This window comes from Streptococcus sp. FSL E2-3494 (assembly GCF_038007085.1).
Classification (GTDB): domain Bacteria; phylum Bacillota; class Bacilli; order Lactobacillales; family Streptococcaceae; genus Streptococcus; species Streptococcus thermophilus.
This window is the reverse complement of sequence record NZ_JBBOWN010000002.1, coordinates 173,015-230,685: the sequence shown is the minus strand read 5'-3', so window position 1 is coordinate 230,685 and position 57,671 is coordinate 173,015. Positions and strand designations below refer to the sequence as shown.

At 37.5% G+C, this 57,671-nt stretch carries 57 protein-coding genes, 1 tRNA gene and 6 pseudogenes (2 of these 64 running past the window's edge); 32 read left to right on the top strand and 32 right to left on the bottom strand.

Translation table 11 applies throughout. The features are described from left to right. The 5 genes and pseudogenes from NST05_RS09550 to NST05_RS09530 form a co-directional block, all read left to right on the top strand. Positions 1-3,211: the 3' portion of a PolC-type DNA polymerase III gene (locus NST05_RS09550; protein ID WP_084828417.1), read on the top strand. 1,184 nt of this gene lie to the left of the window's left edge; the window shows 3,211 of its 4,395 coding nt (coding positions 1,185-4,395); its start codon lies off the left edge, out of view; it ends in the stop codon at positions 3,209-3,211. 163 nt (positions 3,212-3,374) lie between these two features. Continuing rightward, positions 3,375-4,615: pseudogene (locus NST05_RS09545) on the top strand (aminopeptidase). A gap of 19 nt (positions 4,616-4,634) precedes the next feature. Beyond that, the gene (locus NST05_RS09540) at positions 4,635-4,865 is read left to right on the top strand and encodes a GlsB/YeaQ/YmgE family stress response membrane protein (protein WP_014727289.1); all 231 of its coding nucleotides are present in this window, start codon (positions 4,635-4,637) and stop codon (positions 4,863-4,865) included. A 133-nt stretch (positions 4,866-4,998) separates the two neighbouring features. Beyond that, a pseudogene (locus NST05_RS09535) lies at positions 4,999-5,427 on the top strand (MarR family winged helix-turn-helix transcriptional regulator). A gap of 88 nt (positions 5,428-5,515) precedes the next feature. Further along, positions 5,516-6,067 carry an NAD(P)H-dependent oxidoreductase gene (locus NST05_RS09530; RefSeq protein ID WP_011225289.1) on the top strand — a complete coding sequence of 184 codons (552 nt, stop codon included), beginning with the start codon at positions 5,516-5,518 and terminating at the stop codon, positions 6,065-6,067. A gap of 49 nt (positions 6,068-6,116) precedes the next feature. Here the strand turns inward: NST05_RS09530 and NST05_RS09525 are convergent. After that, positions 6,117-6,680, bottom strand: a pseudogene (locus NST05_RS09525) (IS3 family transposase); the annotation flags it as partial. A gap of 586 nt (positions 6,681-7,266) precedes the next feature. Further along, the gene (locus tag NST05_RS09520; RefSeq protein ID WP_084828418.1) at positions 7,267-8,220 is read right to left on the bottom strand and encodes a S66 family peptidase; all 954 of its coding nucleotides are present in this window, start codon (positions 8,218-8,220) and stop codon (positions 7,267-7,269) included. A gap of 137 nt (positions 8,221-8,357) precedes the next feature. Here NST05_RS09520 and NST05_RS09515 point away from each other — a divergent pair. The 3 genes from NST05_RS09515 (at position 8,358) to tsf (ending at position 10,661) form a co-directional block, all read left to right on the top strand. Further along, a tRNA-Cys gene (locus tag NST05_RS09515) sits at positions 8,358-8,428 on the top strand. A gap of 314 nt (positions 8,429-8,742) precedes the next feature. After that, positions 8,743-9,510, top strand: a complete 768-nt coding sequence (gene rpsB / locus NST05_RS09510) for a 30S ribosomal protein S2 (RefSeq protein ID WP_082308795.1) — start codon at positions 8,743-8,745, stop codon at positions 9,508-9,510. Positions 9,511-9,620: 110 nt separating this feature from the next. Then, complete coding sequence (gene tsf / locus NST05_RS09505; protein WP_014621027.1) at positions 9,621-10,661, top strand: translation elongation factor Ts; 1,041 nt, start codon at positions 9,621-9,623, stop codon at positions 10,659-10,661. A gap of 109 nt (positions 10,662-10,770) precedes the next feature. Here the strand turns inward: tsf and NST05_RS09500 are convergent, their stop codons facing one another. Next, a complete protein-coding gene (locus NST05_RS09500; RefSeq protein ID WP_084825716.1) occupies positions 10,771-11,241 on the bottom strand; it encodes a COG2426 family protein in 471 nt (156 codons plus the stop codon). A gap of 243 nt (positions 11,242-11,484) precedes the next feature. On the opposite strand from NST05_RS09500, the gene NST05_RS09495 reads away from it, so the two are divergent. Further along, positions 11,485-11,940, top strand: a complete 456-nt coding sequence (locus NST05_RS09495; RefSeq protein ID WP_011225297.1) for a CtsR family transcriptional regulator — start codon at positions 11,485-11,487, stop codon at positions 11,938-11,940. Then, positions 11,941-14,391 (top strand): ATP-dependent Clp protease ATP-binding subunit, encoded by a 2,451-nt coding sequence (locus NST05_RS09490; protein WP_084828419.1) that lies wholly within the window; start codon positions 11,941-11,943, stop codon positions 14,389-14,391. Positions 14,392-14,518: 127 nt separating this feature from the next. Here NST05_RS09490 and pbp3 (NST05_RS09485) read toward each other — a convergent pair. Together pbp3 (NST05_RS09485) and pbp3 (NST05_RS09480) are read right to left on the bottom strand one after the other, a co-directional pair. Further along, positions 14,519-15,775: pseudogene (gene pbp3, locus NST05_RS09485) on the bottom strand (D-alanyl-D-alanine carboxypeptidase PBP3). Between the two features lie 144 nt (positions 15,776-15,919). Next, positions 15,920-17,167, bottom strand: a complete 1,248-nt coding sequence (gene pbp3 / locus NST05_RS09480; RefSeq protein WP_171815021.1) for a D-alanyl-D-alanine carboxypeptidase PBP3 — start codon at positions 17,165-17,167, stop codon at positions 15,920-15,922. Between the two features lie 207 nt (positions 17,168-17,374). Here pbp3 (NST05_RS09480) and pnp point away from each other — a divergent pair, with 207 nt between their 5' ends. The 15 genes from pnp (at position 17,375) to rpsI (ending at position 29,342) form a co-directional block, all read left to right on the top strand. Further along, a complete protein-coding gene (pnp, locus tag NST05_RS09475; protein WP_084828421.1) occupies positions 17,375-19,600 on the top strand; it encodes a polyribonucleotide nucleotidyltransferase in 2,226 nt (741 codons plus the stop codon). A gap of 8 nt (positions 19,601-19,608) precedes the next feature. Then, positions 19,609-20,379: an SseB family protein gene (locus NST05_RS09470; RefSeq protein ID WP_084828422.1), complete on the top strand. Its 771-nt coding sequence runs from the start codon at positions 19,609-19,611 to the stop codon at positions 20,377-20,379. A 72-nt stretch (positions 20,380-20,451) separates the two neighbouring features. Further along, entirely contained in the window at positions 20,452-21,072 is a 621-nt protein-coding gene (gene cysE / locus NST05_RS09465; protein WP_002948444.1) for a serine O-acetyltransferase, read from the top strand. 371 nt (positions 21,073-21,443) lie between these two features. Next, entirely contained in the window at positions 21,444-22,787 is a 1,344-nt protein-coding gene (cysS, locus tag NST05_RS09460; protein ID WP_084828423.1) for a cysteine--tRNA ligase, read from the top strand. After that, on the top strand, positions 22,780-23,181 hold the full coding sequence (locus NST05_RS09455) for a Mini-ribonuclease 3 (RefSeq protein WP_011680620.1): 402 nt from the start codon (positions 22,780-22,782) through the stop codon (positions 23,179-23,181). Before cysS ends, NST05_RS09455 begins: the two co-directional genes overlap by 8 nt. 281 nt (positions 23,182-23,462) lie before the next feature. Beyond that, entirely contained in the window at positions 23,463-23,618 is a 156-nt protein-coding gene (locus NST05_RS09450; RefSeq protein ID WP_002948458.1) for a hypothetical protein, read from the top strand. A gap of 75 nt (positions 23,619-23,693) precedes the next feature. Then, a complete protein-coding gene (locus NST05_RS09445) occupies positions 23,694-23,882 on the top strand; it encodes a hypothetical protein (protein WP_084828424.1) in 189 nt (62 codons plus the stop codon). A 70-nt stretch (positions 23,883-23,952) separates the two neighbouring features. Continuing rightward, a complete protein-coding gene (locus NST05_RS09440) occupies positions 23,953-24,195 on the top strand; it encodes a hypothetical protein (RefSeq protein WP_084828425.1) in 243 nt (80 codons plus the stop codon). Positions 24,196-24,242: 47 nt separating this feature from the next. Beyond that, positions 24,243-24,986, top strand: coding sequence for a 23S rRNA (guanosine(2251)-2'-O)-methyltransferase RlmB (gene rlmB / locus NST05_RS09435; protein ID WP_100262598.1), 744 nt, complete (start codon positions 24,243-24,245; stop codon positions 24,984-24,986). 2 nt (positions 24,987-24,988) lie between these two features. After that, positions 24,989-25,504, top strand: a complete 516-nt coding sequence (locus tag NST05_RS09430) for an NYN domain-containing protein (RefSeq protein ID WP_084828427.1) — start codon at positions 24,989-24,991, stop codon at positions 25,502-25,504. A gap of 8 nt (positions 25,505-25,512) precedes the next feature. After that, entirely contained in the window at positions 25,513-26,373 is an 861-nt protein-coding gene (locus NST05_RS09425) for a DegV family protein (RefSeq protein WP_340743023.1), read from the top strand. A 300-nt stretch (positions 26,374-26,673) separates the two neighbouring features. Beyond that, positions 26,674-27,072, top strand: coding sequence for a hypothetical protein (locus NST05_RS09420; RefSeq protein ID WP_228024412.1), 399 nt, complete (start codon positions 26,674-26,676; stop codon positions 27,070-27,072). Positions 27,073-27,312: 240 nt separating this feature from the next. Next, positions 27,313-28,269 carry a ketopantoate reductase family protein gene (locus NST05_RS09415; protein WP_014621038.1) on the top strand — a complete coding sequence of 319 codons (957 nt, stop codon included), beginning with the start codon at positions 27,313-27,315 and terminating at the stop codon, positions 28,267-28,269. A 206-nt stretch (positions 28,270-28,475) separates the two neighbouring features. Beyond that, the gene (gene rplM, locus NST05_RS09410) at positions 28,476-28,922 is read left to right on the top strand and encodes a 50S ribosomal protein L13 (RefSeq protein ID WP_002886374.1); all 447 of its coding nucleotides are present in this window, start codon (positions 28,476-28,478) and stop codon (positions 28,920-28,922) included. A gap of 27 nt (positions 28,923-28,949) precedes the next feature. Next, positions 28,950-29,342 (top strand): 30S ribosomal protein S9, encoded by a 393-nt coding sequence (gene rpsI / locus NST05_RS09405; RefSeq protein WP_002947796.1) that lies wholly within the window; start codon positions 28,950-28,952, stop codon positions 29,340-29,342. 105 nt (positions 29,343-29,447) lie between these two features. Here rpsI and NST05_RS09400 read toward each other — a convergent pair whose 3' ends face one another. The 22 genes from NST05_RS09400 to NST05_RS09295 form a co-directional block, all read right to left on the bottom strand. Beyond that, complete coding sequence (locus NST05_RS09400) at positions 29,448-30,671, bottom strand: site-specific integrase (RefSeq protein WP_340743022.1); 1,224 nt, start codon at positions 30,669-30,671, stop codon at positions 29,448-29,450. A 54-nt stretch (positions 30,672-30,725) separates the two neighbouring features. Beyond that, positions 30,726-30,998, bottom strand: a complete 273-nt coding sequence (locus tag NST05_RS09395) for a helix-turn-helix domain-containing protein (protein WP_004224179.1) — start codon at positions 30,996-30,998, stop codon at positions 30,726-30,728. 110 nt (positions 30,999-31,108) lie between these two features. Next, positions 31,109-31,441 (bottom strand): type II toxin-antitoxin system PemK/MazF family toxin, encoded by a 333-nt coding sequence (locus tag NST05_RS09390; protein ID WP_340743021.1) that lies wholly within the window; start codon positions 31,439-31,441, stop codon positions 31,109-31,111. Then, on the bottom strand, positions 31,428-31,733 hold the full coding sequence (locus NST05_RS09385) for a toxin-antitoxin system protein (protein WP_340743020.1): 306 nt from the start codon (positions 31,731-31,733) through the stop codon (positions 31,428-31,430). The genes NST05_RS09390 and NST05_RS09385 overlap by 14 nt, the downstream gene beginning before the upstream one ends. 56 nt (positions 31,734-31,789) lie before the next feature. Then, complete coding sequence (locus NST05_RS09380; protein WP_340743019.1) at positions 31,790-32,845, bottom strand: phage tail tip lysozyme; 1,056 nt, start codon at positions 32,843-32,845, stop codon at positions 31,790-31,792. Positions 32,846-32,853: 8 nt separating this feature from the next. After that, positions 32,854-33,081, bottom strand: coding sequence for a hypothetical protein (locus NST05_RS09375; protein ID WP_340743018.1), 228 nt, complete (start codon positions 33,079-33,081; stop codon positions 32,854-32,856). Beyond that, positions 33,078-35,009, bottom strand: a complete 1,932-nt coding sequence (locus NST05_RS09370; RefSeq protein WP_340743017.1) for a conjugal transfer protein — start codon at positions 35,007-35,009, stop codon at positions 33,078-33,080. Before NST05_RS09370 ends, NST05_RS09375 begins: the two co-directional genes overlap by 4 nt. 12 nt (positions 35,010-35,021) lie before the next feature. Beyond that, positions 35,022-37,541: an ATP-binding protein gene (locus NST05_RS09365; protein ID WP_340743016.1), complete on the bottom strand. Its 2,520-nt coding sequence runs from the start codon at positions 37,539-37,541 to the stop codon at positions 35,022-35,024. Between the two features lie 10 nt (positions 37,542-37,551). Beyond that, positions 37,552-37,968 (bottom strand): conjugal transfer protein, encoded by a 417-nt coding sequence (locus tag NST05_RS09360; RefSeq protein ID WP_014619934.1) that lies wholly within the window; start codon positions 37,966-37,968, stop codon positions 37,552-37,554. A gap of 1 nt (position 37,969) precedes the next feature. Further along, positions 37,970-38,197, bottom strand: a complete 228-nt coding sequence (locus NST05_RS09355; RefSeq protein WP_000099227.1) for a hypothetical protein — start codon at positions 38,195-38,197, stop codon at positions 37,970-37,972. A 16-nt stretch (positions 38,198-38,213) separates the two neighbouring features. Next, on the bottom strand, positions 38,214-39,206 hold the full coding sequence (locus tag NST05_RS09350; RefSeq protein WP_340743015.1) for a conjugal transfer protein: 993 nt from the start codon (positions 39,204-39,206) through the stop codon (positions 38,214-38,216). Between the two features lie 9 nt (positions 39,207-39,215). Next, positions 39,216-39,770, bottom strand: a complete 555-nt coding sequence (locus NST05_RS09345; RefSeq protein WP_340743014.1) for a conjugal transfer protein — start codon at positions 39,768-39,770, stop codon at positions 39,216-39,218. Continuing rightward, on the bottom strand, positions 39,767-40,003 hold the full coding sequence (locus NST05_RS09340; RefSeq protein WP_000456039.1) for a hypothetical protein: 237 nt from the start codon (positions 40,001-40,003) through the stop codon (positions 39,767-39,769). The genes NST05_RS09345 and NST05_RS09340 overlap by 4 nt, the downstream gene beginning before the upstream one ends. Before the next feature lie 19 nt (positions 40,004-40,022). Next, positions 40,023-40,409, bottom strand: a complete 387-nt coding sequence (locus NST05_RS09335; protein ID WP_340743013.1) for a hypothetical protein — start codon at positions 40,407-40,409, stop codon at positions 40,023-40,025. Next, positions 40,387-41,619, bottom strand: a complete 1,233-nt coding sequence (locus NST05_RS09330; RefSeq protein WP_340743012.1) for a replication initiation factor domain-containing protein — start codon at positions 41,617-41,619, stop codon at positions 40,387-40,389. The genes NST05_RS09335 and NST05_RS09330 overlap by 23 nt, the downstream gene beginning before the upstream one ends. Before the next feature lie 212 nt (positions 41,620-41,831). Continuing rightward, positions 41,832-43,490, bottom strand: a complete 1,659-nt coding sequence (locus NST05_RS09325) for an FtsK/SpoIIIE domain-containing protein (RefSeq protein WP_340743011.1) — start codon at positions 43,488-43,490, stop codon at positions 41,832-41,834. Between the two features lie 6 nt (positions 43,491-43,496). Next, a complete protein-coding gene (locus NST05_RS09320) occupies positions 43,497-43,907 on the bottom strand; it encodes a DUF961 family protein (RefSeq protein ID WP_340743010.1) in 411 nt (136 codons plus the stop codon). A 22-nt stretch (positions 43,908-43,929) separates the two neighbouring features. Further along, positions 43,930-44,244, bottom strand: a complete 315-nt coding sequence (locus NST05_RS09315; protein WP_340743009.1) for a hypothetical protein — start codon at positions 44,242-44,244, stop codon at positions 43,930-43,932. Between the two features lie 112 nt (positions 44,245-44,356). Further along, complete coding sequence (locus NST05_RS09310) at positions 44,357-44,584, bottom strand: TetR family transcriptional regulator (RefSeq protein WP_340743008.1); 228 nt, start codon at positions 44,582-44,584, stop codon at positions 44,357-44,359. After that, positions 44,581-44,817, bottom strand: a complete 237-nt coding sequence (locus NST05_RS09305; protein WP_340743006.1) for a hypothetical protein — start codon at positions 44,815-44,817, stop codon at positions 44,581-44,583. Before NST05_RS09305 ends, NST05_RS09310 begins: the two co-directional genes overlap by 4 nt. A gap of 128 nt (positions 44,818-44,945) precedes the next feature. Beyond that, positions 44,946-45,224 (bottom strand): type II toxin-antitoxin system YafQ family toxin, encoded by a 279-nt coding sequence (locus NST05_RS09300; RefSeq protein ID WP_003041871.1) that lies wholly within the window; start codon positions 45,222-45,224, stop codon positions 44,946-44,948. Further along, positions 45,225-45,497: a type II toxin-antitoxin system RelB/DinJ family antitoxin gene (locus NST05_RS09295; RefSeq protein WP_003041890.1), complete on the bottom strand. Its 273-nt coding sequence runs from the start codon at positions 45,495-45,497 to the stop codon at positions 45,225-45,227. Positions 45,498-46,176: 679 nt separating this feature from the next. Between NST05_RS09295 and NST05_RS09290 the strand changes: the two genes are divergently transcribed. Both NST05_RS09290 and NST05_RS09285 read left to right on the top strand, forming a co-directional pair. After that, positions 46,177-46,539: a helix-turn-helix domain-containing protein gene (locus NST05_RS09290; RefSeq protein WP_002270986.1), complete on the top strand. Its 363-nt coding sequence runs from the start codon at positions 46,177-46,179 to the stop codon at positions 46,537-46,539. Positions 46,540-46,545: 6 nt separating this feature from the next. Continuing rightward, entirely contained in the window at positions 46,546-47,397 is an 852-nt protein-coding gene (locus tag NST05_RS09285; RefSeq protein ID WP_340743005.1) for an ImmA/IrrE family metallo-endopeptidase, read from the top strand. Between the two features lie 19 nt (positions 47,398-47,416). On the opposite strand, the gene NST05_RS09280 is transcribed toward NST05_RS09285, so the two are convergent. Then, the gene (locus NST05_RS09280; RefSeq protein WP_000722890.1) at positions 47,417-47,779 is read right to left on the bottom strand and encodes a hypothetical protein; all 363 of its coding nucleotides are present in this window, start codon (positions 47,777-47,779) and stop codon (positions 47,417-47,419) included. A gap of 182 nt (positions 47,780-47,961) precedes the next feature. Here NST05_RS09280 and NST05_RS09275 point away from each other — a divergent pair, with 182 nt between their 5' ends. The 5 genes from NST05_RS09275 (at position 47,962) to NST05_RS09255 (ending at position 53,760) form a co-directional block, all read left to right on the top strand. Beyond that, positions 47,962-49,155: a DNA adenine methylase gene (locus NST05_RS09275; protein WP_340743004.1), complete on the top strand. Its 1,194-nt coding sequence runs from the start codon at positions 47,962-47,964 to the stop codon at positions 49,153-49,155. Positions 49,156-49,164: 9 nt separating this feature from the next. Next, positions 49,165-50,112, top strand: coding sequence for a Dam family site-specific DNA-(adenine-N6)-methyltransferase (locus NST05_RS09270; protein WP_258862865.1), 948 nt, complete (start codon positions 49,165-49,167; stop codon positions 50,110-50,112). A 90-nt stretch (positions 50,113-50,202) separates the two neighbouring features. Further along, on the top strand, positions 50,203-52,308 hold the full coding sequence (locus NST05_RS09265; RefSeq protein ID WP_340743003.1) for an AlwI family type II restriction endonuclease: 2,106 nt from the start codon (positions 50,203-50,205) through the stop codon (positions 52,306-52,308). Positions 52,309-52,326: 18 nt separating this feature from the next. Continuing rightward, the gene (locus NST05_RS09260) at positions 52,327-53,124 is read left to right on the top strand and encodes a hypothetical protein (protein WP_214489857.1); all 798 of its coding nucleotides are present in this window, start codon (positions 52,327-52,329) and stop codon (positions 53,122-53,124) included. 42 nt (positions 53,125-53,166) lie between these two features. Further along, complete coding sequence (locus NST05_RS09255; protein WP_340743002.1) at positions 53,167-53,760, top strand: hypothetical protein; 594 nt, start codon at positions 53,167-53,169, stop codon at positions 53,758-53,760. 598 nt (positions 53,761-54,358) lie between these two features. On the opposite strand, the pseudogene NST05_RS09250 reads toward NST05_RS09255, so the two are convergent. The 4 genes and pseudogenes from NST05_RS09250 to NST05_RS09235 form a co-directional block, all read right to left on the bottom strand. Then, positions 54,359-55,575: pseudogene (locus NST05_RS09250) on the bottom strand (tyrosine-type recombinase/integrase). Positions 55,576-55,585: 10 nt separating this feature from the next. Next, positions 55,586-55,858: a helix-turn-helix domain-containing protein gene (locus tag NST05_RS09245; protein ID WP_024704300.1), complete on the bottom strand. Its 273-nt coding sequence runs from the start codon at positions 55,856-55,858 to the stop codon at positions 55,586-55,588. A 61-nt stretch (positions 55,859-55,919) separates the two neighbouring features. Beyond that, on the bottom strand, positions 55,920-56,819 hold the full coding sequence (locus NST05_RS09240; RefSeq protein ID WP_340743001.1) for a hypothetical protein: 900 nt from the start codon (positions 56,817-56,819) through the stop codon (positions 55,920-55,922). 536 nt (positions 56,820-57,355) lie between these two features. After that, positions 57,356-57,671, bottom strand: a pseudogene (locus tag NST05_RS09235) (CHAP domain-containing protein) (its annotated part continues 392 nt past the right edge of the window); the annotation flags it as partial.

Below are 57,671 nucleotides of genomic sequence, written 5' to 3'. Positions count from 1 at the left end.
TAAGGCGATTTTTGGTCTTGAAGCCAATCTTGTTGAGGACAAAGTTCCTATTGTTTATAGTTCCGAAAATTTGGAATTAAAAGAAGCAACTTATGTTGTATTCGACGTAGAAACAACAGGTTTGTCTGCTGTTCATAATGATTTGATCCAGATTGCGGCATCAAAAATGCATAAAGGTAATATTGTTGAGCAATTTGATGAATTCATTGATCCAGGATATCCGCTTTCTGCGTTTACGACTGAATTGACTGGTATTACTGATAATCATGTTAAAGGTGCCAAACCTTTAGTGCAAGTTTTACAGGAGTTTCAAGAATTCTGTAAAGGAGCTGTGCTAGTCGCCCACAATGCGACCTTTGACGTTGGGTTTATGAATGCCAATTATGAAAGACATCAGTTACCGACAATCTCACAACCGGTTATTGATACTTTAGAATTTGCACGGAATCTTTATCCTGAGTATAAACGTCATGGTTTGGGTCCTTTGACAAAGCGTTTTGGCGTTGCCTTGGACCACCACCACATGGCCAACTATGATGCGGAAGCAACAGGTCGTTTGTTGTTTATTTTCATTAAAGATGTATTCGAAAAGCATGGATTGACTAATCTGGAACAGTTGAACACAGAATTGGTCTCTGATGATTCGTATAAGAAGTCTCGTGTCAAACATGCGACGCTATATGTTCAGAATCAAACGGGTTTGAAGAATATCTTTAAATTGGTAAGCCTATCAAATGTATCATATTTTGAGGGAGTAGCCCGTATTCCTCGTAAGGTTTTAGATGAGTATCGTGAGGGAATCATAGTCGGTTCCGCATGTGCAGATGGTGAAGTTTTTGATACTCTCTTGTCTCATGGTATTGATAAGGCAGTTGAAGTTGCTAAATACTATGATTTTATTGAAGTTATGCCACCAGCGATTTATGCGCCATTGATTGCAAAGGATTTAATCAAGGATGAGGGAGCTATAGAACAACTTATTAGGGATTTGATTGAAGTTGCTAATCGTCTTGACAAGCCTGTGCTTGCTACGGGAAATGTACATTATATCAATCCTGAAGATGCCATTTATCGTGAAATCATTGTTCGTGCTTTGGGACAAGGAGCTATGATCAATAGGCCAATTGGTAAGGGGGAAAACGCTCAACCTGCTCCTCTACCGGAAGCTCATTTTAGAACAACCAATGAGATGCTAGATGAATTCGCCTTTTTGGGGAAAGACTTAGCCTATGAGATTGTTGTAGCTAATACACAAGCTATGGCAAATCAAATCGAAGAGGTTGAAGTCGTCAAAAAAGACTTGTATACACCTTATATTGATCGTGCAGAAGAACAGGTTGCAGAGATGACTTATGCTAAAGCATTTGAGCTTTATGGTAATCCTTTGCCTGATATTATTGACTTGCGGATTGAGAAAGAGTTGTCCTCAATTCTTGGTAATGGATTTGCCGTAATATATCTGGCATCGCAGATGCTGGTGAACCGTTCAAATGAACGTGGCTACCTGGTTGGCTCTCGGGGGTCTGTTGGCTCTAGTTTTGTTGCAACAATGATTGGAATTACTGAGGTAAATCCTATGCCACCTCATTATTTATGTCCTAAATGCCAACACTCAGAGTTTATCACGGATGGTTCTTATGGCTCTGGCTTTGATTTGCCTGATAAGGAGTGTTCAGAATGTGGAACTGAGTATAAAAAAGATGGTCAGGATATTCCTTTCGAGACCTTCCTCGGTTTTGATGGGGATAAGGTTCCTGATATTGATTTGAACTTCTCAGGAGATGATCAGCCGTCGGCTCACTTGGATGTACGTGATATTTTTGGAGAGCAATATGCCTTCCGTGCTGGAACGGTAGGTACTGTTGCAGATCGGACAGCTTATGGTTTTGTCAAGGGTTACGAACGTGATTACAATAAGTTCTATCGTGATGCTGAGGTTGATCGTTTGGCTATGGGTGTTGCTGGGGTTAAGCGAAATACAGGTCAGCACCCAGGTGGTATCGTTGTTATTCCAAATTATATGGATGTCTATGATTTTACACCTGTTCAATATCCGGCTGATGATGTAACTGCTGCTTGGCAGACAACTCACTTTAACTTCCACGATATCGATGAGAACGTGTTGAAGCTAGATATTCTGGGACATGATGATCCGACTATGATTCGTAAGTTACAGGACCTATCAGGAATTGATCCAAAGGATATTCGAGCAGATGATCCGGATGTGATGAAACTTTTTTCAGGGACTGAGGTTTTAGGGGTAACGCCTGAACAAATTGGGACCTCAACGGGCGTGTTGGGAATCCCTGAGTTTGGGACTAACTTTGTTCGTGGTATGGTCGAAGAGACGCATCCGACGACCTTTGCGGAACTCTTACAGTTATCTGGTTTATCCCATGGTACAGATGTTTGGTTGGGTAATGCACAAGATTTGATTAAGGAAGGTATTGCCACCCTGAAAACAGTTATCGGTTGTCGTGACGATATCATGGTATACCTAATGCATGCAGGGTTAGATCCTAAGATGGCCTTTACCATTATGGAACGTGTGCGTAAGGGAATGTGGTTGAAAATTTCTGAAGAAGAGCGAAATGGTTATATTCAAGCCATGCGTGAAAATAATATTCCGGACTGGTATATTGAATCTTGTGGTAAAATCAAGTACATGTTTCCTAAAGCCCATGCGGCTGCCTACGTTATGATGGCCCTTCGCGTAGCTTATTTCAAGGTGCACCATCCTATTTATTACTATTGTGCTTACTTCTCGATTCGAGCCAAAGCATTTGAGCTTAAGACTATGTCTGCAGGGCTCGATGCTGTTAAAGCTCGAATGGAAGATATTAAGGAGAAGCGCCAACGAAATGAAGCGACTAATCTTGAAAATGACTTGTTTACAACGCTTGAAATTGTCAATGAAATGTTAGAACGTGGCTTTACTTTTGGCCAGTTAGATCTTTATAAGAGTCAGGCGACTGAATTTTTGATTGAAGGAGATACCTTGATTCCTCCGTTTATCGCACTTGAAGGTTTGGGTGAAAACGTTGCGAAGCAATTGGTTGCTGCGCGTGAAGAAGGGGAATTTCTCTCCAAAACAGAATTGCGTAAACGAGGAGGCCTATCATCAACCTTGGTTGAAAGATTAGATGAAATGGGCATTCTAGGAAATATGCCAGAAGATAATCAGTTAAGTCTTTTTGATGATTTCTTTTAATAGCTAAAGTGAATTGTCATCAACCTTGAGAGAATGGAGTCAGTCTCCGTTCTCTTTTTGTTTAGATATCTGTATGTGATGATAAAAAGCCAAAGCTGATAGAAAACTTTTTTCTTCGTCTTATGGTATACTGATAGAAAATTACAGTTTCAAGGAATTAATCATGGTTTTACCAAATTTTAAAGAAAATCTTGAGAAATATGCTAAATTATTGGTTGCTAATGGGATTAATGTGCAGCCTGGTCACACAGTGGCCTTGAGCATTGATGTAGAACAAGCAGAGCTGGCTCACCTCTTAGTAAAAGAAGCTTATGCTTTAGGAGCAGCTGAGGTAATTGTTCAATGGTCGGATGATACTATTAATCGCGAGCGTTTCTTGCATGCAGAGACGAATCGAATCGAAGAGGTTCCAGCTTATAAAAAAGCGGAGATGGAATATTTGTTAGAAAAGAAAGCAAGTCGTTTAGGAGTCCGTTCTTCTGATCCAGGTGCCCTTAATGGTGTAGCTCCTGAACGTCTATTTGCTCATGCTAAGGCTATTGGAGCGGCCTTTAAACCTATGCAGGTAGCAACTCAGTCTAATAAGCTTAGTTGGACAGTAGCTGCAGCAGCAGGTAAAGAATGGGCTAAGAAGGTCTTTCCTAATGCTTCGAGTGATGAGGAAGCCGTAGATTTACTTTGGAACCAAATTTTCAAGACCTGTCGTGTTTACGAAAAGGATCCTGTACGTGCCTGGAAGGAACATGCTGATCGTTTAGATGCTAAAGCACGTATACTCAATGAAGCACAATTCTCAGCCCTTCATTACACAGCACCAGGAACAGATTTGACCCTTGGTTTGCCGAAAACCACGTTTGGGAGTCTGCAGGTGCAATCAATGCCCAGGGAGAGAGCTTCCTTCCTAATATGCCAACAGAAGAGGTCTTTACGGCACCAGATTTCCGTCGTGCATATGGTTATGTCTCAAGTACAAAACCACTAAGCTATAATGGTAATATTATTGAGGGAATCAAAGTAACATTCAAAGATGGTGAAATTGTAGATATTACAGCAGACCAAGGTGAGAAAGTGATGAAGAATCTCGTCTTCAACAATAATGGGGCGCGTGCTCTAGGTGAATGTGCCTTGGTACCAGATTCAAGCCCTATTTCACAATCTGGGATTACCTTCTTCAATACCCTCTTTGATGAGAATGCATCCAACCACCTAGCTATTGGAGCAGCCTATGCGACCAGTGTTGAGGGAGGAGCAGATATGACAGAAGAGGAACTTAAAGCAGCTGGTCTTAACCGTTCTGATGTACATGTAGATTTTATGATTGGCTCAAATCAAATGAATATTGATGGCATCCACCATGATGGTAGCCGTGTACCAATCTTCCGAAATGGTGATTGGGTGATTTAAGTATTGTGGAGGATTTCTCATGATTGGAAGTATGATAGTTGGTTTTCTAATTGGCCTTATTGCCTCTGCTATTTCGAATAGAGGAGAACATATGGGTTGCATTGGTAAGACCTTTGTAGGATGGTTTGGTGCATTTGTTGGTCAGCTTCTTTTTGGAAATTGGGGACCAATGCTAGCAGATACAGCTATAGTTCCTTCGGTATTAGGTGCTGTTATCTTATTAGCCCTTTTTTGGAATCGTAATAGTTAGAAATGAAAGAGTTCTGAGATATTGGTTAGATATCTCAGAATTCTCTTTTTCTTATTTTTTTCATTTTTATATACCACTTTTAGAAAAACTGTGGTAGATTATTAAAAATAGCATCTATTTGGAAAGGACTAGAATGAGTGATCTAGATAAAAACATGGCTGTAAAAAGTATGGTTGTTATGCGTAAGGCTTTTCGGACCATCGATGCCAAAGGTTTCTGAGACCTTTAAAGAATTTAATTTGACACCAACTCAATTTGGAGTCATGGATATGCTTAATGCCAAGGGGCGTATGAAGATTAGCGAATTAATTGATTGCATGCTTGCCACTTCGGGTAATATGACTGTCGTCATTAAAAACATGGATAAAAAGGGTTGGTTGATACGAAAAGCCTGTCAAACAGATAAGCGTGCTTTTGAGATTGATTTGACGGATGAGGGACGCCGTATTATCCAAGCAGCAATCCCCCACATCAGCGAGCAATTGATGAGACTTTTTCCGTTTTGTCTCCTGACGAACAGTCCCAATTGGTAGAGCTTCTGAAAAAATTTAAGAATGTCTGAGCAGAGATTTCTTTATATTTATACTAAAATCAATTATATTACTACGTAGTAGTAAAAATGATTATTAGAAATACAAAGGAAATTTATCATGAAAAACATTCTATTTATCGTTGGTTCTCTTCGTAAGGGATCATTTAACCACCAATTAGCAGAAGAAGCTGAGAAAATGCTAGCTGGTAAAGCTAATGTTTCTTATCTTGAATATAGTCAAGTACCTGTTTTTAATCAGGATTTAGAAAGTCCAATTCTTCCTGTTTTGACAGAAGTTCGAGAGCAGATCTTGGCTGCTGATGCTATCTGGATTTTCTCACCGGTTTATAATTTTTCAATTCCTGGGCCAGTGAAAAATTTGCTTGACTGGTTGAGTCGTGCCCTTGATCTATCAGATCCTTCAGGACCATCAGCTCTTCAAGATAAGATTGTAACTGTATCATCAGTTGCTAATGGTGGTCACAATCAACTTTTTGATGCCTACAAAGAATTGTTACCATTTATCCGTACCCAAGTAGTTGGTGATTTTACAGCGACACGTGTAAATGATACAGCCTGGGTAGATGGAAAATTCGTAGTAACAGAAGAAGTTCTTGAAAGCCTTCAGAATCAAGCTGAGGCTTTGATTGAAGCGATTAAATCAGAATAATTAATACCCCGAGCCTTCTGTACTGACCCCAAAAAGTTAGACAATTAATTTACACAAAGGATTTAGTTCTGTATTGCACAGGACTGAGTCCTTTTAATTTTACCTTGATTAGTTTGTTATTGTAATAATCAATATAGTCTACAATAGCTTGTTCCAATTGCTCAAGTGAGTGAAACGTCTTCTCGTAACCATAAAATATCTCAGACTTAAGAATGCCAAAGAAGGACTCCATCATACCATTGTCTGGACTATTTCCCTTACGTGACATGGACGTCTGGATCCCTTTATCCTCTAAAAATTGATGTTAATACTGATGTTGATATTGCCAACCTTGGTCACTAAGGTTATCTACTTTCTTGCCAACTTCTCCTTGGTATGAAGAATACTTGCGTTTACGACGAATTTGGGAACTTAAACCAAGGAGCTTCATCAGACGTTGGACCTTCTTCTGGTTCACTACAAAACCACGATTCCTCAATTCCAGAGTTATTCGGCGATAGCCATAATTTCCTTTATGCTCATAATAAATTTCTTGAATTTCGCCTTTAGTCTCTTTATCTTTGTCGTGCCCATCTAGTGGTTTCAACTGATAATAGTAAGTCGAGCGAGATAAATTGTATTTATCTTTGCCAAATCATAAGAAAAGTGCAAAGCTTGTTTTTCTGAACTTGATTTTGACCCTGATTAGTTATCGTAAAATTTACCAAGCGACTTATTTATTGAATGTTTGGAGAAAATCATAACTTATCAAGATATATTTGCGACGATTTGCTTGAATTTCTCGAAAAAATTATTACCCATATCGCGAAAGTGGGTTAGATGACCATTCTGATTTGGAGCATTATATTGCTTGCGTCGAAGAAGTTGGCAATCCGACCATTGTTGCTTTTTTAAAGGCAAATCTATCAAGTCTTTTTGACCAAAACTAAACAAATAAAAACCGCCCTTACAGAGATTAGATAAGAGTGGTTCTTTTTGTGTCATGAAAAGAGTTTTGTTTAAAGTTTATTATTAAGGGTTGCTTATTAAATAAGTGGCAAAAGCAAAAAAATAAGAATAGGTAATAAAATAATTAAGCGGTTCAACATAGTAGATTTCCTCCTTAGATTACAACCCCATTTTAGCAGAGGAATTGATGAAATCGGTTTATTTGCAAATCTGCAAATGAAAATACTTTAATTATTCTTTTTTTAGGTTATTTATTCCTCGATATGAATACTCAAAGTATCAGTGTCAATGCTTGCTTGTGCGCCGATAGTGATTGTAAAGAGTGGCTGAGTGTGGGCAAAATCAAGGTCATACATGACAGGAATGGTTTTAAGAAGTGGGTGCTTGTCTAGGATATAGGTTAATATTTCGGGTGTCATTTGGCATTCCTTTGGGAAGCGTCCGATAAGCACCGCTTTTGGATTGGGGTAAGCTTGTAAAATGGCTGCTAAATTGCGGTCAAAATCATGATAGTCATCTTCTTCTGCCTCTTCTAAGAAAAGGATATAATCGTTGACTTGAGGGGCGTAAGGTGTTCCGCGAAGGAGTCCAAAAGTAGATAAATTTCCACCAATAATGGTGCCAGAAGCTTTCCCTGCGTTGTAAATTTTCCATTCTGTTGGCATAAAATGGCGTGGTTGTGTTGGGTCATACCAAGGGTCGCTTGAGCACTCTTGACTTGGAACAAGGTCATAAGCTGATTTTGTCATGGCATTTAACCAAGCCTTTATCTGGTAATCTTGACCTTCTTTCATTTTAAAACTAGAATATGACAGTCCCATGTAAGTGAGGTTTCCAGTTTTAGCAAAAATAGCATTCAAAAAGGCTGTCGAATCCGAAAACCCACAAATGATTTTAGGGTGTTTGGCAATTAAGTCGTAGTCAATATAGGGCAACAGTTCGTTAGAATTAAAACCACCAATCGTAGCCAGAATAGCATCAACAGAGTCATCAGCAAAAGCAGCGTGCAAATCAGCAACACGGCTCTTGATTGAAGAAGAAGAGAGCATATCAGATTCTAAATAATGTTCTGAAAATGACACACGAAATCCTAGATTTTCTAACGTTTCTTTGGGAGAAAGGTTGGCTTCAAATCCACCCAAGCGAGCAATTGAATCTGACGGACTGAGTACGCGAATGTGACTGTTAGGACTTAGTTTTTTCATAAAACACCTCCAAAGATTTTTAGTATTGTAGCATAAATCCCGTATTTTACAAGGAAATAGAATCGGTAAGATAAGTTCAGAATTTAAGAAAACTACTTGACGTCATTTAGATTTTAAGGTAGAATATTATTCGTTATGGCGGTATAGCCAAGTGGTAAGGCACGGCTCTGCAAAAGCTTGATCGTCGGTTCAAATCCGTCTACCGCCTTTGTATAATGTGTTTACACACAAAAAGCCCGATTCTGTCGGGCTTTTGTTTTCGTAATAAGGGAACAATAATTTATCATGGCAGATATTTTATGATAGGAAGTATGCAAAAATCTTTGCCAAAATACTTTAAAGAAAAGCTTTTTTAAGGTCGCATTTGACTTGTCAAAATTGGGCTTTTATGGTAAAATATGATAGTTGTATTATGCAACAAATACTCATTCTGGATGTATTGTGAACCTGTTGCTCTTTATGGGTGGGTTTGCAAGATGAAGTCTGGGAGAGGAGAAAACAATTTTTTAAGGAGAAATACTCATGGCAGTAATTTCAATGAAACAACTTCTTGAGGCTGGTGTTCACTTTGGTCACCAAACTCGTCGCTGGAATCCTAAGATGGCTAAGTACATCTTCACAGAACGTAACGGAATCCACGTTATCGACCTGCAACAAACTGTAAAAATGGTTGAAACAGCTTACGAATTCGTTCGTGAAGCAGCAGCTAACGATGCAGTAATCTTGTTCGTTGGTACTAAAAAACAAGCAGCTGAAGCAGTTGCTGAAGAAGCAACTCGTGCTGGTCAATACTACATCAACCACCGTTGGTTGGGTGGTACTCTTACAAACTGGAATACTATCAAAAAACGTATCGCTCGTTTGAAAGAAATCAAACAAATGGAAGCTGACGGAACTTTCGAAGTTCTTCCTAAGAAAGAAGTTGCACTTCTTAACAAACAACGTGCACGTCTTGAAAAATTCTTGGGTGGTATCGAAGATATGCCTCGTATTCCAGATGTAATCTACATCGTTGACCCACACAAAGAACAAATCGCTGTTAAAGAAGCTAAGAAACTTGGTATCCCAGTTGTAGCAATGGTTGATACAAACGCTGATCCAGATGAGATCGATGTAATCATCCCAGCTAATGATGATGCTATCCGTGCCGTTAAATTGATCACTTCAAAAATGGCTGACGCTATCATCGAAGGTAATCAAGGTGAAGACGCTTCTGCAGATTTCCAAGAAGCAGCTGCAGCTGATTCAATCGAAGAAATCGTTGAAGTTGTCGAAGGTGACAACAACTAATCTTTAAGATTGGTTAGGGCGTGTTGCCCACTAAAGATACGACAAACACCTAAGGGGCGGGGCTCAGCCCAGCCCCTTAGTTTTATAAAATAAATTTGGAGAAAAACAAAATGGCAGAAATTACAGCTAAACTTGTTAAAGAATTGCGTGAAAAATCTGGTGCTGGTGTCATGGACGCAAAAAAAGCATTGGTTGAAGTTGATGGCGATATCGAAAAAGCGATTGAATTACTTCGAGAAAAAGGTATGGCTAAAGCAGCTAAGAAAGCTGACCGTATTGCAGCTGAAGGTTTGACAGGTGTTTACGTTAGCGGTAACGTTGCAGCAGTTGTTGAAGTTAACGCTGAAACTGACTTCGTTGCGAAAAACGCTCAATTCGTTGAGTTGGTAAACGAAACAGCTAAAGTGATTGCTGAAGGTAAACCAGCTAACAATGAAGAAGCACTTGCATTGACTATGCCTTCAGGTGAAACTCTTGAAGCTGCATACGTAACTGCTACAGCTACTATCGGTGAAAAAATCTCATTACGTCGTTTTGCAGTTGTTGAGAAAACCGATGCACAACACTTCGGAGCTTACCAACACAACGGTGGACGTATCGGTGTTGTTTCAGTTATCGAAGGTGGAGATGAAGCTATTGCAAAACAAATCTCAATGCACATCGCAGCGATGAAACCAACTGTTCTTTCATACTCTGAATTGGACGAACAATTTGTTAAAGATGAATTGGCACAACTTAACCATGCTATCGATCAAGATAACGAAAGCCGTGCAATGGTTAATAAACCAGCTCTTCCACACCTTAAATATGGATCTAAAGCTCAATTGACTGATGAAGTTATCGCTCAAGCTGAAGAAGATATCAAAGCTGAGTTGGCTGCTGAAGGTAAACCAGAAAAAATCTGGGATAAAATCATCCCAGGTAAAATGGACCGCTTCATTCTTGACAACACTAAAGTTGACCAAGCGTACACTCTTCTTGCCCAAGTTTACATCATGGACGACAGCAAAACAGTTGAAGCTTACCTTGAATCAGTAAATGCTTCAGTAGTAGAATTCGTTCGCTTTGAAGTTGGTGAAGGTATTGAAAAAGCATCTAACGACTTTGAATCAGAAGTTGCAGCCACAATGGCAGCAGCTCTTAACAACTAATTCTAGTTGCTAGATAAAAAGAAAAGAAGTTACGTGAATCAATCGTAACTTCTTTTTTGTTGTAATTAGAAAACATCTGAGCATTTCTCCAGATGTCTAAACATTTCTATTAATGAGCAAGAGTGTCTACTCCAAATAGAAGGGAGAGAGTTCCCATAATGATACCTGCGAGGATAACTCCGAGCATAACAGCTAGAACACTGCGCTTAAAGTCCCAGTCTAGGATAGATGCTGCAAGCGTACCAGTCCAAGCTCCTGTTCCTGGAAGTGGAATTCCTACAAAGAGCAGAAGGGCCCAGAAGATACCCTTGTCTCCAGCAGCTTTTTCAAGCTTTTGACCCCCACTATGGCCTTTTTTTAGACACCAGGTAAAGAAACCACCGATAAGAGGTTTGTCAGCACCCCACTTGAGAACACGGCGGGCGAAGAAGAAAATAATTGGAACTGGAAGCATGTTCCCAATCACACAAAGGACAAGGGCCTGCCACCAAGGAATACCTGAGGCGATAGCAACAGGAACTGCTCCGCGGAGTTCAACAAGGGGAATCATAGAGATTAAGAATGCAATGATGTATTTCATGAGTAACCTTTCATAAGGAAATGGAATAAGAGATAAAATTCAAGGAATGTGAGTTTTATCGTGGTGTTCAGGATATTTCAGTAAAAAAATTGAGAAACCTACTATTTTTAGTCTTATCTATTGTATCTTATATGTTCTCCAATGACAACTTTAAAAAGCTTTTCGAGAGTATAGTTTCCCATGTGCTAACATTTTTGGTATAATAATAGTCAGTTATAGTCAAATTAGACTGGAGGAATTAAGATGGCAAGAAATACATCAGATAGTATAGAAGAATATATTAAAGAATTGCTGGGCCAGTCTGGAACTGCTGAGATTCAACGCTCGAACTTAGCAGATGCTTTTCAAGTAGTACCAAGTCAGATTAACTATGTTATCAAGACTCGTTTTACAGAGAGTCGTGGGTATATTGTTGAGAGCAAACGTGGTGGTGGCGGCTATATTCGCATTGTCAAAGTTAGATTCTCCGACAAACACCATATGATTAATGATTTGCTGCAAAATTTGGCAGATCAGCTCAGCGAACAAGTCTTTACAGACCTCATTCAGTTGCTTTTTGATGAAAAGATTATCACTGAGCGTGAGGGAAATTTGATTTTAGCGACTGCTAGTGATGATGTTTTAGGCGAAGATGCGGCTATCATTCGTTCGCGTATTCTACGCTCGCTATTACTTAGATTGGATAGAGAAGGGAATTAGATGACGATATATTCAAGAAAAATGCAGGCCATTTTCCATCGTGCTCAGCTTGAAGCGGAGCGTTTTGAAAGTCCTTTCTTGGAGACTTGGCATGTGCTTCTGGCTATGGTTGAGGTTCCGGGATCTGTAGCCTACTTAACATTTACTGATTTTGAGGACCGTATTCATTCGGAAGAGATTGAGACAGCTGCTGTATTGGCTATGGAGAAGAGGCCAAAAGACTTGTCGAAATCAGATATTATCGATTTACGTGCACAGTCACCTGCGCTAGAGGCTATGTTGCAAGAGGCGCAAGGAATCGCTAGTGTGACTGGTGCTGTAGAGGTGGGGTCTGAACATGTATTGATGGCCTTCCTTCTTCATAAGGATTTAATGGTTTGTCGCCTCCTTGAAGTGGCTGGTTTTCAATATAAAGATGATAGCGATAAACCTCGCATCATAGATTTACGACGTTCTTTGGAGCGTAATGCTGGTCTTAGCAAGCAAGATTTGAAGGCAATTCACGATCTTCGTAAACCTAAGAAATCAAAAGCATCTGCGAATTTTGCCAATATGATGCAACCTCCTCAATCATCTACTGGTGAACTGGCAGATTATACCAAAGACTTAACTGCATTAGCGGAGTCAGGAAATCTTGATCCCGTTATTGGACGCGATGAAGAAATTTCACGCATGATTCAGGTTTTGAGTCGTAAAACGAAGAATAATCCTGTCTTGGTAGGTGAAGCTGGTGTCGGTAAGACAGCACTTGCTCTTGGTTTAGCGCAACGTATTGCTTCAGGCGAAGTACCATTTGAATTGGCTGATATGCGTATCTTAGAGCTTGACATGATGAGCGTTGTTGCAGGGACACGTTTCCGTGGTGATTTCGAAGAGCGTATGAATCAGATCATTGATGAGATTGAAGCTGATGGGAAAATCATTCTCTTTATTGACGAACTACATACGATTATTGGATCTGGTTCAGGTATTGATAGTACCTTGGATGCGGCTAATATTTTGAAACCGGCCCTTGCGCGCGGGACACTTCACATGGTTGGAGCAACCACGCAAGCTGAATACCAAAAGCATATTGAGAAAGATGCAGCTTTATCCCGTCGTTTTGCTAAAATTACAATTGAAGAACCAAGTGTATCTGAAGCAATCGATATTTTAAACGGTTTGCGTTCGTCTTATGAAGACTATCATCGTGTGACTATTACGGACGCGGCAGTTGAGACGGCAGTCAAGGCAGCGCATCGCTATTTGACGAGTAAGAATTTGCCTGATTCGGCAATTGACCTTTTAGATGAAGCGAGTGCAACTGTTCAAGTTCGTATCAAAAAAGAGGCCAAACGTGAGATAACGCCTTTGGATGAAGCACTTATATCTGGGGATATTAGGGCTGCTGTTAAACAGTATAAGGCTAACCAAAAGGCAAAATTTCCTAAACCTACTTTGGTAGATGCGGATCAGATTATGCAAACTCTTAGTCGTTTATCAGGTATCCCTGTTGAGAAGATGACGCAGACTGACAGCAAGCGTTACCTAAATCTTGAATCAGAACTCCACAAACGTGTTATTGGTCAAGATGAGGCGGTTTCGGCTATCAGCCGTGCTATTCGTCGTAATCAGTCAGGTATTCGTACTGGAAAACGTCCTATTGGCTCCTTCATGTTCCTTGGACCTACTGGTGTTGGTAAGACAGAATTGGCCAAGGCTTTGGCGGAAGTTCTCTTTGATGATGAATCAGCTTTGCTTCGCTTTGATATGTCGGAGTATATGGAAAAATTTGCGGCTAGTCGCCTTAATGGTGCTCCTCCAGGGTATGTCGGATATGATGAGGGTGGAGAGTTGACAGAGAAAGTTCGAAATAAGCCCTACTCAGTTCTTCTCTTTGACGAGATTGAGAAAGCTCATCCAGATATCTTCAACGTTCTCTTACAGGTTTTGGATGACGGTGTTTTAACAGATAGCCGTGGTCGTAAGGTTGATTTTTCAAACACTATCATCATTATGACCTCAAATTTGGGAGCTACAGCTCTTCGTGATGATAAAACTGTTGGTTTTGGTGTTCAAACTATTTCTCATAATCACCAAGCCATGCAAGCACGCATTATGGAAGAGCTTAAGAAGTCCTATCGTCCAGAATTTATTAACCGTATTGATGAGAAGGTTGTCTTCCACAGCTTAGAGGAAGAACAACTACATGACATTGTCAAGATTATGGTTAAACCATTAATTTCAGCTCTAGCCGATAAAGGTATAAGCTTAAAATTCCAACCAGCTGCTCTTAAGCATTTGGCTAAGGATGGCTATGATATTGAGATGGGAGCTCGTCCATTACGTCGTACGATTCAAACTCAAGTGGAGGACAAGTTGTCTGAGTTATTACTAGGTGGCCAAGTTGTTAGCGGACAGACCCTTAAGATTGGTTGCTCGAAAGATAAATTAACCTTTACAGTAGTGTAAATATTAAACATCAAAGACAGATTACACCCATAATCTGTCTTTTTGTGTCGATAAGAGTCAAGATAGAGTCAACCTTTCCGTAAAGCAGGCGTAAAAGAAAAAGTCGAGCCACGCTCGACTGTAAGTATTAGAGTTTCTCGTTGACAAAGGTGACAAAGTGGTTCCACCAAACCTTGAGGAAGAAGCTCTTCTTAACTTCTTTACCAGCAACCAGTTCCATGCTTGGCAGCCTTGGTTAGGTAGGTAGCCATCTCCTACAAGAGTCCTATCTTCAAAGGTGGCTGTTCCCACCTTGTCTCCTGACTTGACAGGGGCTTGAATCTGGTTGGTAGTGACTTTAATGTGTTTGTTATTGTTAGCATCTATTTTTTGGATAGTATTAAAGTCAGACTTAGCGACAGCAGACACTTGCTTGGATTTACCATCGAGGACATCTGCTTGGCCTTTGCTGATGGCTTGTCCTTTCTTAGCAATAGTCTTACTTTCCCAATGGTAGACCACGTAATTAAGGAGTTCATTGGTTGCGGTAAACCGGGCATAGTCATCCGTATCGGTGTGTTCAGCGTTTATGATGACTGTGATAATACTCATCCCACTTTCATTTGAATGGGCTACGAAGGAGGCTCCGGCCAAATCAGTGGTACTCGTTTGGAGCCCATCAACTCCCTTGCGGTAACTAGGCTGTCCTTTAAGCATATAGTTAAAGGTTTTGAGTTTATTGACACCATCAAAATTAGCTTCTGTCTTTTTAGTGATGTCGAGGATTTCGGGATATTCTTTAATCACATGTTGTGCAATGACAGCAACATCCTTGGCACTCATGGTGTTTTCTTCGTCTGATTTAGAACCTGGATAAATATTATTACCTAAATAGGAATTATTAAGTCCAGAGGCATTGACAATCTTGGAATCAGTGATACCCCAGTCTTTGAGTTGGGCTTTCATCATATCAACAAACTTACTCTCAGTACCTCCGATTTCCTCGGCTAGGGCAATGGCTGCGCTGTTGGCACTGGCAATAAGAGTTGGCGTCGAGGAGCTGTTTGACAGTGTACTTACGGGCATCTAGTGGAATATTGGACACTCCGACACTGACAGTCAATTCAAAGGGATAGTCAGAAATGTCAACTTTAGTGTTCCATTTGAGGTCTCCTTGGTCTACTGCTTTATAAACCATATAGGCTGTTAGAAGTTTGGTAATAGAGCCAACCCCAGCAGGGGTAGTCGCATCTTTTTCGTATAAAATCTTACCGGTAGTTGCTTCGACAGCAATAGCATGCTTGGCTGAGGCATCAAATCCTTTTTTCTTATCTGCTGCAAAAGTAGGAGTTACGCTTCCCAGACAGAGTAAGAAGGTCATAATAAGTGTAATCAGTTTTTTCATGGTTTGTTCTTTCATGTGTTTTGGGTATTTATTATACCACATTTTGAGAGGAACTTAAGGTGTTGAGAAGGAGCTTTTACGATTATACCACGATTTTCAAAGCAAATAAAAACTATCTTTTGATATCAAAAGATAGTTTTGTGTTTACTTGCTTCCTGTGAAGAAATTAAGGATATGATTCCACCAAACTTTTAAGAAGAAGCTTTTCATAATGGACTGGTTGGCTGTGACATCAACTTGAGGTGGATCAGAAATATAACTTGTTCCTACGAGATCTTTATCATCATATATTGCTGTTCCAATGGTATCTCCTTTTTTGATAGGAGCTGTCACGGTTTTTGCTTGTATTTTTACTGAATCATTTTGGCTATTTCTTTTTTGGACAACTGTAAGATCTGATTCGAGCCTAGCAGAGATGTTTTTTCTGTCTCCATCGGCTACCTTGATATCATTTTTCTTGACGATTTGTCCCTTAGTGTTGAGGGTTTTGATTTCCCAGTTTTGTGTCACATAATCTAGCAACTCATTTGTGGCTGTGAAACGTGCAGATTCATCGTCCCCACCATTGTACGCATTCATAACGACTGTAATCAAGCTCATGCCATTTTCATTGGAGTGGGCTACGAAGGATGCCCCAGCTAGTTCAGTTGTTCCAGTCTTAAGTCCATCAACCCCCTCACGGTAGTTTTCTTGGCCTTCTAACATGTAGTTGTGGGTAGTCAATTTGTTGTCACCCTCGAAATCAACCTCGGTTTGTTTGGTGATTTCGAGTACTTGGGGATAGTCTTTGATGAGATGGTCTGCGATAATCGCAATATCTAGAGCACTCATGGTATTTTCGTCATCTGGTTTAGAGCCAGGATAACGGTTATCTCCTAGATATTTATTGTTCAGACCCGAAGCGTTAAATAATTTAGCATCTGTAATGCCCCATTCTTTTAGTTGGGCTGTCATAGTGTCAACAAAGGTACTCTCTGTTCCTGAGATTTTTTCAGCTAGAGCAATTGCTGCACTGTTGGCACTACTAATGAGGGTAGCATCTAAGAGTTGTTTAACAGTATATTTTCGAGAGTCTAGTGGGACGTTTGAAACTTCTGGATCAACTGTTAAGTTGAATGGATAATCTGAGATACCTACCTCAGTGTCCCAAGTAATTTTACCTTGATCAACGGCTTTGTAGACCATGTAGGCTGTCAGGATTTTCGTCATTGAAGCAACACCATCAGGAGTTGTAGCATCCTTTTCATAGAGCACTTTTCCTGTAGTGGTTTCGATAGCGATCGCATGTTTTGCAGCAACATCGAAGGAATCAGTCTGATCTTGTGCTAGGGCAGGTGTTGCTAGACCTATTAAGATTAAGGCAATCATAATGATGTGTTGTAATTTTTTCATAGTCATTCCTTTGTCTCTCATAAGTGTTTATTATATCACAAAACCACTTAAATATCTGAAATCGAGAAAAGCTTGGAGCGCAACTTATGCCGAAGCTCTGCCATTTTCGACTATAATATGGTAAAATGGAAGTTATATCAAATGAATGATATAAAGTTGACCAGTTCGTTTTTGTGGGGTTGGTTATGGATAAAAAGAGGGATCAACATGGCTAAACAAACTTTTGAGATGACCTTTGAAGGACGCCCACTTGTTGTGGAAGTGGGACAGGTAGCCAAGCAGGCTAATGGTGCCGTTGTAGTACGTTATGGAGATACAACCGTATTGTCAGTAGCTGTTATGTCTAAAAAGATGGCAACTGCAGATTTCTTTCCTTTACAGGTTAATTATGAGGAAAAAATGTATGCGGCTGGTAAGTTCCCAGGAGGCTTTAGCAAGCGTGAGGGACGACCTTCGACTGATGCCACTTTGACTGCTCGTCTTATTGACCGTCCTATTCGTCCCATGTTTGCGGAGGGTTTTCGTAACGAAGTTCAAGTCATTAATACTGTTCTCTCTTATGATGAGAATGCTAGTGCGCCAATGGCCGCTATGTTTGGGAGTTCTTTAGCACTTTCTATTTCGGATATTCCTTTCAATGGTCCTATTGCTGGGGTTCAAGTGGCTTATGCAGCGGAAGATTTCATCATCAACCCAAGTGCATCAGATAAAGAAGTTTCACATTTAGACTTGATAGTGGCAGGTACCAAGGAAGCCATCAATATGGTAGAAGCAGGTGCTCAGGAATTGTCAGAGGACATCGTGTTGCAAGCACTTTTGAAGGGACATGAAGCTATTCAAGAGTTGGTTGATTTCCAAAATTATATTGTTGCGGCTGTTGGTAAGGAAAAGGCTGAGGTTGAACTGTTCCAAGTGGATGCTGATTTGAAGGCTGAAATTGAAGCAGTTTATTATGATCAGTTAGCTAAGGCTGTTCAGGTGGAAGAAAAACTGGCGCGTGAGGCAGCAACCAAGGCTGTTAAAGAAGAGGTCCTCGCTTCTTATCAAGAACGTTTTGCAGAAGATGAGGATAAGGAAACCATTCTACGTGATGTGGTAGAAATCTTTGAGCAGATGGAACATGCTGAAGTGCGCCGTCTGATTACAGAAGACAAGGTTCGTCCTGATGGTCGTCGTGTGGATGAAATTCGTCCTTTGGATGCTGAAATTGACTTTCTGCCAAATGTTCATGGATCAGGTCTCTTTACACGTGGGCAAACCCAGGCCTTATCAGTCTTGACTTTAGCCCCTATGAGTGATACACAACTCGTTGATGGTTTGGATCCAGAGTATAAGAAACGTTTCCTTCACCACTACAATTTCCCTCAGTATTCGGTGGGTGAAACAGGGCGTTACGGTGCACCAGGCCGTCGTGAAATTGGTCACGGAGTTTTAGGTGAACGTGCCCTTGCTCAAGTTCTTCCAAGCGTTGAAGAGTTTCCATATGCTATCCGTTTGGTATCCGAAGTCTTGGAGTCAAATGGTTCTTCTTCACAGGCTTCTATTTGTGCAGGCACTTTGGCTCTTATGGCCGGTGGGGTGCCGATTAAGGCACCTGTTGCGGGAATTGCCATGGGTCTTATTTCAGATGGAACCAACTACACTGTTCTAACCGACATTCAAGGTTTAGAAGATCATTTTGGTGATATGGACTTTAAGGTGGCTGGTACACGTCTAGGTATTACAGCTCTTCAGATGGATATTAAGATTTCAGGAATTACACCTGCTATTCTTGAGGAAGCTTTAGCTCAAGCTAAGGTGGCACGTTTTGAAATTCTTGATGTTATTGAGTCAGCGATTGCTGAACCACGTTCGGAATTGGCCCCAACAGCTCCTAAGATCGATAGTATTCAGATTCCTGTTGACAAGATTAAGGTTGTCATCGGTAAGGGTGGTGAAACCATTGACAAGATTATCGCTGAGACAGGTGTCACAATTGATATCGATGAAGAAGGACTCGTTCAGATTTTCTCTAGTGATCAGGATGCTATTGACCGTGCTAAAACAATCATCTCTGACCTTGTACGTGAAGCTAAGGTTGGCGAGGTCTACACCGTACCAGTTGTGCGTATTGAAAAGTTCGGTGCCTTTGTCCACCTCTTCAATAAGACTGATGCCTTAGTCCACATTTCAGAATTAGCTTGGAAACACACTGAGCATGTTGAAGATGTGGTTAAGGTTGGGGATATGGTAACCGTTAAAATTATCAAAATCGATGAAAAAGGTCGTGTTGATGCTTCAATCAAAACCTTGCTTCCTAAACCTGAAAAAAATGAAGACGGGGAAAATGGAGAAGAGCATCGTCACTGCTGTTGTTCTCATCATAAACCAGACCATCATAATGAAAGTGTGGAAGCACCGAAAAAAAGTGATGAATCAGAAACGAAAGAATAAATAGAATAATGACAGAAAATCAAGAATTGCAAGCCTTTGATGAAACCTTGAGAGAGTTTTTAACGGAACCAGACCATTTTTTGACTAGTCTGTCCTTGGTTAATCACCTCCAACATACTCCGGTATTGGCAACTCAAAGCCTTTATGCAGTTGAAGTAGAAGGGAAGAAGGTTGTTCCTGTCTTTACAAGTGATCAGGATTTGCAAGCCTTTAAAGATACTCAAGATAGTGCCAAAGAGCAGACTTGGGTAAAATGTTCAAGTTTAGATATTCTATCTCAGCTTGTTGAGGCAGAACTTTTTGGCCTTGCTTTTAACCTTAAAGAGGAGGGTGACTTCTCGAATACCACTCTTTTTGCAAGCAGTGAATTAATTCAATTCATCAACTATTTTACTCATACTCTTAATAATCTTCTGGGTGAGAAAAATCAAAAGGCAGATCCTAAGGATAAGATTTATCTTGTTCCAGCCTTCGTTCACAAGCGCGAGGAAGATGGTCAGGATGACCGTTTCTTTGCGACTATGTCGAATGCAGAGGGGCAGAGCTATGTGCCTGTGTTTACAAACTTGACGAGCTTTGCTAAATGGTACGGGAGCGAGACTTTTGGTTTACCTTTCCGTAAGGCTAAAGGGAACATTCTGCAGTGGCCATTGGCAGAAATTTACCAGCCTTCAAGTGGCGAAAATGAGTTGGACAAGGTTCAAGGTGTTGTCATCAATCCTTTTGATGAGCATCCTGAGTTAGTCGATTGGGCTTATTTTGAGGATGATAGCAAGTAATCCTGGTATTATCAAACCTCTGAAAAGATAATAAGGCGACAGTAAACAATAATGATATAAGGAGTGACCTATATGGGATGGTGGAAAGAAAGTATTGATATTGTAAAGAAAAATGATCCAGCGGCTCGGACAAGTTTGGAGGTTCTTTTAACCTATCCTGGTCTCAAAGCCTTGGCCGCTCATCGTATCTCACATTTTCTCTGGCGCCACAATTGTCGACTCTTAGCTCGTATGCATAGTCAATTTTGGCGATTTTGGACTCAGATTGAGATTCACCCTGGGGCTCAGATTGCTGAAGGTGTCTTTATTGATCACGGTTCTGGCCTTGTCATTGGTGAAACAGCTGTGGTTGAAAAAGGAGCTATGCTCTATCACGGTGTTACTTTAGGTGGTACTGGTAAAGATGTCGGAAAACGTCACCCAACCGTTCGTGAGGGTGCATTGGTTTCAGCCCATGCTCAGATTATTGGCCCTATTGAGATTGGAAAAAATGCCAAGGTAGGTGCAGGAGCTGTGGTTGTTGCCGATGTCCCAGAAGATGTTACGGTAGTTGGTGTCCCTGCTAAGGTCGTACGTGTTCACGGTAAAAAGGATGAAGAAGTGATTCATGACATTGAGGAAGGTCGTGAATACTATAGCGAAAAGCTAGAAGATCTTCTAAAAGCAGCTAGCTTTCACTCATCACGTCTATAAGGAAAGAAAAAGATAAAACTCTTTAGTTCAAAGGTGACTCGACTGACCGTTGTAGGTCCACTCGCTCTTGTTTACATTGCTTTACATAGAGGGGATTATAGCATGGCTGCTTTATGGTTTTGTATCTCTTTTTTGTGGGCTGGTATTGTCTACAAGCAACGTCAGAGACTTGAGTTGTGAAAAAATTGTTCAAAAGTAATCCTTTTTTGGTCTTCTATATAGTTGGGAGTTTTCTTTCAGCTATGTCTCTCTTGGCTCAAGGTCAGCTAGTTGCGACTATTTGGATTATCATTCTCGTTATACTCTTGTGTTTGTACCTAAACCATATCAAGGATAAAAAATAGTTTCCAGTTAATTGAAAGGAATCTCAAGTGATTAAAATTTATGATACGATGACACGTTCGCTCCGTGATTTTGTACCTTTGACAGAAAATGTTGTCAATATGTATGTCTGCGGACCAACAGTTTACAATTATATTCATATCGGAAATGCCCGTTCAGCAGTAGCTTTTGATACTATTCGTCGTTATTTTGAATATTGTGGCTACACAGTTAACTATATTTCCAACTTTACGGATGTAGATGATAAGATTATCAAGGCAGCTAATGAAGCTGGTATTTCAACTAAGGAATTGTCGGACAAGTTTATCGCAGCCTTTATGGAAGATACCGGACAACTTGGCATCAAACCAGCGACACAAAATCCTCGTGTTATTAACTACATGGATGAAATCATTGCATTTGTATCAATCTTGATTGATAAAGGTTTTGCTTATGTTTCTGAAGGTGATGTATACTTCCGAGTAACTAAGTCAAACAATTATGCTAAATTAGCCAACAAGACCTTGGAAGATCTTGAAATTGGTGCTAGCGGACGTACGGATGCTGAGACAGATCGTAAGGAAGATCCTCTGGATTTTGCCCTTTGGAAAGCTGCCAAAGAAGGAGAGATTTCTTGGGAAAGTCCTTGGGGACCTGGACGTCCAGGCTGGCACATCGAATGTTCTGTTATGGCGACTGAAATCCTTGGGGATACTATCGATATCCATGGTGGAGGTGCGGACCTTGAGTTCCCACACCATACTAATGAAATCGCACAATCAGAAGCCAAGACTGGTAAGACCTTTGCTAATTACTGGATGCATAACGGTTTTGTCAATGTGGACAATGAGAAAATGTCAAAATCCTTAGGTAACTTTGTGACTGTTCATGATATGCTTAAGACGGTTGATGGGCAAGTGCTTCGCTTCTTCCTAGCGACACAACAGTATCGTAAACCAATTAACTTTACCGAGAAAGCTATCCATGATGCTGAAGTCAATCTCAAGTATTTGAAAAATACGCACAGTCTACCACTAACAGAAGAGGTAAGCCAAGTCGAATTGCAAGCTTATCTTGATGCTTTCCAGGCGGCTATGGATGATGACTTTAATACGGCAAATGGTGTGACTGTTCTGTTTGATATGGCCAAATGGATTAATTCAGGCAACTATGATGAAACTGTTAAAGATGCTTTTGAAAAAATTCTACAAGTCTTCGGTATTGTTTTCGAAGAAGAAACTCTTGATGAAGATATCGAAAAACTCATTGAAGAGCGTCAAGCAGCTCGTGCCAACAAGGACTTTGCGACAGCAGATCGTATTCGTGATGAGTTAGCTGCTCAAGGTATCAAACTTCTTGATACCAAGGAGGGCGTGAGGTGGACACGTGACTAAACACATTGATGTAAATCTTATTAATGGTATTGCACTCGCCTTTGAGGGAGATGCTGTTTATTCCTTATACATTCGCCGTCACCTGATTTTTCAAGGACAGACTAAGCCAAATCAATTGCATCGTCTAGCTACACGCTATGTTTCCGCCAAGGCTCAAGCTAGCCTCATTGAAAAAATGCTAGAGCGAGAGCTTTTGACTGAAAAAGAGCTGGACATCTACAAACGAGGTCGTAATGCTAAGAGTCATACCAAAGCTAAAAATACGGATGTTATTACCTATAAAATGTCAACAGGCTTCGAGGCAGTCATGGGTTATCTTCATATGACCGAGGATATCGACCGTCTAGAAGAGTTGGTTGCTTGGTGCATTGATGAAGTTGAAAAAGAAATCTAAAAATTCTGCTGAGAGCAGGATTTTTTGTTGTTTAAAATTCATCTAGATTGTGAAAAATAAACGATGTCTAAAAATCAAGATTGTTTGAGAATCAAAGTAATTCAGTGTTTTAACAATAAAAATAAGATAAAACTGATATTTAGAGGCTTTAAAATGAGGAAATTAAGGAGTGTCTGACACGTGTAATCCCGATACTATAACGTTTTTTAATAAAACTCTTTTAACAGAAAGTTAAAGAAGTCTATAATGTTAGTAAATGAGTCTATATCAAAAATGAGGAGGTGAATGAAATAGCTAAGGAAAAAGTTTTCTATACAACTTTTGTTGTTTTGATTTTGTCTAGTTTTATGTTGCAAACAGGTAAAGCAGACGAAGTTCAGGTGAAATCTGATGAAGCTAAAATAGATTATGTTAATAGTGAGGCATCAGCTCCGTAAGTTGATTTTTCTTCAGTTAAAGCCCAGGCAGAACCACCCAGTCAAGTAAGCTCAGTGGTAACCTCAACGTCACTGATGGTTTTCTCTTCAAGTGAGACAGATGAGGCGCTTCTTGAGGTGCATTCTCAAGTTGATATTGTAGAAACGAGTGTTTCTATGGCTAAACCTCATTCAGAAGAGGCTCGTGTCCAGGATCTTGGTGAGGACCGATCAGTAGCTGAATCTGAGCGAAGATATTCAAGCCCAATATCTGAAGTGGCTTAAGAAACTGATAGCTCTCTTGTATAGACAACTGCAGAAATAAGTCAGTTGGATAAAAATACAGATTGAGAATTTGATCTATTCGTCAGAAGTAACCTTTACAGACGAACTTATCTCAGAGATTTCCGGAAACAGTTCAACAAGTGCAGGCTCAATTGACATCTTACAAGCAGCAGGTAAAACCATTACCCAGGCTGCGAGAAAGATTGCGGAATCAATTGCAGATCTAGATACAATTGGTAAGCAGACTTTGGCTGCTGCAAGGGTTGTTTTATTTCTTCTAGTGCTTTACCTAGCGGAAATTACATTTATTTAATACGCTTTGCCCTCGTAAGAGTGCTTTTTTTATGATAGAATAGGCATATGAAAACAACTAAAGAATCAATCCTGGACATTGTTTATGGTGTGCATGCTGTAACGGAGAGTCTAGAAGCTAATACTGGAAACAAACTCTATATTCAAGACGATCTTCGAGGGAAAAATGTGGATGCTATTAAGGCCTTGGCAGCTGAAAAGAAGGTTTCCATCTCTTGGACACCAAAGAAAACCTTGTCTGATATGACAGGTGGGGCTGTTCATCAAGGTTTCGTCCTTCGTGTGTCAGAGTTCGCTTACTCTGATCTCTCAGTTATTATGGATAAGGCTGAGCAAGAGGAGAACCCTCTGATTCTCATTTTAGATGGACTTAATGATCCTCATAACTTTGGTTCTATCCTACGAACGGCTGATGCTACTCAGGTGACAGGAGTCATTATTCCCAAGCATCGTGCTGTAGGGGTAACACCTGTCGTTGCCAAGACATCAACAGGAGCGGTGGAGTATATTCCGATTGCAAGAGTGACTAATCTTAGCCAAACCCTTGATAAGCTTAAAGAAGCAGGTTTTTGGGTATTTGGTACAGATATGAATGGTACAGCATCTCATAAATGGAACACAGCTGGCAAGATTGCTCTTATCATTGGTAATGAAGGTAAGGGGATCTCCGCTAACATCAAGAAACAAGTTGATGAGATGATTACTATTCCTATGGGTGGCCATGTGCAGAGCCTAAATGCCAGTGTGGCAGCTGCGGTTCTTATGTATGAAGTTTATCGAAACCGATTGTAACTATGAAAAAAAGAATACTTCTGGTTGATGGTTATAATATGATTGCCTTTTGGAAAGAAACCCGTCAACTCTTTAAGACCAATCAGCTTGACGAAGCTCGTGAAACACTGCTTCGTAAGCTTAATCATTATGCCAACTTTGAGCATATTGATATCATCTGTGTGTTTGATGCCCAGTTTGTTCCAGGGAATCGTCAGCGCTATGATCAGTACCGTGTCAGTGTTATTTTTACTGAGGAAGACGAGACAGCTGATAGCTATATTGAGCGCTCAGCAGCCGAGATGAATACTATTCAAAATCTAGTTGAAGTAGCAACTAGCGACTTAAATGAACAGTGGGCCATCTTTTCTCAAGGAGCTTTACGTGTTTCAGCACGTGAGTTGGAGGAGCGTGTTAATACCGTTAAGTCGGATTTAGACAAGATGTCAGCACATATTGACTTAACAACCCCCAAGTTACGTCCATGGGACGAAACACAATTAGGAAAATTACAGAACCTTTTAAATGAAATAAAATAGAGGGATATATGACATTTAAAATTTTGACAGATTCAACAGCAGATCTAGATGAAAAATGGTCTCAGGAGAATGATGTTGAACTTATTGGTCTAACCATTACGCTCGATGATATTACTTATGAGACCGTTGGCCCCAATCGATTAACGAGTGACCGTCTGTTGGAAGCTATGCAAGAAGGAGGTCAACCGACCACAAGTCAGGTGAATGTTGGTCAATTTGAAGAGGTTTTTCGTCGTCACGCTCAAAATGGTGATGATCTCCTTTATCTGCCCTTCTCATCAGTGCTTTCAGGTACTTATCAAAGTGCCGTTATGGCGCGTGACATGATTTTGGATGAGCATCCAGAAGCTGTCATTGAGATTGTAGATACCCTGGCGGCAGCAGGTGGAGAAGGTTATCTCTCTATCTTGGCGGCAGAAGCTCGTGACCAAGGTAAGAGTTTAGCCAAAACGAAAGCCATGATTGAGGACATTTTGCCACGTTTACGAACTTATTTCTTAGTTGATGATCTCTATCATCTTATGCGTGGGGGCCGTCTTTCTAAGAGCTCAGCAATTATTGGTAGTTTGATTAATATCAAGCCCCTTCTTTGGCTAGACGATTCGGGTAAGTTGGTTCCTTTGGCTAAAATCCGTGGACGTAAAAAAGCCATTAAAGAAATGGTGTTGTATGCTACTCAGGATATTGGACATAGCACAGCGATTGTCGCTTATGCTAATGATTTAGAAGCTGCTGAGAATCTAAAAGAACAATTGTTAACAGTTAACGGCATTGAGCAAGTTCTTATTATGCCACTAGGTCCAGTTATTTCTACCCACTTCGGACCAGGGACGTTAGCCGTCTTTACGATTGGTGAGAAAGCTAGATAAAGTTAAAGTAAAAAGAGTAGTAAAATGCTGCTCTTTTATTGTAAAATGGGACTGTCAAGTGAATTTGACACGATGTAAAGGCACCTTAGCTAATATGTCAAGGATATTGGATAGTGTTTCAAAACGAAAAAGGAGATAATGTACTCGTTACGTCAGTAGCGAAAGGAGAGTTTTATAATGAATATCAATGAATTAAGAAAAAAGAATAATCTTAGTCAAGATGGGTTTGTTAATTTATTCCATGTATCTTGACAAACGGTTTCTAGTTGAGAAAATGGGAAAAGTTATTCCGATGTTGAAATGCTCATTAAAATTAGTCAACACTTTGGAATCTCAGTTGATGACTTAGTCAAAAATGAAATGCAATTGACGACTAACAACAAATCCAAGACAAACTCTCGCTTATGGTTGATTGCTCTACCAATTTTTGTCCTCATTTGTGTAATAGCTGTTGGTATTTGGAATAAACACAATAGCCAATCAGTTAATTTTTCCATGAAAGATGATAAAACTTATAAAAGTAATGATGCGGCACAAACCTCTCTGACAGTGGCTAAAGGGCATTTTACAGTTCCAAAAGCTGGTAAATTAGAGGTCAAGGTTAATGCGACGACAGATAATGGCAACCTTCATCTAACTATCGTAGATAATAATCATCATCACTATTATCAAATAGATGGTGATGACTTAAAAGATTAACAAAAGCTCTATTTTAAAAGTGGAGACTTATTGTATTCGCATTACAGCCGATGCTTATACAGAAAAAGTTGTTAGTTTGGATTACAATATTAAAGTTAATAGTTAGTGACTTGTTTGAAAAAGCACATGAAATCTTTCATTGCTTTATTTATAGCTAGCCATAAGAAAATTTTATACCTGATTTCCTCCATATTCGACTGATGAAGTGATATAATTTTTAAAATCAAAGGAGGAAAAGACATGGCTTTGACTTATGCTGTACTTGGAAGTGGTGCAATGGGACTACGTTTTGGGCTGCTATTAAAAGAACACCTCGGTGCTCAAGTGGATTTTATTGATACGTGGGAAGAGCAAATCGACACGGTTAGAAAACAAGGTGGTGTTTATCAATCACGTGATGGTAAAAATCGTCATCTGATTCCAATTAGCATTCAGACACCAGAAGAATACCAAGGGAAACCAGATGTTTTTATCATTTTTGATAAACAAATGCATTTGTCACAGTTGATCGAACGAAGTAAGCATTTCTTCCACGAAAATCAATATGTTTTCACAGGAATGAATGGCATGGGACATATCGAGAAAATCAATCGCTATTTTGCGCCTGAAAAAGTTTTAGCAGGAACTTGTCTGATTGGAACGGTCTTGAAAGACGCAGGAAATGTTGATTTTATTGGAAAAGCAGGTGCTGGTTCTATTAATCTTGCCGCTCAATCAGGGATGGTCGATGATGTTCAAAAGCAGATAATAACTGAATTTGAAGCCTCAAACCTCAATCCAAATCTGACTGATAATTTTTTAGGAACACTTTACACAAAAGTTGTGTTCAATTCTGTCATCAATACCATTTGCACCCTTTTTGAAATTCGTATGGGACAATTCATTGATTATGAAGGTGCCGAAAAACTAGGACGTCAATTAATTGATGAAGCTTATAACGTTGCCGAATTAGCGGGCATTACTCCTCTGAATAGTCGTGATGAAGAATGGGAGACTATTAGGTATGTTAGCGCGGAAACAAGCCCTCTGCATTATCCGTCAATGTACCAAGATATGAACAAAGGACGTCAGACAGAAGTTGATTATATCAATGGTTATATCTATGATTTAGGCAGGACTTATGATTACCAAGCAAAAACGCATGACTTTTTACGCCACTTAGTTCACTTAGCAGAAAATACCCGTAAATTCCGCTAAGCGTTTTCTATGAAAAAGAAGAAAAAATCGCTAAAAAACTAAGAAAAGATGGTAGGTAAGTGTTGCCTTGGACTTCTTTTTTTGATATTATGTTAAACGGTATTGTTTACCCCATTTGAAAGGCCCCGGAACCTTCCAAATACTTTTCGATGGGAAGGGACACCCATCACTCGTAAACAAAAATCGAACTATATATAGGAGAAATCATGAACAAAACAACATTTATGGCTAAACCAGGCCAAGTTGAACGTAAATGGTATGTCGTTGACGCAACTGATGTGCCACTTGGGCGTCTTTCTGCAGTAGTTGCTAGCGTACTTCGCGGAAAAAACAAACCAACTTTCACACCACACACTGATACAGGTGATTTCGTAATCGTTATCAATGCTGAAAAAGTTAAATTGACTGGTAAAAAAGCAACTGATAAGATCTACTACACTCACTCAATGTACCCAGGTGGTTTGAAACAAATCTCAGCAGGTGAACTTCGTTCTAAAAACGCTGTTCGTTTGATCGAAAAATCAGTTAAAGGTATGCTTCCACACAATACTCTTGGACGCGCACAAGGTATGAAATTGAAAGTCTTCGTTGGCGGTGAGCACACTCACGCTGCACAACAACCAGAAGTACTTGATATCTCAGGACTTATCTAATTCTAAGAGGAAAGGAGCACTAATATAATGGCACAAGCACAATATGCAGGTACAGGACGCCGTAAAAACGCTGTTGCACGCGTACGTTTGGTTCCAGGTACTGGTAAAATCACTGTTAACAAAAAAGATCTAGAAGAATACATCCCACACGCAGACCTTCGTCTCGTTATCAACCAACCTTTCGCAGTTACTTCAACTGAAGGTTCATACGACGTACATGTTAACGTTGTAGGTGGTGGATACGCTGGTCAATCAGGTGCGATCCGTCACGGTATCGCTCGTGCACTTCTTCAAGTAGACCCAGACTTCCGCGATTCATTGAAACGCGCTGGACTTCTTACTCGTGATGCACGTATGGTTGAACGTAAGAAACCAGGTCTTAAAAAAGCTCGTAAAGCTTCACAATTCTCAAAACGTTAAGAACAGCTTTACAGCAACGATTACAGACACTCAATGTTTACCTCATTGGGTGTTTTTTCGTGCACTTTTTGAAAAACTCACCTCAAAATTCACCTTATTTTTACCTTATTTATTTTTGAGCTCTCTGTAAGCAGTTTCGCCAGCACTAAGTGGAACAACATTTGAAGTATTAACATAAATCTTTGTTGTACTCAAATCACTATGTGTTAAAGCTTCTGAAATGGATTCCAGAGACATTCCTGCCTTCTTAGCTAAAGTAGCACCAGTATGCCTTAACATGTGAGGAGTGGCATGCCTAAGATTTTTATGGCGACGTTCTACAGATTTCATCTTGTTATTAAGGTAATCTGCATGCAGAGGGCTATTCACATTGCCTTTAGTGTCAATATAAGTAAAGACATATTGTTCTGGAGTTTGAATGATACCAAATTTTGCTAATTCTGATTTTTGTTGAATTTTCCATTGATATAAGAGAACAGTTAGCTCTTGAGGAATAGCAAAAATTGTTTTCTTTTCTCCTTTAGTAGACTTAGGCTTCTTATATTTATCCAAGGCTTGGATTAAACCAATTTCAGATGTATCTAAGGAGATATGTTTCCACTGTAAAGCATAGCTTTCCGATTTACGGTCGTTTAAGATAAAAGTTGTAAAAAATAAAACATAGTCTTTAAGCGACAATTTTTTGTTTTCTAGGTCTTCTTGGAACATTTCAAACCATTCCCGTAACTCACTTAAAGTAAGGTATAAATCTTCATCACGCTTAGCTTCTTGTAATTTGATTTTTTTAGTAGCCTTAATACGACTGATTGTTTTAGATAGGCGATTCATTTCAATATATTCTAATTCCTCTGCCCAGTCAAAAATGGAATTAACATAACTACGTATGACTTTGAAATTTGCATATTCATTTGCTTTAGCAGTCATCAGATTTAAGACGACTGTTTTATTCTGATTTAAAAATTTAATGGAATAATTTCCAAACATTGGTAAAATATGTAATCTAAAAACAGTTTCTGTATTGTTAACTGTTGGAAGAGTGGGTGGTTTATTTGTTGAAGTCGTTTGACCTGCTTTATAGGCTTCCCACCAGACATTATGATAAAAATCTTTGAAGAGAATATCGCCATTGATTGCTTGATGTGGTAATGCACCCCCTTTTTGGATAGTGTTAATATCTATTAAAATGTGTAGTTCAGCTTCTTTAGCCTCCTTCTTTGTTTTAAAACGCTTATCGTAGTAATTTCCTGAAATTCCCAAAGAAGGTCTAGCTTCTGTTGGAACATAGAGTTTTAAACGATAAGAACCATTTGAGGTTTTTGTAATTGTCATAGTAATCTCCTTTTTACTGAGCTAGAAAATTACCCTGACTTTATTATAATGAAATCAAAAGTGATTTTCCAGTTGTATCATCCATCTACGGATACTGTCTTTATCAAATCGAATTGTTTTTCCAATCCGAATATGTGGCATTCCCTTTCTTATCCAGATATCCAGCGTGTTATTTGAAATTCCCAGATACTGACAGGTCTGCTTTTTATTTAAAAAAGGACTAATTTGTCCTGAATCTTCTTTAACGGTTTCAATCTCATTTTTAATAAGATTTGCAACAAAAAGTTGAATTTCTTTTGTTTGTTCTTCTGGTAAAATAACTTGCATAATTTTCCTCCCTTTTAGGCAATAAAAAAGCAAGAGCTATAAAGCCCTTACCTTAAGGAGATTATGAAAAAGAAAAGTTTTAGGATTATTTATAATATAATCGTATAATCTTAATTTTCTCTTAAAAATTTTTCAAATCTCTGTTGGTCATTTTCTGTTAACTTTCCGATTAAGCGAACTTGAACAAGTTCTACGTCTAAATCATAAAGTTGAACGGTATCAATCCAAGATGGTTTCACTAATCCTGCCTCTTCCCATTCTTTTATTTCAAAGTATTTTGAACGGATATAAGATGATTTACGGGAATACTGACTAGTGATACGGTAGGTTCTGATAACTTCTTCATTATTTGCAATGACCAGAGCAGGTCGTCTTTTAGCTCCTGTCCTATCACTAAAAGCGATAGTCGCAGTCAGAATATCATATGGGTTATAGTTGTCCATATCTTTCCTCGTATTCTGGATAGTCTTCATCAAAGAAATCTGCGATTGCTTCTGGATTAGAAGCAGTTACTTGGATAACGCTTGAGTTTGCCAAAGCTAGCCTTTCTAAAGGATTATCAGAAATAGCATGAACTTGTTTTCTTAAATCGAATGGCAATCCATTCACCTCCTTTGATTTTTGTAAGAACATCACGAAAGCATCACCTACAGAAGTTCCTAAAGATTTGTATAGCACCGATACTTCATCTAGTAATTCTGAATCTACTCGCTTTTGAAACATTTTTTTAGTCATACAATCACCCCTTTTGTACTTCAATTGTACGACAAATGTAGTTTATTGTCAAATTTTTACTTCCCAATTACGTATGTAAATTGGCTCGCTGTTGCTTTATCAAATGTGCGATAGGAAACAATTCCAAGTCCTTTGGCGTTGGCTTCTGAAATGAGAATAGACCCGTCTGATTTGACCTGCTCCACAAACGCAATGTGTCCGTAAGTTGGGTCAGAACCAGCCTGACCAGGAGAGAAGCTAAGAGCACTATGTTCAGTTGGTGTATGTGTGGTTTGGTAGCCTGCTTTCTGCTTCCAATCCCCACCATTGCCCATATAAGGGTCAAAGTTAACGCCTACCTCTTTGGCTCGATTATAGACAAACCACGTACATTGTCCCCAAGGATAAGTCGCAGAAGTATAGTTAGAAGTGTTGATTGTTTTTATAAGGCTATATCCAGCAGGCACTCCATCAGAAGTTACGCCTCCACCATCTCGTGTTTTGTCATTAGTTGTATCACCTGTTAAAGTGTCTTTGAAGAGGTTATACCATTTTCTAGCGTTCTTTTTCAGGTCACTAGCTTTGGTTTGACCGTCTGATAAAGCGACCCCTTCATAATGTTCTGACCAATAAAGCGCTGCCTCTTCAGGGTCAGTCGCTTTTTGCATTTCTGTTTTGACTTTGCTATAAGAGCCGTTTAGCTCTGTAGATAAGAGGTCTAGTTCAATATCAGAATCTAATTTCTTTTGTTTTGCCTTTGACCAGCGATTGCCGTTAATAGTAGAAGACCAGCCTGACCATTGGAAATAACCAGCCACCCCGCCACCTGCATTGACTGCTTTAGGGTTAAAGCCACTTTCACGTTCCGCAACGGCTAAACTTCCTGAAGCTCCTGCGATAGTAAACTGTTCTTGTGAGAGTTCATGATTAAGAATTTTGATGACATCACTTGCCCGTTCTTCTGAAATATTAGCTTTTTGAGCCACCTCTTTAGCGGTTAGTTTCGTTTGTAGGCCTTTGGCTTGTCCATTAGAAGACGCACTACCCGCAAAAGCTCCCATGATAATAACAACCAAGAACAAAGGTAAAACCAGAGCACTTAGAGCACTAACAATTACTAGTTTTTTCTTCATCTTCCCTCCTAAGTTTTCACATAGACTGTTATCATCACCGTTTCAAATCGCCATTGAGCTGTTAAAATAAGAGAATTTTCTTTGATAGTTGCCAACAATTGCTCTTTCTCAGGCTCTTTTACTGAAAATAAAAGGAGAAAGTCAATAGAAGGCTTTCTCTTTTCATAGGCAAGGGCAACCGCATTGTTCACCGTCTGTTCAAAACCTCTTTTAGAATAAATGCGTGTATTCATCATTCCTTTCCTCCTCTCAATCGTGCTAATTCCTCTATTATCTGATGTTTACGGTTGATATTGACTTTTAATTTATCGTCTTTTGGCAAGGTTTTACGATAGTTCCTGATAAAGGCATTTGAACCTTGCGCTTGGTATAGTGCTTCATCATCTTTATAAGGTTCTAATTCTTTTTCGAGTTTATTGATTTTGCGCTTCTGTCTCCAAGAGAGGCGATTTTGACGGCGCTCTTCAAACTCTTTCTGTTCTCTGCTTTGCTTTGTATCCATTAGCGGAGAAGGTTCTGTGTCAAAAGGTTGAACGCTTGTGTCTTCTTCCTGAATAGCAGATTCAAAAGTCTCCATTGGCATATCTGGCTCTTGAAATGCTGTTGTTACCTCGTTGGGAACGCCTGTTTCTTCAAAGGAAGAAGTAGCGGGTGTTTCCTCCTCGTCATTTTCTGAAGGTGTTGAACTTTCTGTTTTTTCTGAAGTCGGATGGGGATTTGAAAAAAGAGTTTTCATCTGTTTACCAGCATTCATGAATAGTCCCGCTCCAAATCCTGCTCCAGCAAGGAAAAAGTTTCCAGATGTTTGAGCCATTTCAAAGGCATTAGTGGCTTTTGTCGGCAACTGCTTCATAGTTTCCTGTCCATTTGTCACAGTTTCTTTGACTTTGGTATCTATCTCGTCAAACGTAATCTTGGCTCGTGAACCGAGTAACAATTCAATCAATTCTCCTTTGTATTTCCAAAGCAACCAATAAATCAGGCCTTTGGCACAAACAGAAACGATTAGTTTAAAGAGAGCGCTAAAAGTAGACAAAGAAGAAAAATCTCCAATGACTGTATCAAAACGACTGCTTACTAAGTCTTCAATGATTTTTTCAAGGTAAAGCAAAGCCAAGGTTAAAAGGCTTGTAATGGCTGGAAAGGCAAGACCTCCAAACATGACCTTAAAAACTCCAAAGAGAATATCTTGCATTTTGGGAATAAAAGAAACCAAAAGGGCAATAGGGAAAAGAAGAATCATGATAAGGACAAGGGCTTGTGCAAGGACATTGAGCAACTGAATTAAGACAATAGGAATGGCGATGACAATTGCTTCTACCATTTTAAAAAGAATATAGAAGAACTTAACAGGGATATAATCAGGAATGGCTGATACCCAACGGTTATGTTCATTATCATCCCCTGCTCCATTTCCTATTTCTAGATATTTATTCCTATCAGCGGTAGAAACGGCTTTAAACTTGCCTGATTTATCCAAGCTTCCTAGAACCTTTGAATCGTCAAACGGTGCTTCTTTTCCTGTTTGACGGTCTTTGTATTTCCCGTTTTCTTGTCCTGTATTGACAAAGAGATAGGCTTTATAAGAGGTTTCTGCGATATAAGAATCAGCGACAGAAGACCCTATTTTTAAAACCTGATTTTTTCCGTAGGAGACGGAGACATTAGAAATGTGATGAATCGTAGTACTAGCGATATTGTCTACTGTATTGAGCAGATACAGTCCGCCAGAAGTTCCAGCAACTGTCCCAAACCAACCAAAGCCTAAAAAGAGAACTAGAAGGACATGAAGCAATCTTTGAGAGAAATTGCCTTTAGAAATGAGGAACTGATAAAAGAGATAAAAAGCCAAGCAAAGGAGAAGCAAAAAGACTAATGAAGATTGAGCCACACCAGAAGTAGCTCCTGTAAAGCCTCGCCAAATGGATTGAGCCCCATTAAAGACATATTGCTTGTAAGTGTCGTAAAGACGGACATTTTCTAAAATCCGAATCATCAAGGAGAAGAAGCCAACAATAAGGTTAAGGAGGAAAAAGGGGAAGTTGACAAAGATTTCGTTGAACATCACCCAAACACCGCTGAAATCTCCAAAGCCAGTTTTCATCATGTAGGATTTTAAAGAAAAAATATCCATGCCTTTTAATTTTTCAAATGCTTCTTGCACAAGCTCACCTCCTTAAGATGCGTATTTATTTTCAAGATTGGAAGAAACCGTAGCTTTCATTGGTTTTAGAAGTGGGTCAATACTGTCAAAAATGTTATAAATGGAAATCATATTGAGATTACCATAAACGTCTTTATAAAGGCATTGCCCTGAAATCATATTTTTAATCCATTCCAGATTTTCTTCATTATCCGTTAGTCCAACGTGTTCTAAAATATCGGGAAGTTCATTGTCTTCTCTAAAGGCAAAGAGTGTCCCAAAGCCTGTGGTATCATCATCTCCTTCAGCGTCATGGACGGATTGCGTAATCAGGCAAAGCACATTGTTATAAAAACGACCAACACGGCGCATGGATTGGATAACGGCTCGTCCTTCTGCCGACTTCATCAGTACCCACGCTTCATCAAAGAATTCAATGGTATCTTCATAACGATTGAGTTCTCCAAAACGTGTACAGAAAGCTCCTAAAGCAAACATCAGAGCTGTAGAATTGATTTCTTTATCTTCTGGGGTGACATCTTGTTGATTGTCTTTATCTGGTAGGGATAAATCCGCTACTTCTAAAACAGTCACCCGTTTATCATAAGACAATCCTTCTACGTTACCGTCTGAAAAAGCCAATTCCAAAATGGAATTTTCTACAATAGATGTTAGATAGTCTCCTACTTCAAAGATAGTGCCATCTGGATTATTGGTGAGCTCTTTGAGGACGTGTTTTAACCCAACGGTTTCTCCCGCTTGTCTTTGAGCTACCACTTTGTTAATCGCTCTAGAAATAGCGGTCATTTGCTTCATTGTGACCTTCATTCGCTTGTTAGAGAAAATAAGATAATTGAGCATATTTTTTGAAACCGAAACAGCGTCATCTTTATCCAACATGACAATTGGGTCAAGAGCTCCATGATTGGATTTCACCTTACTATCCAAAGTGACAAAGTTTATCTGTTTGATATGTTCAGCAAAAAGTGGGAATCGTTTTTCAAAGTCTGGGTGATGAGCAATTGCTTCAAAGTGTTTCCGGATAGAGCGTTTCGGGTCAACATACAAACATTTCACATCTTGAAGAGAGGTTAGAAGAAAGATAAGTTCTGCCAAAAAGGATTTTCCTTCACCCGTTGCGCCAGTAATCAGGATATGTGGATTCTTTGTGAGTTTTCCTGCAATCCCTTCTTTATTTCCAACGGTCGCATTAAAGAGCACCATATTTTTAGACGCTTCTTGTGCCTTTTCAATACTTTCCCACCGACCTGTCCAATTATCCACCCTTCCAATATGCCAGCCAATATGGTTTCCTGAAGCTGTATTGGTAAACGGCATTAGCTCCGCAAAGCCTCTTGGAGTGACATAGTGTGTCCACGTTCTGGTCTTATTTTCAAGCGGTTGACCATAAAGGAGAGACTGGAAGAGATACGGCGTATCATGACTAGCTTCACTCACTTCTACGTGCATATCCTCAAAGTAACTTAAGACTACCTGACGGCGACGTCGTAGTTGGGACAAGCTAGAAGCAGAAACAATGAGGTAAGCTCCATATTCAATGACTTCTTCTTTTCCGCCTACCTTTTTCATGAGGTCTTTTAAAGACATTGCCCCCAGAATAATTTCATCTTGTTGGACGGTATCAGTACTTTCGGCTTCATTCATAATATTGCGATAACGAATGTTAGAACGTGCCATTCGCCCTTTTAAAGAGTTCTTTTCGATAAATTCTGCCTTTATCCGTAGTTCTACAGGGAAATTAAAGCGTTGGGTAAATTCCCCCAGATGAAAGCCATTAAAAATAATGGGTGTTTTAGCAATCGGAAGAATGGTAAGAAAAGAAGAACCATAGGGGCTGTCTAACTTCATAAAGCCCCCAGCCATTGGTCTTAAGACCGTATCAGTCACATTAAAGAGTTCCCGATTGGCTGTGACTTCTTGCTTTAGATGAGGAATATAGCGCAAGTACTGCATGCGTTGATAGTAAAAGAGCTCTTCATTGGTCAAGCGTTGTGCCCGAAGAGCGGAAAGGATTTGATAGACGGTCGCTTCACTAACCAGATACTCTTGCGCCCAATCTTCAGGAATCTCATATTGAAAGCCCACGCTATTAGCAATCATTTCAGAGACTTCAGAGAAGCGCTCAACCGCCATATCCTGAACGGTGGTGTTTTGGTCATCTTTTAAAAGATTGACACCAATCAACCAGTCAAATTGATAGGGAATTTCCATTTCTTGTGTCAATTTGTCTGTCGAATACTGCAACAGTTCTTCCCCCAATGCTTGACTATCGGGAGACAAGGCATGAGAAAAGTCTTTCATCTTTTCTTCTAACAAATAGTCCTTTGGAATCAAGGAGACTTCAAAGGACTTGTTTTTAACCAGTTTTTTTATCAGCTGAGCAGTTGTCAGCTTGTGTTTTTGTTTCTTTGCTTTATCTGTAATGGTGATGGGAGTATTGGGAATACGATAAAAACTTATCACCATTTTATCTGTTGTTAAAGCTATATTATTCTGTGTTTTAAGAATCGGATAGGCAAGTTTTAGAACCATTAGACCTCCTTTATAAATCTGTTTTTTCAAAAACAATTTCTTCTTCATCCACCATTTTCATTCTATCTTCATGATAAATCGCTTTACGATTGAGGCGAAAATCCATAAGATAGCAGATATAATCCCATAAGAAAACGTGCATTTTCTTTCCTTGTGGTTCATACTCTGTATAAAATTTAGCGAGTTTATAAGGGATATACCAATAAAGATAACATGAAATGGAATGCGTTAATTTGTTCAACGGAAGAAGAAGTGAGCTAAACACTGTCAACATTAAAATCAAGACCAGTGCAAAAACCACAAAAAAGGAAAGTTGCATGGGTGTTGCAAAATACCAAATACGTTTTCCTTTTTGTGTTTTAACTTCTTGAATCCAGTAGGGAGCGTTTATCCCTCTAGCGTAATCATACAATCGTTCTTCTTCCATGTCACAACCCCGTTTCAATTCCAAAGAGACGGAGGAACCAACCGATAACGTGAAGTAATTGTCGTCCGCCTCCTGTTAAAGAGGCAATCACTGCGTAGAAAACAAGCGTGGTAAATAGTCGCCCCCAAGAGCTGTTTCTCCAAGCTAAAATAATCAGGATAATCGCTCCAAAGGTAATGAACCAGAAACCGTCTCCTTGTAACCATGTTTGTAAATTAGATGAACTCATTGATTAAACTCTCCTTTTATTCTTTTGTATCTGCGTAATTAGCAGGGATTGTATGGCTGACTTTCTCCACATAATAGGACTTCCCTTTTTCTGATAAGGTCAAGGTGAAGTTTTCAGCATGTGTTGAGCCTGCGACTTCAAATGTTACTTGAACATAGGCCATAACTTCTTTATCGGTTGCTTTGTAGTAACTAAAATCTAAGGTTTTAAAAGTGGCATTTTTTACAACTGTTACATTGTGAGCCACTAAGTCCAAATTATCTTGGTCAGTCGTATAGTTAGTGAAGAAAACGTTGAGAAACTTATCCAATTTCTTTTTTGTTTTCTCTGAAACCCTATCTGACTGATTGAGCTTGACTTCTGTATTGGTACTTTTCTTATCTGCCTGATTGGTCGATAAACTAGAAAACCAAGGTAAGCCCGTAACATAGTAGCCCGTTTTTGTTTTGGCATAAGGGATATTAAAACCCGTTACCAATTCTTTTTCTTCTGTCTTATCCCCATTTTTTACCGTTTGCTTATAATGCACCTCATACGTTGCCACATTATCTGTAACGGTTAGCAAACGTGACCAGCTCAATTGACTAGGATTTTTGACTTGACCTTGTGCTTGAATATCGGGCTCTGAACCGTAAAAGCTCGTTAATTGCTTAGCTTGTTTGGTTTGACCGTCTGAATCTGCAGGAATCGTGAAATAGCACTCTACAAAATCATTCAGATAATATTGCAGGCGATTATCTATTGTTTGGTAAGCAGAAGAGGGAGAAGAAGTAGCTTTTTTAGCAGCTATCAGTTTTTCAAGATTGGTGACTTTACTAGACATTGTCATCGCACGAATGCTTCCTAGTAGCCCTACAAGCAAAATAAAAGCCAATCCTGATAGAACGGCAAGATTGACTGTTTTTTTGTTGGCAAGGGTTAATGTTGGTTTTCCTTTCTTTTTAGGACGTTTGGTAAAGTTTCCAAGATAAGTTTTTAATTGATGATAGATAAGTTTTACTGTATTCATAAGTGCTCCTTACTGATTGGCTAGTTCAATCAATTTATTTCCTTTGGCGTAAAGTTGTTTATGAAGTTTATTAAGTTCACTATTAACATAATAGTAACCCCGCAATTCAGCGTGAAGACTTTCAACCAGTGTTTCAGGGAGTTGTTTCACCTCTTCTTTTTTGAGAAGTCCGTGCAATTCACCTGCTTTTTTCCAAGCTTCTTTATCATCATGGGCTTTCATCAATTCTCCTAGCTCCAATGAGACCGCTCTGACTTTCTTTTCAAGTGTGTTTTGTGTTGCCATTATCAGTTCCTCCATAAATGTTATTTGATTTTCTAAGATAACCTGTCTAAAAAGAGTGACAAGTTGTGTCGTCATGTGTTGATTGAAGTCTAACACTTGACCATCCAGTGTGAAATAAGCGTGTTGGTAGTGGGCGGGGTATTCAAGGTCAATGGTTTTCCGTGCAAAAGCGTCTAAGAAAAACTCTTTTTCCTTCATTAGGACGATGTAGAGATTCCAGAATTCGTTTTTATCAGGGAAACAGGAGATTCCCTCGTAAATTTTCTTTACAAGCTTCATACGTCATCTTCTACCAAATCATGATAGCCAAGGAATCGATAGATGTCATCAGAATCAAACCAAAGCCAATCATTGATTTCTGTTTCTGTGGGGATACTTCCTGAAAAAATATCTTCACCAAGTGAGGTTAGTCTGTCCATATCTCCCCGTTCACGGACAGTTGCTAGTGTATTGCGTGCACCTGACCAAGCCCTGAAATTATCCAGACTATTCAATTCAACTTTATATTCCATTCCATTTTTCCTTTCATTTTTATAATACCAATTGAGCATAGCCCGTCTGTAGGAGCATCTCTGCCACCCAGTGAGCATTTTGGCTCATCTTTTTTAAGGGTTTTGTTTTTAACTCCTCAAAAAAAGGCTGCCTAGCCTCTTGTCTAGTTGCCTTTTTAATCACATTTTGTCGGTGGTTTTCATCTTTAAAGGATTGTTTTCTAAATTGTTCTGTATATTTTAATTCAGAATCTTTCTTAGGTGGATAATATAAGAGTCCCCAATAATCAATCAAATCTTTAACCAATTCAAAATCGTAAAACGATAGGTAGAGTTCTTCATAACCGACTGGGAAGGTCTTTGTTTGAAGAGGGCGATTGAATTTATCAGGGATATTTATAGGTTTATATCTGTCCGACAATGACATCAAAATCAACTCCATTTCGTTCACAAATTTCTTCTGCTAGTTTTGTATGATTGTTACTTAGATAAGCTTCAGAAATGATTTCTGACAGCTCATCTGTCTGATAGACCATATCAACGATTTTCAACAATTTCAAAGCGCTAGAGACTTGTTTTGTGACCCAATGTTTTGTCCTTGCATAGTTAATTTGACGAGGACGTGTGACAAATTTAAAACCTGCTTGTGTGCCAAGCAGGTTATCCCATTCACTATCATAGTTGCCGTTCCAATCTTTCACTTCAAAATAGTTATTTAAAATCCGAGCGCCTATTTTGGTCAAGTCTGTTTCCAGCGTATACCACTCTTTCAAGATATCAAATGCCTTAGTATCATGTAGTTCAATCTCATAGCGGTTTTTGTAATTATAGGCTTCATGGATATAGTCAACAGAAACATCTTTTAAGAGAGCTTGTTCATAATCCTTTTGATAAAAGCGAATCATGAGACTGGATTGACGACTGCCAAAGTTTAAGGTTAAGCCTTGATTAACAAAGCGATTTTCAACTTTTTTCAAGCCTTCAATAGCAGTAAAGGTGCGGAGTTTGCGCATGATGATTTTATTGTCAAAAATCCGATTTTTAATATCAAATAAGTCAAGATTGCCTGACTTTTTGTATAATTCATCAAGAGCAATATCAAAACGTGGAAAGGCTAAAAAATCTTCCAAAAGTCTATCTTTTCGTTCTTGTTCTGCAAAGAGAAAGACATCATGAAGAAAAGAAAACCAATCCCGTCCTTGTTGCTTTAATAACAATTCAAACTCACGACAACCCCCTCCTGTTAAATCAATCAATGTTCCAGCTTCTGCTTTCTTTTCAGAATGGGAATAAAGCACTCGAATCGAACCATAAGTTACCATATCTGAATAGCTATATAGGCTTTTTTCTTCGTGAAAAAAATCAGCTGGTTTTAATTTTAGAACAGAGGTGATGACAGCTTTAAAATCAAGTGTTTTGAAGCGAATTTTTAACCAATCCACCGTGCTTTCCAATTTGGTTTCTGATTGGCGATTCAGAAAGTGAAAGAGTGTTTGTTCAAATTCCTTGGTCATCTTTCGTTGACCTTGTTCAATGTTTCGGTAGTTGTAGTAACTATAACCAATCATCGTTGCCATTTTGCGTTGGGTAAACCCTAACTCAAGCCTAATACGTTTTAAATCGGTATTGCTTATCACTCTTTTTTAACCTCCTTTTTGTGTTTATTCTAGTAACGGAGAAGAATAGGGAATCTAACAGCCTTTTAAAGGCTTGTGTTAGTTTTAACCCCCCTATTAGTATCGGGAGGTTAAGCCCTTTTGGGGCGTGCCTAGGGCACACCCCAAAACGCCCGCTTGTCAGCTCGGTCGGGCAGGTCGGACGGGCGTAGCCCTGACCTTGACCTTCGTGCCTACGCTGGCTCAGGAGGTGTTTCAAAGTGTTGAAGGACAACTTGCTTATAGGGCAAGCCAGCCTGTTCTTTCTCTGTTACAATTTCCTCCAACAAAGCCCTATCTGCTTCATCTAGCAGGATACGATTATCCTCTCTTCTGAACATATAGTCCTGTTCTTCTATGTATTTCACAAGGTTTCGTAAGGTTGAAATGGGCACATCTGCTTCCTTGGCAAAGTCATTCAAAGGAAGGAGGGAAGATTCTGTTTGTTCAACGGGCAAGTCAGATGATGAAGCTTGCGTAGTTTCTATTGTCTCTAATAATGGGTCATCTAAGACGGGGAGTTTCTTGTATTCCTCAAAGAAAGAAAATCCTTCCTCAAAGGGAATAACAGGTGAATAAAATTCTCTAGCCACCTCCCCACCATTTGCAATATAACCACGACCGAAAATCTCCTCCCCGTCAATTTCATCAATCTTTTTAAAAACTTTATTCGCGTTAGCATCCCCAAACATCATTTTATTCCCAACATCTTCTAAGTGACCAACAGAAATTCGTTTCATAAATTGGTCACGTAAAGACGTTTTGAGGTATTCTCCGTCAGGGCGTTGCATAGCAACAATCATGATGACTCCAGATTGGCGACCTTTTAAAATCAATTCTGTTAGGTATTCAATAAAGTCTCCAGATGATTGGTAATCCCGTTCTAATTTAGCGGCTAAGGCTGCCAACTCATCAATGACAATAAAGCGAGGTTTTAGTCCGTAGGCATAATACTTTTTTCCTGCCTGATAGTTAGGGTGGCTAGTCATGTAATCATAACGTTTATCCATTTCCTGTTCAGCACGCTTTAAACAAGCTAACATTTCTTGTTTATCCCAGTAAACCCGCCCTTTAAAGACAGGAATCTGTTTCAACCCGACAAAATCAGAGCGTTTCGGGTCAAGAATTTCCACATAACCAATTTGTGCCAAGACCCAAATCAAAATCATCAAAAGAACTGTTTTCCCGCCACCCGTTCCACCACCAATCAGCAAGTGTGGATGTTTATTGAAATCCCAATAGACATCTTTCATCAGGTAAATGCCTTTTTCGGTCATCTTAACATCAAAGATAGATAAGCGACCTGAAAATTGGTCAATGGCAATGGTGTAGGACACGTAGCCTTTGGTAAATTTCTTATTCATAAAGTCCCCGTCAAACATAATTTCAAGAGGCTTTTCAAGGGCGATAAAGCGGTCTTGGAATCGGCTACCTTGAAGGTGGAGTGAAACGGTGATACTAAAACGGTCACGCTTCAAATACACTTTGGGTAATAGAATTCGCTCCCTCGTATGATGATTTGACTTGATTTTCTTGACCTTATACAAGTTATTATCCAGCAAAAAGTGGGAAAGAATCCGTAAACTATCTAAACGGCTAAAGAAAAGAAATTTTCGGTAACAAATCACTTGCACTACGCCATCTAGTAGCAACAATCCTAATACACTTCCGCTAAAAAGAATCCCATAGGTTATCGGGTCACGTTGAAATTGGCTTTGAAGCTGGTTTTGGTTCAGGTAAGCTAAAAAGCCCCCTCCAAGGAGAAAGGGCAGAAGAAAAAGAGCAAAGGTTAGCCGTTTGATTTTTTCATGAAACTTCCGAACACGAATCCCCCGATAGGTGAACAGCTTCATAGGCGCTTATCCTTCCTTTTTCGGTTCAGGCTTCCCTGCTAAGACAACATCTTTAGCTCGTAGTTTAACCCCACTTGTCAGGACACGGCGATTGTTAATAGTTTCTGAATTTGACCAGAAGCGAGCCGTAGGAGCTACAAGCGTTACTTCATCATTGTAGTTCTTTTCAGCGGTCATTTGAGCCACTTTGGCTTCAGGTGGAACGGTTACGGTAATGTCCCCGTTTACAGCAGAAGAGTAGAGCTTCACATTTACATAGTCCACTTCATCTGTTTCACGACGCTTTTCTTCACCCGTTCCTTCTTCAAGGTAATCTTCCCATTTCATACTAGGAAGAGCTTCAAGAAAATTAAGTGTTCCAAGTGTTTTTGCAGTATCAAAAGTTTCAATCACATCAGCAGCAAATTTTACAGTCATAGTGTTTCTCCTATTCTATTTCTTATTTAGACTTTACCGTACGCATTTCTTCCGCCACAATGACATTTTCATGTTTACGTTTGCCTCCAAAACGGAAGTTACGGCGTTCAATAGCAATCCCACGAGGGAAGACAACCCTTTGACGCCCTTCAGGGACATCTGACATTTTAAACCCTTCTACAATGAGAAAGGCAGAAGGCTCTTTTCGACTTGAAATTTCAAAGATACGGTAAGAGACAGGGTTATAATCATTGGCACGGACTTCTTCCATACCTGAGACAAAGACCTCATTTCCTAAGACTTGGTTTTGGTCAACGAATACTTTTGTAATTTCCATTAGGTTTACCTCAATTTCTATTTGTTTAGACCGTTTTATGACTTGTCTAGGTCAAAGAATCAACTCATCTTTTTAATTTACAGGAGCTCTTACTCTGGTCATACTGCCCTCCTTACATTCCAAAATAAGCTTTTTTGAGTTTAAGCTGAAAAACTTTTTTACAATTCAAAAGCTGTTTAGCAAATTGGTCATGGGTATCATGGCGTAAAAAAAGACTGTCCATTTCGTTTAGACAGTCTCGGTAGCACGTTTCACAGTGTGTAGGATTCGTGTGATAAATTTTAAGGGAGAAAAGAAACTTCTCATAGATTTGTTGGAATCGTTGTTCAAAATAATTCATGTTGTACCTCCATTCATAATGTAATACTGTTGAATTTTAAATTTGTAGTGATTTTTCCATTGTACTAACTGAACCGTTGGCAAGCCTAGTTTTTGGTAGTCGTGAAACAACTTATCCATTTTTTCTAGCACTTGATAACATAAGACCTTTTGATGATGGTTATCCGGATAGATTTTCAAAGAAAAAACAAAGTTCTCATAAATGCGGCGAAAACTTTGTTCATAATCATTCATCTTTTTTCCTCACTTTCCTTTAAAATGGAAATTTTTTGAAATGTCCGTTTGAAAGGACATGGATAGGCTAATGATTCATCAGCTTAAAGGAGTAGAAAACAAAAAAGACAGCTCACAAAGAACTGTCTTCACATCTTAAACAAATCCGCATGACTGCCTGTATCAGCTAAAGTTAATGTCAAAATATCATCTTCAATGAGATAAATCAAGAGCCAATCTGGCTTAATATGACATTCCCTAAAACCAACAAAATTTCCTTTGAGTTCGTGGTCGCGGTATTTTTCTTCTAGTGTCTGTCCTAGACGGAGTTTTTCAATCACTTCATCTAAGAGTGCCATCTCTAAGCCTCGCTTTTTAATCCGTTTGTAGCTCTTTTTAAAAGCAGAGGTGAACTTGACTTGGTACATCTAAGCTTCCAAAGCCTTCTTTAAATCTGCTAGATTGTCATAAGAAGCGACCGTTTCATCACGAGAAATACGCTTAGCTTCTGCCAGAGCTTCTAAGGTCTTTTGACTATAATTGGGAACTTCAACCGTGAAAGGAAGCCCACCACGCAATAGACATTGACGAAGAAAAATATTAACCGCACTAGACATATCCATCCCCAAGTCATTAAATAATGAAGTTGCTTGGGCTTTGACAGTTTCATCAATCCGAATTTGCGTTGGTACAGTTGCCATAAACGCCACCACCTTTCATTATTTATTGTAAACCATATAGTTTACATTGTCAATCATTTGTATTTGTTTTAGTGTTTTCTACTCGTCTAAACAGATGAATTATCTGTTTAGGGCGTGCTCATATCGTCGCACACTCATTGTTATTATCACCGTCCTATAACTGTACTTAACTAATCTCTGTTATCATAGTCATCTCACTTCACTATAGCCACGATTAACCGCCTATGCTTACCCCAGCAGAACGAATCTTACCTGTCAGCATTTCCGACGCCACCAGCGCCAGCAGTTCCCCTTTGTTATTCGGTCAAGAGGGGCAAAAAGCCGAGTGCGTGAGATAACTCCAAAGAATTTTTGTGTTCATCTGCTCCAACCTCCTTGACTTTTTGCGATAAAACCTGTACAATAATAATTGCTAAATGATTATTGTGTGTTGGTCAGCTAAGCTTGAGTGAGGTTGTCTGACGCACTTTTTTATTCAATTTTCAAAGAACAAATTTAAATCTTTTTGTTAATATCGACCTTTTTCATACTTTATTAAATTTATCTATTTCATAATTTTAGGTTTAGTATTAACAAGACTTACACAACCTTTAGGTTGTAAATATATAATACAACTTATAGGTTGTATTGTCAAGAGTTTTTTGTAAAAAAAATTAAAAATTTTTAAAGAGGTACAAAAATGTTTCCTGAACGCTTAAAAGCTCTGCGTTTAGAAGCCAATCTAACACAAAGCGATGTAGCAAAAGAATTTGGGATTTCTCAGCAAGCCTATGCTAAATGGGAAAATGCTAAAGCTAACCCAACACAATCAGTTATTACCAAATTAGCGAATTTTTACAATGTATCCATTGATTATTTAATGGGTAAATCTGACTACAAAAATTCAGATGAGATTGATTTATCAACATTTGAAGTTCTATATCGGAAAACTTCTAAAAATTTATCTGATGAAGAGAAAAAAATACTAGAAGAAGATTTGAGAGAATTTCTGTTAGAGAGAGAAAAAGCCATTAAGGCTATGAATAAAGAAAAGAAAGACTGATGTTTCGTGCAAAGAATTTACTTTAATGTTTGGAATCGTGTCAAACAAACACTTTATCCATTCATGAAATTAAATAAAGTACATCCTCTTTATTATACTTTTCAGGATTACTTCAATTATGAAGTTGACAAGAAAAATATACTTGTTATTCCTCACCATATCCGGATAGATATAGCAGGTTTTAATATCAATGATGATGTTTTAACGATTTCCTATCAAGATAGTGATTCTATTACTCGTCAAAATTTTACAAAATGTCATGAATTAGGGCACATCTTATTACATCACAGTGGGCGAGTATTCACTGATTTTCATGATGATTCTTTACAAGAAAGGGAGGCTAATTTTTACTCAGCTTTTCTCTTAATGCCTGATATTGTGCTTTTGACTAAGATTTTTTACCAGCAAATGGCTTTTCAAGAGGTAGAAGCAGCACTACAAGTTTCTGGTCAAGCTCTCAAAACTCGTTTGACAGACTTCTTAAATTTTGAATTAGACATCAATAGACTATCTGCAAAACAGATTGTAGAGGATTACCTAACTAGAAAAAACAAACACATTGTCAGCTACTTTGACCAAGTGAAAGACTATATCATCTCTGATTACAATGAATTTGAACCTAGCGCATTAGATAAGTTCAACCATTTAATAAATCAATCAAACTTCATTTCAGATATTGACTTACCAGAGTTAGCAGATACTCAATTCACCTCTTTGATAAAACAATGTTATCCAAAGTTCAAAATCTGGGGATTGTATGATAAGGGGCAATCTATTAGCTATGCTTGGAATCCCAAACAAGTGACAGAAGTAGAAGCTAAACGACATGCAAAACTTCTTTTAATAACAAGAAAATGACCTAGAGAAAATCTCTAAGTCATTTTTTCAATGCCTTTTTATAGGCTTCACTATCCTTTTTGTATGCAATATTTTCATTACCTGAAGTAAAATAACTACCTGTATCATACTTTAAAGTGCCATTTTCTTTTAAATCGTAGGTAACAACAACGTCACGACCGTTAACAGAAAATGTAAAAGTCTTATTTTTAGTATCAATATTCGTTATAGCACGGGTTTCATTCTCGTAGAATCTCCCACCATTTTCATTAAACTCTAAAATAAGTTTAGCTTTACCGTCATAGATATCATAATATTTTCCATAAAGACTATTTTGTTTGGAACAAGATATTAGAAATATAGCAGTAATTCCTAAAAGTAATAGACTAAGTATTTTTTTCATTTTCCAAACCTCCCTTATAATATTATACTAGAAAAATGTTACAAATCAGATACAACTATCAAATTTTAAGATAAGATATAGAGTGTACTTTATCTTTAACTATGAACTATTAAAAAAATATAACTTGGAACTTTTATAAAAAGATGATATAATTACCATAATGTAAAAAAGAGGTGATGCCTATGTTGCGTACTGTAGAAATTGAGAAAGAATTGAATATTACACGTCAATCTCTTCATAATTATATTAAACAAGGAGATATTGAGAAACCTTTCAGAGATAGAAAAGGATATTTATGGTCAAATGAAGATATCCAGCAAATAAAAAAAGTGATTAAATCAAAATACGATAATCAACGTCATACACTTTCTCAAGAGAAAAAACTAGAAATCCAAAATAGAAGATATTTGGGAAGTAAACAAAAAATGCTCCCCTTCATTAATGAAGTTGTTGAGAAGCATACTAAAAATGTAAATATCATTGCTGATATTTTCGGAGGAACAGGAGTAGTTGCAGATTTATTCAATCGTCAAGGAAAACAAATAATTGTTAATGATATTTTGTTTAGTAATTTTGTAAGTTATGTAACTTGGTTTGGGAATGATAATGTAGATTTATCAAAAGTTGAATATGAAATTGATAGATTAAATAATCTTAAGGGCATAAGAGGGTATGTCACAGATGTTTTTGGTGATAGATATTTTAGTATAAAAAATGCACAAAAAATAGATGCCATCAGAGAAGAAATAGACTGTTTAACAAACTTAAATGGTAGAGAAAGGTCATGTATAATGACTTCACTTTTATATGCAATGGATAAAGTAGCAAATACTGTTGGGCATTTTGATGCATATAGAAAAAAAATGGATTCCACTCAAGAATTAATTCTTAGAGTACCTAATATTAAAATAAATTCGGGAAATAAATTATTTAATATGGACGCGAATGAATTAGTTAAACATATTAAGGCTGATTTGGTATATATTGATACTCCATATAATTCTAGAGGATATGAGAATGCTTATCATGTCCTAGAAAATGTAGCAGAGTGGAAAAAGCCTAAAGTTGAAGGTATAGCTCGTAAAGCAGTAAATCGTTCAGAAAAAAGTTCAGATTATACAAAATCTAAAGCACCAATAGCATTTAATAATTTAATTTCAAATATCAATTCAAAATATATTTTAGTTTCTTATAATAATATGGAAAAGAAGGGAAATTCACGCTCTAATGCAAAAATTTCAGGAGAAGAAATAATGGCGATTCTAAATAAAAAAGGAAAGGTTAGCAAGTTTGAAACAGATTTTGCACCATTTACAACGGGTAAATCTCATATTAAGAATCATAAAGAAATACTATATTTATGTGAAGTCAATTGAGGTATAATAGTGAAAAATTATTACATAAAAAGTGCTTTAAACTATACGGGTGGAAAGCATAAGCTACTACCTCAGTTATTTCAACAATTTCCTCAGCCCGATACTTTCAATCGGTTTATTGATTTATTCGCTGGAGGAGGAGTAGTATCTGTTAATGTTGCTAATGAATTCTTTTCAAGTCTATTTAAAGAAGATGGAGAAATTGTTGTTAATGATAGTGAGTATCATGTTATAGATTTTTTAGAATTTTTATCCCAATCTAAAATTGAAGAAATACTAGAAAAAATATATTTTTATATAAATAAATATGGGTTGTCTAATACTGAGAAATTTGGGTATGCCCCTTATTATATTGGAGATAAGAAAGACGTTAGTGCCTATAATAAGGAAAAATATAAAATTTTACGAGAAGACTACAATAAACATCAAAATAAGCAAGATGAAAATATCTTGTTTTATTTGCTAATAGTTTTTGGATTCAATAATCAAATACGTTTTAATTCTAAAGGAGAGTATAATCTCCCAGTTGGGAAAAGGGATTTCAATAGTCAAATGAAAAATAAATTGATTGAATTCCAAAAAATATTAAGTTCTCATAAGTTCTCCTTTAAAAAAGAAGATTTCCGAAATGTTACGGATATTAAAAAGGGTGATTTCATTTACGCTGACCCCCCATACCGGATAAGTACAGCAACCTATAATGAAAATAATGGTTGGACTTTAAAAGATGACTTAGATTTGTTTGATTACCTTGATAAAGTTGATAGCATTGGTGCTAAGTTTGCAATGTCAAATGTAATTGCTCATAAAGGACAATACAATAAAGAACTTATTGAGTGGAGTAAAAAATATGAAAATAAATCACCATTACGGCTGACATTCAATTATAATAATAGTAATTATCAGTCAAGAGCTAAGAAATCTGAAACTATTGAAGTTCTAATAAAGAATTATTGAATAGTAAGGAAGTATCCCGTACTTCCTTTTTTATTTTAATGTTATAATAAAAGTAATCTAAGTACTAAAAATGATAGTGAGGAGACATGAATGAAAGTTGCTGAAGACTCAAAGTTTAATATGTGGAATACGAATGGTAGGAGAAAAGATATAACTGATGCTTATACAAAATATTTAACTATACTAAATGAGGAATTTGAAAGTGGAAATTATGAGTGGGATAGTTTTCCAAAAAGTGTTGGACAATTCGTTTTTTATATGCTTGCAATCCAATCCAGTCCAGAAATTTTTAAAGACACAAACAAATTGGATAGCTTTAATAAATATTTAGAAAAGAGTGAATATGCAAATTCTTTTTGGGCTCTAGATGAAGAAACATTTGAAAGCTTGCCAAAAGGGCAAATACTTCTAGAGGATTTGGATAAAAATCTTGAAGCAAGAGCGAGACATTATACTAGTAATTTAACAAAAATAGGGTTTGCATACAACAACAGAAAAATTTCAACTGTAGGTAAGTCTTATCTTAATGAAAAAGTTGGTCAACTCGATACATTTGAAAAACTTTTGCCAATCAACTCAATAAATTTAATTCTATTACGGCAGCTTTCAAAATTAAGAGTATATTCAAAAGATGGTAGTATGTACTACTCACCATTTAATTTACTATTATATACTTTGTTGAAGTATAATAGGATATCAGATTCAGTTTTGTTTAAAATGATTGAATTACTAAATCCTAAATTTCCAGTAAATCCTGACACATTTTTGGACCGAGTTTTAACAACCACCTTTGAAGAGGTGCAATTGTCTTATAATAATAGAATATCCGGGAATGACGAATTTCCAGATTTTCAAGGAGTCATGCAGTATGAGGATTTTTCAAAGTACTTTACAAGTCAGAAAGATTCAACTCAGTCACAGATATATTATGAGTTTTATTTAAAAAATTACAGATTTGTTCAAAATAAAACGCAAGAATCCTTAGATATCTTAATAGAATTATTGAAAAATAAGTCAAAAGGGAAGGTTATAAAAACTGCATTTGGTGGTAAGAAATCAGTTTATAATACTAAAAAAACTAGAATTGAAGAGTTCCTAACAGAGAATGCTGACAAGGTATATTTGACAGATGGTACAAATAATGCGATGTACTACTCAGAGTTTAGATTTAGTAAGCGCAATTCAGATGTAAGAGAGTACAACAGAAATTTTAGAAAAGTGGCATTGGCAACAGGAATTTTACATGTCAATAATGGTATAGCTGAATTGGCTTACCGAAATCTTTGGGAAAAATTTTTAAATTTAGATGTACTCCAAAATAATATTTTTGTTCCAAGTACTGAAGAGGATATGGAATTTTATGAAAATAGTTATGGTTCAGTCTTCTATAATAATATTACTTTATCTAAAATTTATGGATATGACGAAAATCAAGTAGTTTCTATAGTTCGGGAAATTACAAATGAATTGTCTTTATCTACTGCAGATGAAGTAAAAGGACATTTACAGTCTCAAATATCTATAGAATTTAAAGAATTTGTTCATAGAACTTTTCCAAAAGATAAAATAATAGAAATTCTTCCATTGTTCTCGGATAGAAGCAATGATAAGATTATTCAAAAAATGGTTGGAGTAGAATCATCTGTACCAACCATTTATGAGTACATAGTAGGTTTAGCTTGGTACTACTTGAGTGATAAAGATTATGATTTACATTCCAGTTTTAATTTAACAATGACAGCTGATTTTTTACCAGAAAAATTTGCTGGTGGCGGATACGGTGATATAGTTGCAGTATACGATGATGAAATTGTTCAGTTGGAAGTAACCTTAATGGATAGAAACACTCAAAAGCGGGGAGAATGGGAACCTGTTCTTCGGCATGCTGCAAACTTAACAATAGATGAAGAACCTAAGCCAGTAACTACATTGTTTGTAGCAGATGAACTTGATGACAATACTATAAATATATGGCGTGCGGTAGCAAGTGTTCCTCTGAAATCTAGCAGGGAAGTTCAAACCTTTGGAAAAACTGCAGAAAATGTAAAAATTATGCCATTAAAAAATATTGAACTGAGGGATTTACTAAGTAACAATGTTAATAGCACCCTTCTATTAACGAATATCAACACATCTTTCTCTTCTTTATCGCAAGAATTTAATGTGAATTGGAGAGAAACTATCCTAGATTTTTAGAAACATGGAGACGGTATTATGTTCAAATTTTTTTCAAATGAATCAGAATGGGATATATTTAAATCAGTAATACATAGTTGTGAAGCTATATATACAAAATCAAAAAAAGAACAAAAATTAGCTGATAAAATTTGTAATTCAATCTGGAATGATAATACAGATACAAGACCAGATTTTATCACTAATGATATGATGATAGAAATGTTTGAAGTTGATGATATAGTTGCTAAGAAAAAAGGAAGAGAGAATCCTCAAAGAAAAGCAGATGCTCGAGCATTAAGAGAAGTGGAAAGACTTATTCAACAGTTTCCAGAGGGAACATTTGCAGATGACTTAAAAATTATTGCTCACGGGGATACAAGGTATAATCCCAAATCTGATAATTTTATTCCCGATGATTCAGTAAGTCATCATAATTATAGAGCTTATTTAAGTAATTTTCAGAGAATCTGTCAGAAACATTTAAATAGTGTTGAAGCATATAGAAAAAACTATCCTAACAAAAAATTGGGATTTCTAATTGTAGATGATTCTACTTTTTATATAACGAGAAAACAATTTCAAACTAATCCTATCTCAACTAAGGAAGCTTTTCTTGACTATCCATTTTTTGATAAAAATTTTATGAATCTATTTATAACATCGAAAGTTGACTTTGTTATGTGGGCATTTAATAATAAATACTTTTATACAAGTGAATTTCCACATGGTGAAGCTTCCCCGTTTCCAACTGTAGCTTTAATCTCAAAGGATAACTATTATACCAAGTATTCTAAGTATTTTGATGTAAATTCTATGGTTTCACTAGAGGAATAAAAAGTTATTATATAAAACATAATGGAAGAAGTGAGGTGTACAATGGGGAAATTATTTCAGCAGCAGGAAATGTTAATACTTATTTTAGGTTCTATAATTTCTTTGATTTCTACAATAATAGGTTTTTTTGCACAAACTTTTGTAACTTCAATACTTGCAAACAAGGGAAAAGTAAAAATCTATATTAAATCAGTTTACAATAAAATGACTGGTAAACCTTGGGGATTCCAAAATAGTGCATTCCAAGGTTTAATGTTTGATGTTCCATTATGGATAGAAATTCACAATATGAAATCAACTAAACAAGTTATTAGAAATATTAACCTAGTCTTGTATAATCATAGAAAGGTGATTGGTAAGACTGTTCAATTAAGCCATTATGAAGAAGACGGTGAAAGCAAGCCTTATGGAGAAAATGGCTCCTATACCTTTTTGCTAGCTGGAAATGAAATTAAACGGTTTGATTTAGAATTTGCAATCTTACAAAAAGATATGGAAGGAAAAAACTTTGATGAAGTAAGAATTTCATATTATGATTCAAAGGATAACTATCATGAGACACCTATTTTTAAAATTAATGAACCTTGGAAAATATCGAAAAATAAAATAGATAATGACTGGAGATTAATAAATTAAACATAGGTATAGGCATACATGATTTTTCTACTTTTTAGAGAAATTCTGCCCCAATTTTTCTCCCAAAAAATAACAAAATAAGCTACTTTTTAAGTAGCCTAGATTATCCAAATGCTTTAAAATCAGCAAATCGATTTTAATTAAAATATCAAAATACCGGCTGCCGGTACCGGTATAGTTCAAGGTCTTCAAACATTGATTTGAAAACCTTTTTCCTTGTTTTGAGCAATTTTATATTTTTTTATTTAATTGAGATAAAAAAGGCTCCTTGTCTAATAAGATAACCTCTAGCTCAGTATTCTATTTTTTTGGAAGTGTTAAGAAATTTACCTTATTTAAAAGAAATTATTTGAAATTATATAACATAAAGTGAAAAGTACATAGTGATAAAAGTGCGGTAATAAAGACTTTTAGTATTTAAAGAGATGTAAGTTCCACCAACCAGGTCTTAAGAAAGCTCGTAAAGCTTCACAATTCTCAAAACGTTAATCAATACGATTATATCAATGTTTCAAGACATTCAAGAGTTATCTCTTGGGTGTCTTTTTTTGTTGAAATTTATAAAGTTCACCCCAAAATTCACCCCATGTTCACCCTATTATTTTTTTAAGCTTCTATATGCAATATCTCCAGCAGTTTGATTTACTATATTTTTGTGTTAACATAGGTCTTTGTAATTTGTTTATCACTATGAGTTAATGCCTCGGAAATAATCTCTAGGGGAACGCCAGATTTTCTTGCAAGAGTGGCACCTGTGTGTCTTAACTTATGTGGTGAAGCAGGGGATAGTTCTGGATGCCTACGTCTGACAGAATTCATTCTATAGTTGAGGTAATCTGTATGAAGTGGAAGGTTGATATTATTGGATCGGTCATTATAGGTAAACACAAACTGCTTTTGAGTCTGGCGTAAACCAAATAGTTTTAATTCCTTTTGTTGCTGGACCTTCCATTTAGCTAGTAGTTCCATTAGTTCTGATGGTGCTTTAAAGAGTGTTTTCTTACGACCTTTGGTGGGTTTTATATTTCCGAAACGATCTAAAGCTTGTTCTATCAGTGTTTCTCCAGTAGAGAAATTGATGTGTTTCCATTGAAGAGCATAACTTTCTGATTTTCTATCGGATAAAAAGAATGTCGTATAAAAGAGAGTGTAGTCTTTTAAATCAATAAGTCCTTTCTCTAAGTCTATGTCAAAAGCTTGTAACCATAATTTCAGCTCTTCTTTATCGAGAGATAAATCTTCCTCTCGTTTGCTTTCTTTAAGGAGAATCTTTTTATTAGCTTTAATTCTAGTAATTGTTTTGCGGAGTTTATTTGATGGAATATATTCTAGTTCCTCAGCCCAATCGAAAACAGAATTAACATAGCTCCTAATTACTTTGAAATTAGCATAGCTATTTGCTTTGGGAGTAAGTAATGAAAGAATAAGTTGTTTATTATTATTTGGGTATTCGATAGAATATTTACCCAGAATGGGTAAAATGTGTAGCCTGAATATATTTTCTGTTTGGAAAACTGTTGCTTTTGTGGGTGGTTTTATTGTTGTTGTGGTTTGACCTGCTTTGTATGGTTCGAGCCAAATATCTTCATAAAATTTTTTGAATATGATTTCTCCTTTATTTTTTATGTTTATATGGCTTTTTCCAGACTTAGCATTTTTAATGTCGATAGAAAGTTTTAATTCTACTTCTTTGGCTTCTCGTCTGGTTTTATATTTTCTTTCAAAAAGTTTACCTAAACCCAATTTTGCTTGAACATCTTCTGGAATGTAAAGTCGTAATTGATATGTTCCATTTTTTGTTTTCTTAATAGACATATTTACCTCCTTATGCGCTGATTTCTAATCTTGTCATCCATTGATTGATACTTTTCTTGTTGAAACGAATAGATTTTCCGATTCGGATATAGGGTAATCCCATTGCAATCCCAATATCAAGTGTATTATTAGAGATACCTAGGTAGTTGTAAGTCTGTTTTTTGTTTAGAAAAGTGCTGTCAGCCCCAATATCCTCTTTAAAATGATGAATTTCATTCTTTATTAGTGTTGCAATCATTTGCTGAATTTCTTGAGTTTGTTCTTCTGGCAATTGTACTAGCATATATTATTCTCCTCTTAAAAATAAAAAAGAAGAGTAAAATACTCTCCTGCTGTTAAAAAGATTAATTCTTCTTATTTATTATTTTGTTGAAAAAAACTAGCAAAGCGACCCCGACCACTGTCAATTGTTTGCCCTTATTACGACATGCATCACAAATTGGTATTGTTTTAGGTGATGAGATTGTTTTTTTACAAGTTTTACACTTCTTCGTTTTTAGTGTCATTTTTTTCTCCGTTTCGATTTTTGCTGTTTCGGTATTGCTTAAGTTAACGTTACTATCTTGGTGGAATTCAATTAATTTAGTATTAATATTAATAAATAAGTCCCTATTGTTTTTTGAGTAGCTGTAATGATTATGAATTAATTCTAACAAACTTACTTTTGGGATACTATTATTCTTTATCCATTTTAATTCTTTTACATAAAGAAGTTTTTTTGCTAGTTCTTTCAAATAATTTGTTTTGTATGGAATATTTTGTTTAGAAACTAATTCCATCGAACCTTGAAAAGATAGTAGCCGATCATGGGCTATCCCCTCATTATTTAGTGTTAAATCGATATAAATTTGCATACCAACAATTTTAGTCATAATTTCTATGTCTTGAAGTAAAAAATCAGCATGTGTTTGTAAAGAGGCTTGACGGTATGTTGGTTGGCTGATTTTCTTAATAATTTCATCTCTATTTGAAATTATATCAGATTTAATAGCACTTACTGATTCTTCAAATAATGTATTTGCATCCTTTAGTGACTTAACTTTTTCTCTGAAATCTTTGCTATTGTTGGCTTCTATAACTTTTGTACGAGCTGAATAAAATGGAGCTAGTATACTATTGTTTCTTTCCCATCTAATCTGATAATCTTGATTTTCTTTGATATCTAACAGTAAGTTATAGATTTGTTTAAGTTGAGCTTGAGCGATTAGATCACTAGGAACTTGATTTTCGTTGTTATTGGTCATTTTCCTTAATGTCAAATCTTCAACACGATTCTTCTGATCGGTTGTGTCTACAATTACAGCCCTAAGATTTCCTTCTACTTTTCTAGATTCCCCAATTTTATAAGCGACCTCTTGAAGTTTCGCTTTGGTGTCAGGAGATAGACTGTCAAAGTCAACCTCATATAGAGTAGCATTATTGAAATCTAGTATTTTAGTGTTAGGATTAAGATATTGGTTTGAAAAGTTGAATAGGGGGGTCCTTTAGTATCAAATAAGTTTAAGATATCAAATGGGAAACTTTCTTTAATCATGTTGGGGAGAGATTGTTCAAAAGGACTACTTATTTCAAAGATATCTGTTGTTTTGATATCTGTCTCATTTTTAAATAAATCAAAAGATTGTAAGTTTTTTTGATTGATTCTTCTTTTTGATTTTCTGATTTAGCAACTTCGTTCATTAGATCGCCTAGTCATTTTTGTATTAATTATAACATTTAGTATTGATTTTAAACGTATCTAAATTAATAATACTAAAAATTAATATTATTAAAACCATCATCAGTGTCCAATGACATAAGTAAATTGTTTTGCTGTTTCTGCATCAAAAGTGCGGTAGCTAACGACTCCTAGTCCTTTGATGTTTGATTCAGAGATGAGGATGGAGCCATCTGATTTGACTTGTTCCACAAAGGCGATGTGGCCATAAGTTGGATCTGCTCCAGCTTGCCCTGGGCTAAAAGATAGAGCGGAGTGTTCGGTTGGGGTATGAGTTGTCTGATACCCTGGGGCACTCATCCATTGGCCACCATTTCCCATATACTTTCCGAAGCTAACACCGACTTCTTTTCCTCGGTTATAGACAAACCAGGTACAT

Coding starts and splice junctions, on each gene's coding strand:
- NST05_RS09385 (WP_340743020.1), bottom strand. CDS start 31,733: ATGACTAAAAAAATGTTTCAAAAGCGAGTAGATTCAGAATTACTAGAT.
- NST05_RS09275 (WP_340743004.1), top strand. CDS start 47,962: ATGTTGCGTACTGTAGAAATTGAGAAAGAATTGAATATTACACGTCAA.
- NST05_RS09260 (WP_214489857.1), top strand. CDS start 52,327: ATGTTCAAATTTTTTTCAAATGAATCAGAATGGGATATATTTAAATCA.
- NST05_RS09350 (WP_340743015.1), bottom strand. CDS start 39,206: ATGAATACAGTAAAACTTATCTATCATCAATTAAAAACTTATCTTGGA.
- cysE (WP_002948444.1), top strand. CDS start 20,452: ATGGGATGGTGGAAAGAAAGTATTGATATTGTAAAGAAAAATGATCCA.
- NST05_RS09355 (WP_000099227.1), bottom strand. CDS start 38,197: ATGAGTTCATCTAATTTACAAACATGGTTACAAGGAGACGGTTTCTGG.
- rpsI (WP_002947796.1), top strand. CDS start 28,950: ATGGCACAAGCACAATATGCAGGTACAGGACGCCGTAAAAACGCTGTT.
- NST05_RS09395 (WP_004224179.1), bottom strand. CDS start 30,998: ATGCAAGTTATTTTACCAGAAGAACAAACAAAAGAAATTCAACTTTTT.
- NST05_RS09495 (WP_011225297.1), top strand. CDS start 11,485: ATGGCAAGAAATACATCAGATAGTATAGAAGAATATATTAAAGAATTG.
- NST05_RS09280 (WP_000722890.1), bottom strand. CDS start 47,779: ATGAAAAAAATACTTAGTCTATTACTTTTAGGAATTACTGCTATATTT.
- NST05_RS09415 (WP_014621038.1), top strand. CDS start 27,313: ATGGCTTTGACTTATGCTGTACTTGGAAGTGGTGCAATGGGACTACGT.
- NST05_RS09540 (WP_014727289.1), top strand. CDS start 4,635: ATGATTGGAAGTATGATAGTTGGTTTTCTAATTGGCCTTATTGCCTCT.
- pbp3 (WP_171815021.1), bottom strand. CDS start 17,167: ATGAAAAAATTACAACACATCATTATGATTGCCTTAATCTTAATAGGT.
- NST05_RS09240 (WP_340743001.1), bottom strand. CDS start 56,819: ATGACCAATAACAACGAAAATCAAGTTCCTAGTGATCTAATCGCTCAA.
- NST05_RS09320 (WP_340743010.1), bottom strand. CDS start 43,907: ATGACTGTAAAATTTGCTGCTGATGTGATTGAAACTTTTGATACTGCA.
- NST05_RS09340 (WP_000456039.1), bottom strand. CDS start 40,003: ATGGAATATAAAGTTGAATTGAATAGTCTGGATAATTTCAGGGCTTGG.
- NST05_RS09365 (WP_340743016.1), bottom strand. CDS start 37,541: ATGGTTCTAAAACTTGCCTATCCGATTCTTAAAACACAGAATAATATA.
- NST05_RS09520 (WP_084828418.1), bottom strand. CDS start 8,220: ATGAAAAAACTAAGTCCTAACAGTCACATTCGCGTACTCAGTCCGTCA.
- NST05_RS09305 (WP_340743006.1), bottom strand. CDS start 44,817: ATGAATGATTATGAACAAAGTTTTCGCCGCATTTATGAGAACTTTGTT.
- NST05_RS09265 (WP_340743003.1), top strand. CDS start 50,203: ATGAAAGTTGCTGAAGACTCAAAGTTTAATATGTGGAATACGAATGGT.
- rlmB (WP_100262598.1), top strand. CDS start 24,243: ATGAAAACAACTAAAGAATCAATCCTGGACATTGTTTATGGTGTGCAT.
- tsf (WP_014621027.1), top strand. CDS start 9,621: ATGGCAGAAATTACAGCTAAACTTGTTAAAGAATTGCGTGAAAAATCT.
- NST05_RS09315 (WP_340743009.1), bottom strand. CDS start 44,244: ATGGAAATTACAAAAGTATTCGTTGACCAAAACCAAGTCTTAGGAAAT.
- NST05_RS09255 (WP_340743002.1), top strand. CDS start 53,167: ATGGGGAAATTATTTCAGCAGCAGGAAATGTTAATACTTATTTTAGGT.
- rpsB (WP_082308795.1), top strand. CDS start 8,743: ATGGCAGTAATTTCAATGAAACAACTTCTTGAGGCTGGTGTTCACTTT.
- NST05_RS09360 (WP_014619934.1), bottom strand. CDS start 37,968: ATGGAAGAAGAACGATTGTATGATTACGCTAGAGGGATAAACGCTCCC.
- NST05_RS09490 (WP_084828419.1), top strand. CDS start 11,941: ATGACGATATATTCAAGAAAAATGCAGGCCATTTTCCATCGTGCTCAG.
- NST05_RS09345 (WP_340743014.1), bottom strand. CDS start 39,770: ATGAAGCTTGTAAAGAAAATTTACGAGGGAATCTCCTGTTTCCCTGAT.
- NST05_RS09325 (WP_340743011.1), bottom strand. CDS start 43,490: ATGAAGCTGTTCACCTATCGGGGGATTCGTGTTCGGAAGTTTCATGAA.
- NST05_RS09530 (WP_011225289.1), top strand. CDS start 5,516: ATGAAAAACATTCTATTTATCGTTGGTTCTCTTCGTAAGGGATCATTT.
- NST05_RS09390 (WP_340743021.1), bottom strand. CDS start 31,441: ATGGACAACTATAACCCATATGATATTCTGACTGCGACTATCGCTTTT.
- NST05_RS09245 (WP_024704300.1), bottom strand. CDS start 55,858: ATGCTAGTACAATTGCCAGAAGAACAAACTCAAGAAATTCAGCAAATG.
- NST05_RS09420 (WP_228024412.1), top strand. CDS start 26,674: ATGCTCATTAAAATTAGTCAACACTTTGGAATCTCAGTTGATGACTTA.
- NST05_RS09400 (WP_340743022.1), bottom strand. CDS start 30,671: ATGACAATTACAAAAACCTCAAATGGTTCTTATCGTTTAAAACTCTAT.
- NST05_RS09380 (WP_340743019.1), bottom strand. CDS start 32,845: ATGAAGAAAAAACTAGTAATTGTTAGTGCTCTAAGTGCTCTGGTTTTA.
- NST05_RS09335 (WP_340743013.1), bottom strand. CDS start 40,409: ATGTCATTGTCGGACAGATATAAACCTATAAATATCCCTGATAAATTC.
- NST05_RS09470 (WP_084828422.1), top strand. CDS start 19,609: ATGACAGAAAATCAAGAATTGCAAGCCTTTGATGAAACCTTGAGAGAG.
- NST05_RS09430 (WP_084828427.1), top strand. CDS start 24,989: ATGAAAAAAAGAATACTTCTGGTTGATGGTTATAATATGATTGCCTTT.
- NST05_RS09445 (WP_084828424.1), top strand. CDS start 23,694: ATGGTTTTCTCTTCAAGTGAGACAGATGAGGCGCTTCTTGAGGTGCAT.
- NST05_RS09500 (WP_084825716.1), bottom strand. CDS start 11,241: ATGAAATACATCATTGCATTCTTAATCTCTATGATTCCCCTTGTTGAA.
- pnp (WP_084828421.1), top strand. CDS start 17,375: ATGGCTAAACAAACTTTTGAGATGACCTTTGAAGGACGCCCACTTGTT.
- NST05_RS09375 (WP_340743018.1), bottom strand. CDS start 33,081: ATGATGAATACACGCATTTATTCTAAAAGAGGTTTTGAACAGACGGTG.
- NST05_RS09300 (WP_003041871.1), bottom strand. CDS start 45,224: ATGTACCAAGTCAAGTTCACCTCTGCTTTTAAAAAGAGCTACAAACGG.
- NST05_RS09425 (WP_340743023.1), top strand. CDS start 25,513: ATGACATTTAAAATTTTGACAGATTCAACAGCAGATCTAGATGAAAAA.
- NST05_RS09310 (WP_340743008.1), bottom strand. CDS start 44,584: ATGAATTATTTTGAACAACGATTCCAACAAATCTATGAGAAGTTTCTT.
- NST05_RS09295 (WP_003041890.1), bottom strand. CDS start 45,497: ATGGCAACTGTACCAACGCAAATTCGGATTGATGAAACTGTCAAAGCC.
- NST05_RS09290 (WP_002270986.1), top strand. CDS start 46,177: ATGTTTCCTGAACGCTTAAAAGCTCTGCGTTTAGAAGCCAATCTAACA.
- rplM (WP_002886374.1), top strand. CDS start 28,476: ATGAACAAAACAACATTTATGGCTAAACCAGGCCAAGTTGAACGTAAA.